Source organism: Pseudoxanthomonas sp. P4_B2, from assembly GCF_056402315.1.
Genome location: NZ_JBFUHQ010000002.1, coordinates 137,501 through 195,171 on the forward strand (window position 1 = coordinate 137,501; position 57,671 = coordinate 195,171).

The window sequence follows — 57,671 nt, forward strand, 5'->3', positions numbered from 1 at the left end:
TCTGGAAGCGTCAATATCTTATTTCAAGATTTTTTCGCTTCCCTCGTTTCGATCTTCGCCGCAAGGCGCCGATCCATCCGAGTGAGCCGCCCATTATAGGGGGGCTTCCGAGAACGTCAACACCTCGTTTCCAAGATTTTGTCGCTTCGCCCTTGTCGCTGCTTACCGGCCGAAACCGCGCCGCTGCAAGGGGGGCGAATTATGGGCGGCGAGAATCCTTTTGGGAAGGGGTTAATTGAAATAATTTTCTGGGCCGAACGGCTACCCAGACAGGGCAAGGGTTTCTGCCGATCCGGTGGGTCACAATCGGGAAATTCCCACTACAAGAACGAACCCTTATGGCTTTGCTAACCGGCAAGACAATCAGCGAGCGCCTGCAATCCATGGTTCCGGAAGGCATGGACCTGCAAATTCCTCCTCCCTGCCTGATCGACATGCAGGGCGAACCGCTGGAATACGAAGAAAACGCCTCGCTTACCGTTCGTTTCCCGGTACTGCCGCGCTATGCGAATCCTCTGGGGCATATGCAGGGCGGCTACATCGTGGCGGCGCTGGACAATACCTTGGGGCCGTTCTCCTACCTGATTGCGCCGCCCAGCGTGACCAGCTCGCTGAATACCCAGTATTTGCGCCCGGTAACGCGCGAAACCAGTTTCATCGTTTGCGTAGCGCGGTTGACCGAGCGCACACGCGGAACGTTGTACTTGACCGGCGAGGCGCGCAACCCGGAAGGCAAGGTCGTGGCGTTGTGCCAGGCGGTTTGCCAGATTCTGTCTGCGAGCTGAGACGGCTACTCGGTGGCACGCGCAGGCTGACTTTCCAACAGGCCGCCGTAGGACAACACCTCGCCCAGCAGCGGCATGGTGAAAGTCACCTGGAATCGATATCGTCCGTCTTCGATGCATTTATAAGCGCTGGATTGCGGGAACAGCGCCAGCGGCAGCCTGACTCCAAAGAGCCAGGCCTTGCGACAGCGCCAATACCAGCCGCCATCGATCACTTCGACCGCCAGGCCCAGCCGCACCGGACCGGTCTGCTCCAACCACATGCCATCCGGCCAGGCGCCAACAGGGCGGAAGGTGGAATCCATGCGCTGGCGATTGTCGAAGCGACGGCTCCACAGCAGGCGGTCGGGCCGGTGGCCGATTTCGACCCGCAGCGCGTGTTGGCCCGCTTGCAGCGGAATCCCAAGCTTGCGCGCGATGGCCTGGCCGAACGGACGTGCCAGCCCCCGCCCCAGCGCTATCTCTATCGGACCGGCCAAAGTGCCGCCGCGTAGATGTAGCGCCTGCAACAAAGGATGCAGCCGTTCGAATTCCGCGCCGAACCATCGGCTGACCACGCTATCCATAAACGCGAGGCGGTTTCCTCAACTCGCCAGCAGGCGTACGCGCGCGAAGTTGCGCTTGCCTACCTGCAGTACGCCCTCGAATCCCGGCGTGAAATGGGTCTGCGGATCTTCCACCACGGCGCCATCCACCCGCACCGCACGCTCCTTGAGCTTGCGCGTGGCTTCGCCGTTGCTGGGAGTGATGCCGGCGGCCGTCAGCAGCGCGGCGATGCGCAGGCCTTCGGCGGGGACATTCACTTCCTGCAGCGGCAATAGCGAAGTGTCGCCTTCGCCGCGGACCACGGCGTGCCAGCCGGCGATGGCTTGTTCGGCCTGTGCGGCATCGTGGAAGCGGGCGGTCAGTTCACGGGCGAGGCGCAACTTGATATCGCGCGGATTGAGCGCGCCGGACGCCACTTCGGCCTGCAAGGCTTTGGCTTCGGCGACGCCGATGTCGAAGCTGAGCAGCTCGATCCAACGCCACATCAGTTCGTCGCCGATCTTCATGGTCTTGGTGACGATGTCGATGGCCGGCTCGCTGATGCCGATGTAGTTGCCCAGCGACTTGGACATCTTGTTGACGCCGTCCAGGCCTTCCAGCAGCGGCATGGTCAGCACGATCTGCGGCGGCTGCCCGTAGTGTTCCTGCAGGCCGCGGCCCATCAGCAGATTGAACTTCTGGTCGGTGCCGCCCAGTTCCACGTCCGCTTTCAGGGCCACCGAGTCGTAGCCCTGGACCAGCGGATACAGGAATTCATGGATGGCGATGGATTGTTGGGCGGCGTAGCGCTTGGCGAAATCGTCGCGCTCCAGCATGCGCGCCACGGTGTGCTGGCCGGCCAGCTTGATCAGGTCGGCGGCCGACATCTGCCCGAACCATTCGGAATTGAAGCGCAGCTCGGTCTTTTCCCGATCCAGCACCTTGAACACCTGATCGGCGTAGGTGCGGGCGTTGGCTTCCACGTCCTCGCGGGTCAACGGCTTGCGGGTGACGTTCTTGCCGCTGGGGTCGCCAATCATGCCGGTGAAGTCGCCGATCAAGAAAATCACCTGGTGCCCCAGATCCTGGAATTGGCGCATCTTGTTCAGCAGCACGGTATGGCCGATGTGCAGATCCGGGGCGGTGGGGTCGAACCCGGCCTTGATGCGCAGAGGCCGGCCTAGCTTGAGCCTGGCTTCCAGTTCCTCGCGCTTGAGGATTTCGTCGGCGCCGCGGCCGATCAGTTCTAGTGCTGCTGCGTGTGGCAAGGTCGTATCCAATTAATGAATAGGCGCAGCGGAGCTGCTAACAAAGATGAATCTAAAGTTAAACCAAAGTTAAGCGTGACGCCAGTCAAAAAAGTCAATCCACTCAAGGGTTTGACGCCGACTATTCGCGTGATTATGGTACCCGGATTGGACTCGCCGTCTTGGGTCCGGGGAAGTCATATAGATGCACACTCACGGTGACGGCCCCGGCCGCAAGCAGCGTTTCAAGCAACGTCTGGAAGTTCTTCGCGATTCGGCCCTGCATGATCAAGTGAGGGAGCACCTTTCGGCAAGGCGATGGACGCGGCGGCAGTGGATCCACGCCAGCCTGTTCACTGCCATCGGCGTGATGGTAGCGACCATCGTGCCGGGTTTCTCCACCGTCGTGCAGACTCCGGCGGCCGCGCCGCACGCGGTGCTGGCGCTGGACCTGCCCGAGCTCTCCAAGGAGCGGCAAGCAGGGACCGTCGGCGACAGCTGGCAGATCGTCAAGGTCAGGCCGGGACAGACCTTGGGTTCGCTGTTCAAGGATCTGGGTATTCCCCGCGAGACCATGCAGCGCATCCTCAAAAACGCCGATGCGAAGGCCACGCTGACCAAACTCAAGCCCGGCACGGAACTGGCATTCGACCTGCCCGTCAGCGGCAGCCTGCGCACGTTGCGCTACGACCGCGACTCCGACCACCGCGTCGAGCTGTCGCTGGCCGGCGACACCCTCATCGAAAAAGTGGTCGCGCGCGAGAGCACCACCCGCACCGTCGTACTCAGCGGCAAGGTCGGACGTTCGCTCAACCGTTCGGCGCGCAAGGCCGGGCTGACCTCGGCCAACATCAATTCGCTGACCGACGAGATCTTCAAGTACGACATCGACTTCGATTCGGACCTGGACGCCGACGACCGCTTCAGCGTGGTGGTCGACCAGACCTGGCGCGAAGGCGAACTCATCAGCACCAGCCCGGTGCTGGCCGCCACGTTCACCGTCGATGGCAAGCTGCATTCGGGCTTCCGCTTTTCGCGCCCGAACAGCAAACCCGAATACTTCACCGCGCAGGGCCGGCCGCTGAAGAAGACCTTCATCCGCATGCCGATTCCGTACGCACGCCTCAGCTCCAAGTTCGGCGCGCGCAAGCACCCGGTGCTGGGCACCATGCGCATGCACAAGGGCGTGGATTACGCCGCCTCGACCGGCACACCGATCATGGCCGCCGGCGATTCACGGGTGGAATTCATCGGCTGGCAGCGCGGTTACGGCAACGTGGTGATCCTCAACCACGGCCGCGGCTACACCACGCTTTATGGACATATGTCGCGTACCGCCAAGCTGCGCAGGGGCCAATCGGTCGCGCAAGGCACGGTGATTGGTTACGTGGGATCCACCGGCCTGGCCACCGGCCCGCACCTGCATTACGAATTCCGCGTCAACGGCGCGCACCGCAATCCGCTGTCGATCACCATGCCGCCGCCGGAACCTTTGGCTGGCGCGCAGCTGGCTGCGTACCGTACCTACACCGCCAATGCTTTGGCGCGTATCCGCACGGTCGAGAACATCATTTACGCCGACGTGGATGCCGCACCAGCGCCGGCAACGACCGCACTGGCCACCGCGCTCGCTTCCAAGAAGCGCTGATCCTCGCCCGTACTTGCCGTCCGCTCTTGTAGGAGCGGACGCGTGCGGCGATGCTTGCGGCACGAAATCCATCGTGCCTTCCCGGTCACCGCATGCCTGACGACTCCGCCCAGCTCTACCTGGGCCTTATTTCCGGCACCAGCGCCGACGGCATCGATGCCGCGCTGGTGCGTTTCGAGCCGCATTGCGAACTCGTGTTCGGCCGCACCTATCCCTGGGACGAAACGCTGCGCACGCGCCTGATCGCGCTGGGCCAAGGTGGCGAAGCGACTTCGCTGGACGAACTGGGCGAACTGGATACCACCCTGGCCCGCGCTTTTGCCGATGCCGCGACGCAGGCGATCGTCGATTCAAGAACGGACCGAAGCCAGGTGCGCGCGATCGGTTCGCATGGGCAGACGGTGCGCCATCGGCCCGAATCGGCGGCGGCTTTCACTTGGCAGATGGGCGACGGCAACGTAATCGCCGAACGCAGTGGACTCACCACAGTGGCCGACTTCCGCCGCCGCGATGTGGCCGCCGGCGGCCACGGCGCGCCATTGATGCCCGCCTTCCATGCGGCGATGCTGCGTTCGAGCCAGGAAAACCGCGCGGTGTTGAATCTGGGCGGCATCGGCAACTTCACCCTACTGCCGAGCTCGGGCGAGGTGCGAGGTTTCGATACCGGTCCGGCCAACGCATTGATGGATGCCTGGTGCGAGCGCCATACCGGCCAGGCCTACGATGCGAGCGGCGCATTCGCCGCCAGCGGCACAGTGGACGCTGAATTGCTGGCGCGGTTGCTGGGCGATCCATGGTTCGCGCTGCTGCCGCCGAAGAGCACGGGACGGGAACAGTTCCATCTTCGTTGGCTGGAATCTCGGTTGGGTACTGTCAAGCTCTCGTCTGCGGATGTGCAGGCAACCTTGCTCGAGCTCAGCGCGATCACCGTAGCCAACGCATTACGCGCCACCCAACCGGGCACGGCGCGCGTGCTGGGTTGCGGTGGCGGCGTGCATAACGCGGCATTGATGGCACGGATCGCGGCGCATCTGCCTGGCGTAGAGGTGGAATCCACCGCAGCGTACGGGCTGGACCCGGACTACGTGGAGGCCATGGGCTTCGCCTGGCTGGCGCGGGAAACCCTGGCCGGACGGCCAGGCAATTTGCCTAGCGTGACGGGCGCAAAGGGGCCAAGAGTGCTGGGTACGATCTATCCAGCTTGAAATATTGAACAGATAACGCCGCGTGGGAGCGCCGCCCCGGCGCGAGCTCTTATACCGCTCGTCTACAAAGCTCGCGCCGGGACGGCGCTCCCACGCTCTGTTGGGTATCGGGTTTTGAGCGACAAATCATCAGAACCCGTGTCCGCGCGGCACGTCCTTCAACGCGGTGATGGCCGCAGACAATACGTCCACTTCGCGGTCGTTGAAACCGCTGCGGACTTCGGCCTCGGTGACGAACAGACCCTGCTCGAGCAGGTGGAACAGGGTGTCGTGCATGTTCCAGCCACGCGCCTCGGCCACGCGACGGATGCGGTCAGCAAGGACTGGATCGATGTCCTTCATCACGATGTCGGTCATGTCGCCCCCCGCGGCCCCGTTCCGCCGTCCGTAGGTCCATATTTACGCGTGGCCAGGCGAATGCACAACAGAAATGCGGGAATGCCGATCAACGCCGTGCCGATGAAGAACAGGGAATAGGCCTCCAGCAGGGTTCGCCCGGTTTCGAGGTGCTCCACCGCCACTCCCGAAAACCCCTTGAATACCTTGCCGAGCAAGGCATAGAACGAGCTCAGCAACGCGTACTGCGTCGCGGTGTAGCCAACGCTGGTCAGGCTGGACATATAGCCCACCAAAGCCACGCCAGCGAATCCGTTGCAGAAGTTGTCGATGACCATCGCAGCGGTGAACACGCCGGCATCGGCACCGTGCAAGGCAAGGTAAGCGAAAGCCAGATTGGAACCCGGGCCGAGCACCGCGCCAGCCAGCAGCGTGGGAACAAAGCCGAAGCGCACCGCGCATAGTCCCGCCGCCGCGATGCCGACGATGGTTGCGATCAATCCCACCGAGCCGCGCACCGCACCAACGGTTTCCTTGGCGATGCCCAGATCGGCGTAGAACGGATTGGCCATCGGCCCCATCACGAAGTCGGGCAAGCGGTACAAGCTGATCGTCAGCAGGATCAATAGCGCCCAACTGCCGTGCTGACGGAAGAACGCCAGGAACGGTCCGATTAACGCATCGAACAAGCCCTGTGGCGTGAGTAGCGCCGGATGCGGCGCTGCCGACGCCAACGCTGTCGCCACCGGCTCGCGCGCCAACAAAGTGGCCACGACGCCCACGCCCAGCAACAGCGCCATGACCTGGTACGAGAGCGCCCAGCCGATGCTCGCGGCGAAGATCAGGATCAGCGAATCAGTCACCAGCAACGCGCCGCGATAGCCGAGCGTCGAGGTCGAAGTGAGCAGGCCTTGCTGTTCGTTGCTGTCGGCGCTTTCGATGCGCCAAGCGTCGATCACGATGTCCTGCGTGGAGGAAGCGAACGCCACCACCAGCGCCAAGACACCGAACACCACTAGCTGATCGAGCGCAAAGCCGGCCAGTACGAGTTGTCCTTCGATCGGCTGCACTAGCGCCATGCCGATCAAGCCAGCGGCGGCGATCAACTGCGACAGCAGCATCCAGCCGCGGCGCCGTCCCAGCCAGCGGCCGAATAGCGGCGCGTCGAGCTTGTCGATGAGCGGCGCCCACAGGAACTTGAGCGAATAGGCCAGGCCGACCCACGACAGAAAGCCGATGGTGGACAGCTCTATGCCGTTTTCTCGCATCCAGAAACCCAGCGTGTTGCCCACCAGGTAGATCGGGATGCCCGAACTGAAGCCCAGCAGCAGCATCACCAGCACCTTGGGCTGGCGCAGGTTGGTCAGGACCTGTCGCCAGCCTGGGTGCTTGGGCTTGGCTGGGGCTTGGCTCACAACGCGTAGTCCACAGTGAACGGCGCATGGTCCGAGAATCGCGACGCGGTGTAGATCGAACAGGCCTTCAGCTTGTCCCGCAACGACGGCGTGACGATCTGGTAGTCGATCCGCCAACCCACGTTGTTGGCGCGCGCGGCGCCGCGGTTGCTCCACCAGGTGTAATCCTGACCTTCGGCATGCAGCGTGCGATAGGCATCGACCCAGCCGCGGCCGTTGCCGGCGTCGCTTTCCACGCACAGGCCGTTGAGCCAGTCGCGCTCGGCCGGCAGGCAGCCGGAATTCTTCTGGTTCGACGTCCAGTTCTTGATATCCAGGCGCGAACGCACGATGTTCCAATCGCCGCACAGCACGTAGTCGCGGCCGCTGCTGCGCCATTCCTCGAGAATCGGCGCCAGCCAGTCCATCACCTGGAACTTGAAGCCCTGGCGCAGCTCGCCCGAAGAACCGGACGGAATGTAAAAAGAAACGACGCTCAGATTGCCGAAACGCGCCTCCAAATAGCGGCCTTCCTCGTCGAACTCCGCCCAGCCCAGCGCGGTGCGGACTTCGTCCGGCTCGCGTTTGCTGTAGATCGCCACGCCGCTGTAGCCCTTCTTGGTGCTGGCGTCGCGGAACCAGGCCTTGTAGCCGGCGGGCAGGAATTCGGGACCGCCCAGCTGGTGCTCCTGCGCTTTGGTTTCCTGCACGCACAGCACATCGGCGTCCTGGGCCGCGAACCAATCGAAGAAACCCTTGGTGGCCGCCGAACGCAGGCCATTGGCGTTGAAGCTTATGATTCTCATGGAATGTTTCTCGACGGTTGCAGCTGATCAAAGCTCGATTGTGCCCGAACTGCGCCGCACGGTGGCCGGCCCTGGTGGCGATGGGCTAGGCTTGCAGGCATTCCACCGCAGAACACGCACCTCAGAGCACGCCCATGAGCGATCATCGAAGCCGCTTCCTGCAGCTGGCCCTGCATTCCCAAGCCCTGCGCTTCGGCGAATTCACCCTGAAGTCCGGGCGCCTGAGTCCCTATTTCTTCAATGCCGGCCGTTTCGACAGCGGCGCCAAGCTGGCCGATCTGGCCGCCTGTTACGCCGATGCGGTGGAAGCGGCTGGCGTGCACTTCGACTTGCTGTTCGGTCCCGCTTACAAGGGCATCCCGTTGGCGACGGCGCTGGCCTGCGAATTCGCGCGCCGCGGCCGCGATCTGCCGGTGGCCTATAACCGCAAGGAGGCCAAGGCGCATGGCGAAGGCGGCATGCTGATCGGCGCGCCGCTGGAAGACCGGAATGTACTGATCGTCGATGACGTAATCACCGCAGGCACCGCGATTCGCGAAGCCTTGGGCCTGATCCAGGCGGGCGGCGGCCGTGCCGCCGGCATCGTAGTGGCGCTGGATCGGCAAGAGGTGCTGGGCGAGGGTGCCGAAACGGCGGCGGCGCGGCGTTCGGCTGCGCAATCGGTGGCTGCGGAGACGGGGGTGCCCGTGATTGCGGTCGCAAACCTGCACGACTTGCTTGCTTTCGCCGGCGAAAGCGCTGAACTTGTCTCCCACCGCGACCGCCTGCTTGCCTACCGCGCCAGCTACGGCAGCAGTCCGTCCGACTAAGGCAAGGGGCCTGCGACGATGCCGAAGAAACACCAGTTATTGTTGATAGCCCTGTGCGCGGCGCTAACGCCTTTGGCCATGGCGCAGAAGGCGCCGGATACTGCCAAGAAACTCTATTGCTGGAATGAGAACGGCCAGCGCGTCTGCAGCGACGCGCTGCCGGCCGAGGCAGTCAACCGCGCGCGCGAAGAAATCAGCGCGCGCAGCGGGCTGCGTACCGGCGGAGTGGACCGCGCACTGACCGAGGAAGAGCGCGCGCTCGCAGCCTCGGACGAACAACAGCGCCAGGTCGACCAGGCCGCCGCCGACACCCGCCGCCGCACCGAGCAAGCCCTGCTGTCGTCCTATCAAACCGAAGAAGAACTGCGCCGCGTGTTCAACGAACGCACCGGCATCGTCGATAACAGCATCCGCACTGCACGCTACAACGTGGCCAGTCTGCGCGAGGGGCTGGTCAGCCTATTGCGGACCGCAGGCGATCAGGAACTTGCGGGAAAACCGGTGGTGCCGAAGATCGCCGACAGCATTGCCAGCCGTCATCGTGAACTGCAGCGCCAACGTCTGCTACAGGCCAGCTTCGAGCGGCAACGCGTGGAACTGGACGCGGAAATCGCCGACATCCTGCGTCGTTATCGGGAACTGAAAGGGATCGACGCCGTGGCTGCGGACCCAGCGGCAGCGGTTGCGACCGTTCCCGCAAAATAGGCGCGGGCTTGCGCTAAACCCGGGAACTGCCGCAAGTACGTGGGAGCGGCGTCCCGCCGCGAGCTTCTAGCTTTTGTCAGCGTAGTCGAGCAACGTCAAAAGCTCGCGGCGGGACGCCGCTCCCACCAATTCAATTAGAAGGTTGCGGTGATTTCCGGCGCCACTTTCAACAGGTGAGCGCGGAACTCGTCTTTGATGCGGGCTAATGCTTCTTTGTTGTCGGCTTCGAAGCGCAGCACCAGGATCGGAGTGGTGTTGGACGCACGCACCAGCCCCCAGCCGTCTTCCCAGTCGGCGCGCAGGCCATCGATGGTGGTCAGGCGAGCGCCTTCGAACTGCGCGCTGGCCACGAACTTCGCCACGATCTCGTGCGGACTGCCGGCCACCGGTACCTTGATCTCCGGCGTGGACAGCGCATTGGGCAAAGCATTGAGCACCTCGCTGGGCGTCTCGGCACGCGCGGCGAGGACTTCCAGCAGGCGCGCGGCCGAGTAAAGGCCGTCGTCGAACCCGTACCAGCGCTCCTGGAAAAAGAAGTGTCCGCTCATCTCGCCGGCTAGTTGGGCACCGGTTTCGCGCATCTTGGCCTTGATCAGCGAATGGCCGGTCTGCCACATCAGCGGCGTGCCGCCATGGCTCAGGACCCAGCCCTGCAGCTTGCCGGTGCACTTAACGTCATAAATGATCAACGCGCCCGGGTTGCGCTCCAGCACATCGGCGGCGAACAGCATCAGCAGGCGGTCGGGGAAGATGATCTCGCCTTCCTTGGTCACCACGCCCAGACGGTCGCCGTCGCCGTCGAAGGCCAGGCCGATGTCGGCGTCGAAACGCTTCACCGTCTGGATCAGGTCTTCCAGATTGTGCGGTTCGCTGGGGTCGGGATGGTGGTTGGGGAAGTTGCCGTCCACGTCGCAATACAGCGGGATGACCTCGGCGCCGATGGCCTCGAGCAGTTTGGGGGCGATATCGCCCGCCACGCCGTTGCCGGCATCGACCACCACCTTGAGAGGGCGATCCATCTGCACATCGTCGGCGATACGCTGGATGTAATCGGCCGCCACGTCGCGCTGTTGCAAGGTGCCGTGCGCCTCGGCCCGGTGCAGGCGCTTCTCATTAATGCGCGCGTATAGGTCGGTAATGGCATTGCCGGACAAGGTTTGTCCGCCGACCACGATCTTGAAGCCGTTGTAGTCCGGCGGATTGTGGCTACCGGTGACGGCGACGCTGCTGCCGGTGCGCAGGTGATAGGCGGCGAAATAAGCCACCGGCGTCGGCGCCATGCCGATATCGATCACGTTGCGCCCCGCCTTGCGCAGGCCTTCGATCAGACCATCGGAAAGCTCGGGCCCGGACAGGCGTCCGTCGCGGCCCACCACGATGTCGGTCAGGCCCTGCTCCTCCAGCACCGTGCCGATGGCCTGGCCGATGCGTTCGGCCACTTCCACGCTTAACGTCTCGCCGACCACACCACGAATGTCGTAGGCGCGGAAAATACTGGGGTCAACTTCAATATGCTTGTCGCTAGAGGTCACTGCGTCTGCATCCTTTTCGGTGGTCTCGCGGGCCTGCGCGCGCGGCAGCGGCTCGCGTTGCAGGGCCTGGACCAGAGTGGGTTCGTTGTCGTCTGCGGCGCTGGCGCGCTTGGCGCGCGGATCCAAATTCAATCGGCCACGTGCGACCAGCAAGATCAATACTGCCAGCACTCCGCTTAATGCGGCCGTCACTAAGCTGGCTGTCGCGCCCAGGCCCATCGGACCTTCGCTGCCGTCCGGGGCGGCAGCGACCACGCGCATGCCGGTCTTGCCTATCGGTCGGGCCAGGCTCTCGGCTCCGTCCGCTAGGCTGTTGTTGCCGCTTTCGCGAACTGTGTAGGCGCCCTGCCTGATCGCGAGGTAGGCCTGCGCAGGCACTGCGGCTTGATCGAAGCTGCCGGTCAGCAGAGCCAGGGGAACGTACAAATAGGCGACTCCGTCACCGGCAGGCGCGGCCAAGCCGAGCTGGCTTTGCTTGCCCTCCCGAACCACGCGTGCCACCGGTGCGTTTTCGCTGAGCGCAGCTTCCAGCAAGGCCAGCTTGCTGAAGCCGAAATCCGCCGGCGCCCCGTAAGCCGCATCCAGGCCGGCGGGCAGGACCTGTACTGAGTTGGCGTCCTTCCAGCCCTCTCCGATCGCCTGGGCTGCAGCCGCGCTATCGCCGGCCCGCAATGCGGTCTGCACTGGCGCGGCAGAGATCCTATCGGCCAACTGTTTGAGCTGTCCGGCAAGGGCTTGCTGAGTGGCCGACAGCACCGAGTCGCGTGCCTGCTGCAGACCTTCGTCGCGCCGTGCGTCGCGCCATTGCTGCACGCCGCCCCATCCCAACCAGAGCGCGAGCAACGCGAACAGCGCCGCCAGCATCGGCAGCGCACGCCGCAGGTCCGAAGTCGGCGACTGCGACTTGCGTGGTTTGTTTTCAGCCATGGTGTATTGCCTTTTTCAGCGGACGCCTGTGTGGCCGAAGCCCCCTTCGCCACGCGCGCTATCCGCAAAAGTATCCACTACCTGCAAGCTTACGCGCGTGATGGGCAACACAACTAGCTGAGCGATTCGGTCGCCCGGTTGGACGGTGAAGCTTTCCTGGCTGCGATTCCACACGCTGATCAGCAAGGGACCTTGGTAATCGGCGTCGATCAGTCCGGTCCCGTTGCCCAGAACGATGCCATGCCGGTGCCCCAGTCCCGAACGCGGCAGCACGACCGCACACAGGTGCGGATCGGCCAAGTGGATCGAGATGCCACTGGGAATCAAGGCGGTGTCGCCAGAGGCCAGGGTAAGCGGCGCCTCCAACGCTGCGCGCAGGTCCATGCCAGCGCTGGCTTCGGTAGCGTAGGCCGGCAATGGCCACTCATCGCCGAAACGTGGATCCAGCAGCTTTACTTCAATGGCCTGGAGAGAAGCGGACTTCGCGGAAGTTGAGGTCATGCGTTCAGGCGCTCCACGATCAGCTCGATCAAGTCGTCGGCCAACCTGGTTTTGGCGCCCGGGTCGAAGACGCGCTCGCCGTCCTGCCAATAGGCAGTCATCGCGTTCTGGTCGCTCTCAAAGCCGCCGTCGACCACACCGACGCGATTGGCCACGATCAGATCCAGGCGCTTGGCCACCAGCTTGCCGCGCGCGTAGCCGGCGACGTTCTCGGTCTCAGCAGCGAAACCGACCACCAGCTTCAGACCCTGGGTCTGCGCGGCGACCTCGGACAGGATGTCGGGCGTGCGCACCAGATCCAACGCCAGCGATTCGTTCGACTTTTTGATCTTGTTGGCGGCCGGTGCGCGCGGGGTGTAATCGGCCACGGCGGCCGCGCCTATATAAATATCGGCGGGAAACGCGGCGAACACCGCTTCATGCATCTGCGCGGCAGAACGCACGTCCACCCGCGTCACCCCTGCCGGGGTCGGCAGATGCACGGGGCCGGCGACCAGCACCACCTCAGCGCCGCGCCTCCTTGCGCTGTCGGCCACCGCGAAACCCATCTTGCCGCTGCTTCGGTTGCCCAGGTAACGCACCGGATCCAGGTCTTCATAAGTAGGGCCAGCGCTCACCACTACTTTCAGCCCTTTCAATGCCTGATCGACGGTCGCGGCGGACAGCAGCGCCGCCACGATGGCGTCGGGTTCGCTGAGGCGCCCGGGGCCGGACTCGCCTTCGGCCAGCGGACCGTCTTCCGGCCCGATGACCTGCACTCCTCGCCCGCGCAGGGTCGCGATATTGGCTTGCGTGGCCGGATGGCCCCACATGCGGTGGTTCATGGCCGGCGCCACGGTGATCGGCGCGGTCGTGGCCAAGCACAGGGTGGTGACCAGATCGTCGGCGAAGCCGTGCGCAAGCTTGGCCAACAGGTCGGCGGTGGCCGGAGCGATCAGGATCCGGTCGGCCCAGCGCGCCAGTTCGATATGGCCCATCGAGGCCTCTGCCGCGCTGTCCCATAGCGTGGTGCGGGTCGGGTTGCCGGACAGTGCCTGGAAGCTCAGCGGCGTCACGAAATGCTGGGCGCCGGCGGTCATCGCCACCTGCACCTGCGCCCCAGCCTCGCGTAGTCGGCGCACCAGTTCCAGCGCCTTGTAGGCGGCAATGCCTCCGCCGACACACAACAACACGTGCTGACCAATCAATTTGTCGTCCGCCACGTCGGGGAAGTCCTATCGCCGTACAGGCAGTTAGCTTACCCGATGCACCCCACCTGCCTTATGCCCCGCAGGCATGAAGCAAGGCAAGCTAGTCCTATGCACATACGCGACTGGCCCACTGAAGAGCGACCCCGTGAAAAGCTCCTGGCCCGTGGCGCCGGCGCGCTGTCGGATGCGGAACTGCTGGCGATCTTCCTGGGTTCCGGTTTGCGCGGGCGCGACGCGGTGCAGACCTCCCGCGAATTACTCGCCGCCCATGGCCCGCTGCGCGCGCTGCTGGAAAACAACCCAATCCAGATGGCGAAACTGCCTGGCCTGGGTCCGGCCCGTGCCTGCAAGCTGACGGCGGCGCTGGAACTGAGCCATCGCCACCTCGCCGCTGCGTTGGAACGGGGTGAAGTGCTGAGCGACCCCCACTCCGCCGGCCGCTATTTCGCCCAGCGCCTGCGCGGACGCGGAAATGAGGTTTTCGCCGCCCTGTTCCTGGACACGCGGCATCGCGCACTGGCATTCGAGGAACTGTTCCAGGGCACGGTCGACGGCACCGAGGTCCATCCGCGCGAAATCGTGCGCCGGGCCCTTGCCCACAACGCCGCCGCGGTGATCGTCGGCCACAACCATCCTTCGGGAGATGCCGAACCGTCCGCAGCCGATCGCGCGGTCACCGCACGCTTGAAGCAGGCGCTGTCCTTGATGGAGGTAAGGCTACTGGATCACTTCGTGGTGGGTGACGGGGTGCCTGTGTCGCTGGCCTCACGCGGCTGGGTGTGACGCCTGAACGAGCTGGCCAGACCTTGACCTGCGCGGTCGGTTAAAATCGCCGACCCGCATCGTCAGCAGAACCCCGTGAAATCCCAACTCCGCGCCCTGATCGCCCAAGGCATCGACGCCCTGCGCAGCGCCGGCACCTTGCCGGCCGACACCGCTACCCCGGATTTCGTGGTCGAACGCCCCAAAACGCGCGAACACGGCGATTTCGCCAGCAACGCGGCGATGCTGCTAGCCAAGCCTGCGCGCAGCAATCCACGCGCATTGGCGCAGGCCCTGGTCGCGGCACTGCCGGCCAGCGACGACATCGCCAAGGTTGAAATCGCCGGCCCGGGTTTCATCAATTTTCACATGAGTCCGGCCGCTTACCAGCGCGAAGTCGTCGCAGCCCTGCAGCAGGGCGATGCCTACGGCCTCAACACCTCCGGCGAAGGAAAGATGGTCGGCGTGGAATACGTTTCCGCCAATCCCACCGGCCCGCTGCACGTCGGCCACGGCCGTGCCGCAGCGATCGGTGACTGCATTGCACGCCTGTTGCAGGCCAACGGTTGGGAAACGCGTCGCGAGTTCTATTACAACGATGCCGGCGTGCAGATCGAGAACCTCGCGCGCTCGGTGCAGGCGCGCGCGAAAGGGCTGAAACCCGACGAAGCGGGTTGGCCGGAAGCCGGCTATCGCGGCGACTACATCCAGGACGTCGCCGATGCGTACTTGCGGGGCGAGACCGTGGAATCCGACGGCCACGTCATCACCGGCGCCGAGGACGCCGACGACCTCGACGCGATTCGCCGCTTCGCCGTAGCCGCCTTGCGCCGCGAACAGAACGGCGATCTGGCCGCCTTCGATGTGTCCTTCGATACCTACTTCCTGGAGAGTTCGCTGTACGACGACGGCAAGGTCGCCGAAACCGTGCAGCGCCTCGGCGCCACCGGCCACACCTACGAGGAAGGCGGTGCACTGTGGCTCAGGACCACGGATTTCGGCGACGACAAGGACCGCGTCATGCGCAAGTCCGACGGCACCTTCACCTACTTCCTACCAGACATCGCCTACCACCTGTCCAAGTGGCAGCGTGGCTACGGGCGCGCCATTACCGAGCTGGGCGCCGACCACCACGGTTCGCTGGCGCGCGTGCGCGCCGGGCTGCAGGCGCTGGACGTCGGTATTCCACAAGGCTGGCCCGAATACGTGCTGCACCAGATGGTCACGGTGATGCGCGGTGGCGAGGAAGTGAAGCTTTCCAAGCGCGCCGGCAGCTATTTCACTCTGCGCGATCTGATCGAGGAAGCCGGGCGCGATGCCACGCGCTGGTTCCTGATCGCGCGTAAACCGGATTCGCAGCTCACCTTCGATATCGACCTGGCCCGCCAGCAGAGCAACGATAATCCGGTGTTCTATGTGCAGTACGCGCACGCTCGCGTGTGCAGCCTGCTGCGCCAGGGGGTGGAAAAGGGCTACGCCTACGACCAAACCAACGGACTGGGCCACCTCGCGTTGCTGGACGACGAGAACTCACAATTGCTGATGGTCGAGCTGTCGCGTTTTCCGGAAGTGGTGGAGAACGCGGGACAGTTATTGGAACCCCACCTCATCGCGCAATACCTGCGCGAACTGGCCTATGCTTTCCACACTTGGTACCACGCCACCCCGGTGCTGGTAGAAGACCCCGCCACGCGCGACGCGAGGTTGGCGCTAGCGAGCGCGGCGCGGCAGGTGTTGGCGAACGGATTGGAATTGTTGGGCGTCAGCGCCCCCGAAAAGATGTAATTGGAGAGTAGTTTGATGGCGGCACGACGCAACAAGACCCAGGCGCGACGCAACTCGGGCAACGGCACGCCCGGCTGGGTGTGGCTGATCGCAGGCCTGGTGCTGGGCGCGGCCGCATTCTTCATCGTGCCCGGATTGATGAAGAAGGACGGCGATGGCTTTTTCCGTCCGCAGCCCAACCCCGACGCGTTGCCGGCCCAGGTGGCCGACGCCGACAGCAATGCCGAGGACATCGCGCCGGAACCCTCCACGGCGACGTCGCAGCCCGACCCCAAGGCGGATGAAGCGGCGAACAAGGAAACCCAATATGACTTCTACACCCTGCTTCCGGGCAAAGAAGTGCAGATGTCCGACGCCGAACTCGCCGCCAGCGCGAGCGCGGAGAAGGCACGCGAAGCGCGCGCGCAGCAGGCGGCCACGACAGCAGCCGCAGCGACCGCAACGTCCGGTACCGCGACGAGCGATCCGAAGCCGATTTCGGAAACGCCGGCGGCCGCAACGACAACCGCAGCCGCGACGCCGGCGGCCGCTAGCGCATCGGCCGGCAAAGACGCGCGCTACATTCTTCAGGCCGGCGCGTTCGGCGCCTCCGGCGATGCCGAATCCACCAAGGCGAAAATCGCCCTGCTGGGGCTGTCGGCACGCGTGGAGTCGGCGCAGATCGGCGGCAAGACCGTTTATCGCGTGCGCATGGGGCCTTACGGCACCGCCAGCGAACTGGCCGAAGCCAAGCAGAAACTCTCCAGCGGCGGGCTGCCGGCAATGGCGATCAAGGCGCAATAAGGCGCGAGTTGTAGCTCCCTGTATCGTGGCGGCGGATCTTTCACTCTCGGCAGGTTTCCCGTGATGCACGTGGGCACGCTCCCCGAAAAATTGTTCGCCGCCTTGGTCGTGGTCTGGGCGCTCAGCGAACTCTGGCTAGGCTGGAAACGCCGCTCCGAAGACCGCTCGCGCATGCGCGATCGCGGCACGCTGCGCTTGCTGTTGGTGACGGTTTATGTATGCATCGGTTTGGCCGTCTGGCTCTCGTATCGTCCGGAGGGGCATATCGGCAACACCGGTATCCGGCAGCCGTTGTTCTGGGCCGGACTGTCACTGATGGCCGGTGGCCTTGCGTTGCGCTTCTGGGCGATCCGCGTGCTGGCGCGTTTTTTCACTATCGACGTGAACATCCAGCCCGGCCATGAACTGATCCGCCACGGACCGTACCGCTTGCTTCGCCACCCCTCCTACACCGGTTCACTGATGACCTTCCTGGGTTTCGGGCTGGCGCTGGGCAACGTCTGGTCGCTATTGGTGGTCTTGGCGCCGGTGACGGTCGCCTTCCTCTGGCGGATGCGCATCGAGGAACGCGTGCTGGCCGACGCGTTTCCCAATCAGTATCCGGAGTACGTACGCCAGACAAAACGGCTTATTCCATTCGTTTGGTGACCGATACGGAAAATCCCGTTAGTAGCGAGCTTGTCGAACCCCGAACCGATTAAAGTTGGCGGCCCCTCCCCTCACTCTTGCCGCTGAGACCTCATGATCAGAACCGTCCTCATCACCGGCGCCACATCCGGCTTCGGCGCCGCCGCCGTCAAACGTTTCGCCGAAGCAGGCTGGCGCGTAATCGCCACCGGCCGCCGGGCCGAGCGCCTGCAACCCCTCGTCGACCAGTTCGGTGCGGACAAGGTGCATGCCGCCGTATTCGACATACGCGACGAAGCCGCGCTGGAAGCCTCACTGGCGGCGTTGCCGGAAGCCTTTCGCGGCGTCGATGTGCTGGTCAACAACGCCGGGTTGGCGCTGGGCACCGCACCTGCGCAGAAAGCCAGCCTGCAGGACTGGCGCACCATGATCGACACCAACATCACCGCGCTGGTAACGCTGACCCATCGTTTGCTGCCCGGCCTGATCGAGCGCAAAGGCGTGATCATCAACATGAGTTCGGTGGCCGCCAGTTATCCGTATCCGGGCGGCAACACTTATGGCGGCAGCAAGGCCTTCGTGAAGCAGTTTTCGCTGGGCCTGCGCTCGGATCTGCACGGCACGGGCGTGCGCGTGACTTCGATAGAGCCCGGCATGGCCGAAACCGAATTCACCCTGGTCCGCACCCATGGAGACCAGGCCGCCTCGGACAAGATGTATGGCGGCGCCACGCCGATGACCGCCGAGGACATCGCCGAGCAGCTCTATTACATCGCCACATTGCCGTCGCACCTCAACATCAACCGGCTCGAGATCATGCCGGTGACGCAGTCGTTTGCGGGGTTTCAGGTGGATAGGAAGTAAGTTCTACCCTTCTCCCACCGGGAGAAGGTGGCGCGCAGCGACGGACGCCCCGAAGGAAGCACCCTTGGGGTGTGAGGGCATGAGAATTAATCGCCAGGGATTGTTCCGTCGGCACTGACGGCCCATTCCCTCATCCGCCCTTCGGGCACCTTCTCCCGGCGGGAGAAGGAAAGCTAGCCCAAAGGCTCATCCGACAAATACGTGTATCCGGTGAGTCCCGCTTCCAGCGCATCGGCTAGCAACTTCGATTCTTCCGCCGGCAACTCCGCCTTCGCCACCCGCTCCGCATACGCCGCACGCAGATCGGCCAGCCCATAGCCCACGTAATCCAGCATCACATCCGTGGTGTCGCCGCTACGCTGTTGGCTGATGCTGAAACCGGCACCGTCGCGCTTCACTTCCACCGTATCGGTATCGCCGAACAGGTTGTGGATGTCGCCCAGGATCTCCTGGTAGGCGCCGACCAGGAAGAAACCCAGGCGATAGCTTTCGCCGTGGTTCAAAGCATGCAGCGGTAGCGAGGAATCCAGGCCTTCGTTCTCCACATAGGTCTTGACCATGCCGTCCGAATCGCAGGTCATGTCGGCGATCACGCCACGGCGCAGCGGCGCTTCGTTCAGGCGCTCGATCGGCAGGATCGGGAACACCTGGTCGATGGCCCACACATCGGGGATCGATTCGAACACGCTGAAGTTGACGAAGTATTTGTCGACCAGGCGTTCGTTGAGCTCGTCCAGCAGGTCGCGGTGGTTACGCTCGTCGCTGCTCAGGCGCGCGCGCACCGCGTGAGCGATGGCGTAGAACAAGTCGTCGATGCGCGCGCGATGGGTCAGATCGATCTGGCCCAGCGCGTACAGCGACAGGCCTTCGCTGTGGTGGTGTTGGGCGTCGTGGAAGAGTTCGACGGCCGGGCGCGAATCCAGTTCGTCGTGGATCTCGCGCAGGTGGCGGATCACCGCCGGCTCGTCGGCATGCGACGGCGGCACGCGGCCTTCCGGCGCCTGTTCCACTTCCGATACGTTGGCGATCAGCACCGCATGGTGAGCGGTCATCGCGCGGCCGCATTCGGTGACGATGCGCGGCGGCGCCAGCTTGTGTTCCTCGCAGGCTTCGGCCAGCGGCTGCACGATATTGGAAGCGTACTGGTTCAAGCCGTAATTGATCGAGCAATAGCTGCGCGAACGCGTGCCTTCGTAGTCGATGCCCAGGCCGCCGCCGACGTCGACATGGCTGATCTTGGCGCCCAGCTTCGACAGTTCGACGAAATAGCGCGTGGCCTCGCGCATGCCGTTGGCGATGTCGCGCACGTTGGAAATCTGCGAGCCCATGTGGAAATGCAGCAGGCCTAGCGACTCCTGCAGGCCGTTGTCGCGCAATTCCTTCCACAGGTCCAGCACCTGGCGCGGGCTGAGGCCGAACTTAGCCTTGTCGCCGCCGCTGTTCTGCCATTTGCCGGCGCCCAGCGAGGCCAGACGCATGCGCACGCCCAGACCGGGCTTCACCTTCAGCGCCTTCGCCTCCTCGATCACCAGTGCCAATTCCGACGGCTTCTCGATGACGATGAAGGTCTGCAGGCCCAGTTTGCGGCCGATCAGGGCTAGGCGGACGTATTCGCGATCCTTGTAGCCGTTGCAGACGATCAGCCCGCCCGGCCGCGACAGCGCCAGCACCGCCATCAGCTCCGGCTTGCTGCCCGCTTCCAGGCCGAAGCCTTCGCCGCTGTGCGAGGCCAGCGTGCCGGCGACGCCACGATGCTGGTTGACCTTAATCGGATACACGGCCGTATAGCCGCCCGCGTACTCCCACTCCTGCATGGCCTGACCGAACGCAGCCTGCAGCTTGCCTAGGCGGTCGCCCAGGATGTCGGGGAAGCGCACCAGCAGCGGCATGCGTGCGCCGTTGGCGCGTGCGGTGTCCACCACTTCGGGCAGCGAGATCGACGGACCTTCTGCGCCTTTGGGACTGACCACCACATGGCCCGCTGCATCCACGTCGAAATACCCTTCCGCCCAATGCGGGATGGAATAGGTCTTGCGGGCTTGGTCTAGGGACCAGGTGGACATGGGGCAGGCTCTGTCGGAGAAAACGGACGCGCATTCTAACGCCGTCGTTGTGCCGCTCCGGTTACGGCCGCTGGTAGGCGGGCTTGTCCGCGCTGCTGCGGATCGCACGCGCCTGTTCGGCATCGCTGGAAGCGCTGAGCACGGAGCAGCTGCCCGGCAACTGCAGCTGCGAAGCGATGTGCGGCAAGGCGCCACGTTCGCTGGCCACCGAGCCGGCCCAGTCCAGCAGCACCAGGTAATGCGGCAGCACCTCCAAGCCGGAGAGCGGCCGGCGCACCACCCAGGCCTGGCGGATCTTGTCGTGGCCGCGCAGGGTCCGCGCCAGTACGCGCAACTGTCCGGCGTCCAGCGCATGCGGCTGCAGCGCTTCGGTGTCGCGGTTTTGCGTTTGCCCGGCATTGGCCGCATAGCGCGTGTGCAGGCTTTCTAGGGTGGAGTGCAGGGGCGATTGCTGCGGTTGTCCACGCGCATGCACATCGAGCACGCGTAAGGCTGGATCGATCAGCGTCGGCTCCAGTTCCATCGCCCGTTGCAGATGCTGCAGGCCTTCTTCCTGTCGGTCGCGCTTGAGCAGCAACGCGCCCAGTCGGAAGTGACCACTGCCATGGGACGGCGCGCGCAGCAGCGCTGCCTGATACAGCGGCAAGGCGTCGACGCCGGGCTGGTAGTCTTCGGCCAGGCAGGCCAGTTCCACGGCCTCGCCCGGAGTATGCGTGGGATGAGCTTCGAGTTCGGCCAGGCGTGCGCGTTCGCGCTGCGCTTGCTGATAGCGCAGCTTCCAGTCGGGTTCTTCCTCTTTGCGCCATTCCAGGCTGAAACGCTGCTGCAGGCGCGCGTCGAGCTCGCCTAGTAAGGTTGAAGCAGGGATCGCATCGCCGCTGAATTGCCGCGGCTCGACTTGCATGGCCGCTGCGCGCTTGAGCAGAGTCGGATGGGTGTCCTCCGGCGCGTGCTGCCGCACCAGTACGCCTGCGGACAACCGCGCGTCCCGGCGCAGTTCCTGCGGGAGTTTTTTCGCCAGCTGCGTGTGGACGGCGATCGGCGGATAGGACTGCCCGCGCACCAACTTCCGGACTTCGGGCCAGAACTCGCCCTGCATCCAGTCCGACGCCAGCTCGATGCGCACCAACGCGCTTACCGCCGCTTCGGCGCCCGCGACCCGCATGGCGACCGCATCGGCGGCGTATTCCTGACGTCGGGCCAGCACTTGGCTGTAGGCCTCGAAGTACGGGGCGTACCAACGGAAAAATACCCACAGCAACTGTCCGCCCCATACACCGCCGCCCGCCATGCCTTCCAGCAACCGATGCCAGCTGAGCCGGAGCCGATAGATCCACCCGCTGAAATCCCCGTGGCCGCCATGGAAGTGGCCGAATTCATGGGCGACCACCGCCGCCAGTTCGCGCCGATCCAGCGTCTGCAGCAGCGGCAGACCCAGGATCAGATAGTGCCGTTGTCCCCACAGCCCCAGACCGCGCGGAACAAACGCGGCGGCGGCATTGAGTTCGCGATTGATGACGATACCGTGCAGCGGCGCGGCTCCCACCGCGTTGCGAATACGCTCCACTTCGGCACGAAGTTCCGGCGCTTCGTTTGCTTGCAGTTCGTGACCTTCTGGCAGCACGAAGCGGATCCACAGCGCGCGCAACACGACCGTGCTGGCCACGCCCAGGATGGCGATGGGGAAAATCATGTAAGGGTCGATCGCCGGCCGCACCATCAGCAGATACAAGAGCATGAAGACCAGCGCGCCGAGTGTGGACAACAGCGTCACCGCCAGCACCGCATAACCCAACGCGGCCAGCAGCGCCAGTTTCAGCAAATAGCGGCCTGGTGCCTGCTCGGCCTCGCTTTCCAGCCGCTCGACAAGTCGTCGCCGCGCTTGCGCTGATTGCATTCGATGGATCCCCCTCACAATTCCCGACGGATGCTAAGCCATCGCAGCCGGGCTGTAACGCGGCATCCGGTACAATTCGCGCCCCCTGACCGTTGAGCCCTGGCGATGACGAACGACAGCACCTGGTACATCGAACACTTCCAGCCCACCGGCTCGGCCATCGGCTTCCGCACCACCGGCAAGCTGGATGAAGTGCAGTCGCCGTTCCAGAAGATCGAGATCTACGGCACCACCGACTGGGGCAACCTGATGCTGATCGACGGCGCGGTGATGCTGACCACGCGCGACAATTTCTTCTACCACGAGATGATTTCGCATCCGGCGCTGTACACCCACGCCGACCCGAAGCGCGTGGTGATCATCGGCGGCGGCGATTGCGGCACGTTGCGCGAGGTGCTCAAGCACCCCGGCGTGCAGAGCGCCACGCAGTGCGACATCGACGAACAGGTCACGCGCATGTCGGAGAAGTATTTCCCCGAGCTGTGCGATAGCAATAGCGACCCGCGCGCCGAGCTGCTGTTCGACGATGGCGTGGCCTACATGGCCAATTGCCCGGCCGACAGCGTGGACGTGGTGATCGTGGATTCGACCGATCCGGTCGGCCCGGCCGAGGGCCTGTTCAACAAGGCGTTCTACGAATCCTGCTTCCGCGCGCTGAAGGACGACGGCATTCTGGTGCAGCAGTCGGAGTCCCCATTGGCGCTGCTGGACCTGATCAACGAGATGCGCGGCGAGATGCGCAAGGCCGGCTTCAGCACCTTCAAGACCTTGCCGTTCCCCCAGCCGTGCTACCCGACCGGCTGGTGGAGCGTCACCCTGGCCAGAAAGGGCGGCAATTTCGACTTTCGCGAAGGCGATGCCAGCAGCAAGACGTTCGAGACCCTGTACTACAGCGCGCACCTGCACACCGGCGCGCTGGTGGCGCCGCCGTTCGTGGCTAAGGCGCTGGGCGAGTAACTGCTGCGCGATCCGGACCACCAAAAAAGCCCCGCAATGCGGGGCTTTGTTCTTTAGCGCGATGTCCGGACGCCGCCCGCGTCGAGGGCATAGCCTCGACCTCCGACCTAGAGTGCGTCGGAATCCAGTTCGCCGGTGCGTATCCGCACCACCCGATCCAGGGCATAAACGAACACTTTGCCGTCCCCGATCTTGCCGGTGCCCGCGGCCTTGACGATGGCTTCCGTCACTTTGTCGACCTGATCGTCGGAGACCGCTACTTCCACCTTCACCTTGGGCAGGAAATCCACCACGTACTCGGCGCCCCGGTACAGCTCGGTATGGCCCTTCTGCCGGCCGAAGCCCTTCACTTCGGTCACCGTGATGCCGGTGATGCCCGCCTCGGCCAGAGCCTCGCGCACATCGTCCAGCTTGAACGGTTTGATGATGGCCATGATCATTTTCATGCGTGATTGCCTCCAGAAGTCTGGTCGAAGGATATCCCGGTTCAGCGGGCCGCGCTTGCGAGCCGTGGGGCGGTCGGGTTCAATGCAGGTCCCACATGGCGTCGGGATAAACTGACGCCGCGCAGCAGACAAAGCCGATGGCGCGGTAGCGGCGATACGTTCAGGCTGGTCCCACAGCCGGATGGCATACCAATTGAGAGCCCCACATGATCGACCTCAACACCATCGATGACCTCGCCCGCCGCCTCAGCGACCTGGTGCCGCCCGGCCTACGCGAATCGCAGGAAGAACTGCAGCAGACCTTCAAGAGCGCCCTGCAATCGGGCCTGTCCAAACTCGACCTGGTGACGCGCGAGGAGTTCGACGTGCAGCGCGCCGTGCTGCTGCGCACCCGCGAAAAGCTCGAAGCGTTGGAGCGCGCAGTCGCCGCGCTGGAAACACCCGCGTCTTCGCAAACCCCGCAACACTAAGCGCCCGCCGCCATGAGTCTTGCGCTGGTGCACAGCCGTGCACGCGCCGGCGTGTCCGCGCCGCCGGTACGGGTGGAAGTGCACCTGTCCGGCGGCCTGCCGCTGACCCACATCGTAGGCCTGCCCGAAGCCGCGGTGCGCGAATCCCGCGATCGCGTGCGCGCCGCCATCCTCTGCTCACAGTTCGAATTCCCCGCGCGCCGTATCACCGTAAATCTAGCGCCTGCGGATTTGCCCAAGGACGGCGGACGTTTCGATCTGCCTATCGCGCTCGGCATCCTTGCCGCCAGCGGCCAGATCGACCGCAATGCGTTGAGCGAGTACGAATTCCTGGGTGAGCTGGGACTGACCGGCGAGCTGCGCACCGTTGACGGCATTCTCCCGGCCGCACTGGCCGCCGCGCGCGCTGGACGCAAACTCATCGTACCGCTCGGCAGCGGTCCCGAAGCCGCGCTGGCGCGCGAAGTAGAGGCCTACACCGCGCGTACCCTGCTGGAAGTTTGTGCGGCATTGAATCGCACCAAGCAACTGCCGATCGCCGTCGCCCCGCCACCGCAGCTAACGCTGATTCCCGACATGGCCGATGTGCGCGGACAACTGCATGCGCGTCGCGCGCTGGAGGTGGCGGCCGCGGGAAATCACCATCTGCTACTTATCGGAACCCCGGGCTGCGGCAAGACCCTGCTCGCGTCGCGCTTGCCGGGATTATTGCCTGAAGCGAGCGAGGCCGAAGCGCTGGAGACCGCGGCAATCGCCTCGGTGAGCGGACGCGGACTGGATCCCGCCCGCTGGCGGCAACGCCCATACCGTTCACCGCACCACACTGCCAGCGCCGTCGCCCTGGTGGGCGGCGGAGCGGATCCGCGGCCCGGCGAGATTTCGCTCAGCCATAACGGAGTTCTGTTTCTCGATGAGTTGCCCGAATGGGACCGCAAGGCACTCGAAGTTCTGCGCGAGCCGTTGGAATCGGGCACCGTCACCGTCTCGCGCGCGGCGCGCAGTTCGGAATTCCCCGCGCGTTTCCAACTGGTCGCAGCGATGAATCCTTGCCCCTGCGGTTGGGCTGGCGATCCGTCGGGGCGCTGTCGCTGTAGTCCGGAGAATGTCCGCCGTTACCGCGCCAAAATTTCCGGCCCGCTGATGGATCGTATCGATCTGCATGTCGAAGTACCGCGGCTGCCGCCACAGGACCTGCGCCCGGACGCGCCCACGGGCGAACCCACCCTTGCGGTGCGGCTACGTGTGGAAGCCGCGCGCGCACTCCAGCACGCGCGCGCCGGCAAGGCCAATGCGCAACTCGGGCAATCCGAAACCATGGCTTTCTGCCGTCTGGAAGATCGCGACCAGGCTCTGCTGGAGCGCGCGATCGAGCGCCTCCAGCTCTCGGCGCGCTCCATGCACCGCATTCTGCGGGTCGCGCGCACCATCGCCGACCTGGCCGGCGAACAGAAGATCGGTACGGCGCACCTGACCGAGGCGCTGGGTTACCGGCGCGTGGACCGCGGCGCGACCCGTAGCGCAGCGTAACTCTGCCCTCCCCTGTACTACGCGCAAGGGAGGGGGCAAAAAGCACCCTGCCTTGCGTCACATGCGCCGACCGCGGCCGCATGCTCCACTGCACCGCGTATTGCTCATCGCCACCCCGCTTTAACCATGCCTGCCGGATGCTCGCCGTCCGCCTCTTTTCACTCGCTTTGGAGAGCCGACCGATGTCGAATAATTCTGCCCTGCGCTTCCTGTTGCCCGCCACCGTCCTGCTGCTGTCGCTTTCCATTTCCACCGCGCTGGCCCAGGACAAGGCGACCGCCGCGCAACGGATCGCCGGCACCGAGCTGATCCCGCGTGACGCCTTGTTCGGCAATCCCGAACGCTCGAGCGTGCTGATCAGTCCCGACGGCAAGACTCTCAGCTGGTTGGCGCCGGTAGACGGCGTGATGAACGTATGGGTCGCTTCCGCCGCCGAGCCTGCCAAGGCGCGTGCGGTCACCAACGACAAGGCGCGTGGTATTCGCAATTATTTCTGGTCGTACCAGCCCGACACTCTGCTGTACCTGCGCGACAGCGGCGGCGACGAGGATTTCCATCTTTTCAGCGTGGATGTCGCCACCGGCAAGGCTACCGACCTCACCCCGTTTCCGAAGACCACCGCGCAGGTGGCCGGCACCAGTCACGCGCACCCGGAGTCGATCCTGGTCGGCATGAACGACCGCGACCCCAAGTGGCACGACCTTTATCGCGTGGACCTGGCCACTGGTAAACGCACGCTGGTGGAAAAGAACGAGGACGAGATCGGCGGCTACCTGGTCGATGATGATTACAACCTTCGCTACGCGACCAAGTCGCGTCCCGACGGCGGCCAGGACGTGCTTCAGCCCGACGGCAAGGGCGGCTGGAAGAAGTACGACGACATCCCGTTCGAGGATTCGCTTTCCACTCAGCCCGCCGGACTGACCACCGATGGCAAGACCCTGTACATGGTCGACTCGCGCGGCCGCAACACCGCAGCGCTGTACGCCATCGATGTCGCCAGCGACAAGAAGACCCTGGTGTTCGAGGACAAACGCGCCGATGTGGGCAATTCGCTGTCCGACCCGCAGACCGGCGTGGTACAGGCGGTGGCGGTCGATTATTTGCGCGAGCAGTGGTCGCCGCTGGACGCCGGCATCGCCGCCGATCTGGAGAAATTGGAAGCGATCGGTCCGGGCGAAATTGGCGTCAACGCCCGCACCTACGACGACAAGACCTGGATCGTGACGTATTCGGCGGCGGAAGCGCCGGTCGTGTATTACCGCTACGACCGTGGCGGCGCCGGCAAGCTGACCAAGCTGTTCTCCGCGCGTCCGGCGCTGGACGGCAAGCCGCTGGTTCCGCAATGGCCTCAGGAAATCAAATCGCGCGACGGCCTGACCTTGATCAGTTACCTGACTCTGCCCAAGAGCGCCGACGCCAACAGCGATGGCAAGGCCGATGCCGCGGTGCCGATGGTGCTGATGGTGCACGGCGGTCCGTGGGCGCGTGACGGCTACGGTTACAGCGGCACCCCGCAATGGCTGGCTAATCGCGGCTACGCGGTGCTGCAGGTGAACTATCGCGGCTCCACCGGCTTCGGCAAGGCGTTCACCAACGCCGGCAACGGCGAATGGGCGGCGAAGATGCATGACGATCTGCTGGACGCGGTGCAGTGGGCGGTGAAGGAAGGCGTCACTACGCCGGACCAGGTCGCCATCATGGGCGGCAGCTATGGCGGCTACGCCACGTTGGTCGGTGTCACCTTCACGCCGGATGCGTTCAAGTGCGGTGTGGACATCGTGGGTCCGTCCAATCTCAACACGCTGCTGAGCACGGTGCCTGCGTACTGGGCCAGCTTCTACGAGCAACTGGCCAAACGCATGGGCGATCCGCGTACCGAGGACGGCAAGAAATGGCTGGTGGAACGTTCGCCATTGACCCGCGCCGATAAGATCACCAAACCGCTGCTGATCGGCCAAGGTGCCAACGACCCGCGCGTGAAGCAGGCCGAGGCCGACCAGATCGTCAATGCGATGAAGGCCAAGAATATCCCGGTCACCTACGTGTTGTTCCCCGACGAAGGCCATGGCTTCGCCCGGCCGGCCAATAGCAAAGCCTTCAATGCGGTCGCGGAAGGCTTTCTCGGCCAGTGCCTGGGTGGGCGTGCGGAACCGATCGGCAACGATTTCGAAGGTTCCAGCATCAGTGTGCCAACCGGCGCGGACGGCGTACCGGGACTGGTGGAGGCGTTGAAGACGCACAAGCAGGAAATCAAGAAGTAGTAATTCCCCCGCCGCACTACTTCTCCTCGTCATCCCCGCGTAGGCGGGAATGACGACTGAGGGTGATCGCATGGCCTGTGTCACGAAAATAGCGACCTCTCCACTTCCTATGGGGCCGGGCTTGCCCGGCTCTACAAAGAGGGTGCTTAGGCGGAACCTTCCATGCGCCACACCTCGCCCGCCGGATCCAGTTCCATCGTCACCATCTCCTCGCCACGCCAGCCGAAGCCGCAGATCGCCAGCGCTCCTTCGCTGATGGGATTCAAGCCGAATACCTGTTCCAACGGCACTTCGTTGATGGCGCAGGTGATATAGGCGCCCAGGCCGGCTTCGGTGGCCGACAGGTACAGGGTCTGCGATAGGTGGCCTGCTTCCAGAGTAATGGCGCGATAAGCCTTGGCGTGGTTGCGGTATTTCCAGAAAGAGCGGTCGTAGCGCGGCGCCATCAACACCATGACGTGGGCGTTGGCGAACCAGTCCTGCTGGGCGACGGCCTGCATGGCCAGCTCGTGCAAGGGTTGGTCGGGTAAGGGCAACGGTTCCAGGGCGTGGGTGGTGGAGTGGTAGTGATAGAGGCCAGGTGCAAGGCCTTCGACGTTCTGCACAAGCAGATACGCCTCGACCGGATGCAGGCCGCCGCCGGAAGGGCTGGTTTTCTTGAGGAAGACGGTGTCGTCGCTGACCCGTACGTGCGATTGCGCGGAAAATACGCGCTCGATGAGTTGTGCGAACAAGGCGTAGGGCAACGGCCGGTCGGCATCGAAATTGCGGCAGGTGGCGCGGCGCGCGAGCAAGTGGTCGAAGTCGGTGCGAGCGGTCCGCGGCAGCGGGATGCGCTGGTTTTCGTCGCCGCGGCCCATCGCTTCGACCGGGGGCGCGCCTAGAACTTGGCGCAGTTCACCCGCGGTCTCGGTGCCCGTGTCCTGCATCGCCTGCACGGCGTCGGCTTCCTGCCAGCGGGTGAAGGCATGCAAAGTTGCGGCTAGCGGATGCCAGTACACGCCGCGCAAGGCCTCGTCGCATTGGCGATGGACGGCGTGGCGTTTGCCGGCGCCGACTACCAGGCCCTTCTTCAGCAGGGTGTTCAATGCCCCCTGGCCGGCCAGCGTGCGGCTGTCGATCCATTCATCAGGACTCAAAGCACCCAGCAGCTCGCATTCGGCGGTATCCACCCTGATTTCTCCGCCCAGATGCGGTGCCAGCGCTATCCAACTCAGCTCGCGGCGCAGTCCGTTGCCGCCGGCCAGCAGCATTTCCAGGTCGAAGCCCACCTCTTCCCGCGGCTCCAGATACAGCACTTTGCAACGCCGCACCTTCATGGTGCCTTCCCCTGTTTCGACATGGACGCGCAACCCTACGGTTGTTTAGCAACACGGACAAGGCTAGATTGTCGCGCAAGAGGCCCGTTTCGAGGCCTTCCACTGGGGACAACATGGCAACTAAGAAGACGGGCGCGTCGGGGAAGGCCGCGCCTCTGGATCCTAAGGTCGCGGGCAAGCTGCTGGACAAGCTGAGCACGGACAACGAGTTTCGCCGGCTGTTCAAGAAGGACCCGAAGGCCGCTTTGATACAGGCAGGTTACAAGCTGCCAAAGGGCGATGCAGAGGCTGCCGCCCGTTTCGAACACCTATGTGGATGCGCCAAAGTGCAAAGCATCGCACCGAAGGCGGCCATCATCCAAGCGCGCGAGGCCATGCTGGAGCTACTAATGGCCGGAATGATGCAGAGCCCGATTCACTTGAACGTCGCCAGCACGGCAGCGCGGCGCACCCGCAAGTGATCCGGAAGGCGGTTGGGCTGCCATTGCCGGTCGAATTTCTGCAATTCGGCATGTGCGTCCACGCTGCGGCCTTCTGAAGTCAACAACTCTGCTGCCAGCAAGTGTCCGAGCGTGGTATCCGTCACGTTCAGCGCTTGCTGGCACCAGCCACATCCAAGCTCGCTGTAGGCACGCCCGCGATGATTGGTGAGCCAGTTCGCCTCGATTAACGCATTCTCGTTCTTGCCGAGGGCTTTGTAAGCCTCAAGCAGCGCCACGTGTACTTGGAAAGGCTCGTTGCCATTGGATGAGGCCTGGAGCCGGGCAATGGCATTCTCTGCTCGACCTGCCATGCGCAGGTCATTCGCTTCCAGGACGGCATACAAAGGGCGCGTCAACTCGGCCAGCAGTAGATCATCCCTACCTTTGAGCTTCTGCATGACCCGCCCAGGCAAGCGGCGGTCGCCCAGACGCTGAGCCAGAATGCCAGCCGATATCGCTATATACGTATCGTCCACTGCATCGGACCTGCCCTTTGATTCGAGAGCCGCGGCAATGGACCTGTCGACGATCTGGTTCAGGGTATTCAATGACGATTCTTTATCGCCCTGTATCCATTCCACGACGGCCAGTGGGTACATGGACGCGCGCGCGCGCAACGAATTCGTCGGGGCTGACAACTGCAATTCATTGGCCTGTTTTCGCGCTTCGTTCCAGTTGCCCTGATCCAACTGGATACTGATGGAGTCAAACGGAATGCTGGACGTGCTGACTGTAGGGCGCAAAGCCTTTTCAGCAGCCGCGAATTGCCGTTGAGCCGCATACGTATCGGCCAGCCGCAATGCCGCGGATGTTCCCTTCGCAGCGTCCGCTTTCAGGAACGCCTGCTGCGCTTCGTCGAAGCGTTCCATACCCAATGCCAGCCGTCCAACCAAATCCCAGGACAAGGTCGCGAATTCGTACTTGGGAGACGCCGCTCGTTTTGCGAAGACCATGCCTTCGTTGAAACGATTGCGCGTGTGGAGGCCGTATCCAACGTTCGCCGAAGCGCTGAAGGAATCAGGATACATGCTCGCCATCTGGCGCCACTTCTCCAACGCCTGTCCGGGAGCCTCGACTTCGGCCGCCCACGCTTCCAGGTACATCTGATCCCGAGGCGGCAGGCTTTCACGCAACTCAAGTGCTGCGTTCAAAAACTGCGCGCCCCCATTTAGATCGCTGAGCGCGTTACGCGCGCGTAGTTGGCCCACGTAGGCCAACGCGAACTTGGGATCGAGCTTCGTCGCTCGCGCATAAAAGCCCTGCGCCTCTTCATAGCGGCTGCGTGCGTAAGATTTCTGCCCTAACGCGTAGGCCCGCAACGCATCTAGATTCTTCGTGGTCACTTGCGGCAATGGCTCCGAATCCTTTTCGATCGAGGCCAGCGCCTCTCCCAGTTTGCCCCGCAGTTTGGCGGTGACCGTATCGATCGAATCCAGTGCTGTTCCGGCCCCCACGCCGTCCGCTGATTCGGCATACACGGTCGTCTGCGTGGTTGGATCGATCACCTCAGCGCTAACCCGCACACGCCCACCCACCTCCGACACCGTCGGCAGGATCACCGCACGCACACCGTCGCGCAGAGCGATCTCCGACGCCACCGCGCGATCCAGCAACGTCCCCGGTCGGCGCTGCATGCGCGCCAAGGTGTCGCGTGCCTTCATGTCGCTCAGTACGTTCACGTAACGCGACTGTTCCAAGCTGATACGGAACGCCTGCGACAGCGAATCGTCCAGCACCTTTTCGCCGGTCAGATTGCGCAGATCGCCCACCACCACCCAGTCGCGTTCGGCGAAGGCGATGGCCGGTTGCGGCTTGGTGACGAACCACACGCCCACGCCAACACCGATAATCAGCAGAATTTCCACCGCCAGCGCCGCGGGCCGCCGCCACAACGGCGTATCGCGCCAAGCCTTAGCGATGCTGGACGGCGAGCGCAACGGCGCGATGCCCACTTCGCCCACTTCGTAGATTTCCTGCGCTTCCGGCACCCCTTTGAACCGCCAGCGCCCGTAGGACTTCCACAGCAGGTTCTGCCCACGTTCGCCCAGCTCGCGCGCAGCGCGATGGGTCAGCGATTCGGCCACGGCCGAGAGCAGAATCTGGCCAGGGCGCGCCAAGGTCATCAGGCGCGCAGCCATCGGCTTGGCCAGGCCTTCCACTTCCAGCGGCTTGGCCCCGACAAGCACCGCCGCATCGCTGTTCTTCCAGGTCAGCACTTCGCCCACATGCAGGCCGGCGCGCGCCTGCAACTGCAGATCGCGCGCCTTACCAAGCTCACGCAGGCCGCGCGTGTAGTCCAGCGCGAAACCCAGGCCGTCGATGGGACGTTCGAACAGCAGCAGCAAGCCATCGGAACGATCGATCAGGCGCCCGCGCCATTCCTGCTGCAGCTTCAGTACCAGGCGATCGTGTTCGCGGAACAGTTCCGAAGCCGGCGTGTCGCCCAGACGTTCCACCAGCCCCGTGGAATCGACCAGATCGGTCAATAGCAATGTCCGCAGTTGCGGACCTTCGAGAGGGAGACGGCCGATATCGTTCATCCCGTCAGGACTCCACCTTCAGTCCTGCCACTCGACGCGGTCGCCGCCGACGCTCTTGGCGCGATACAGCGCCTGGTCGGCTTGCGCATACCAGTCGTTCCAATCGCGGCTGGGGTCGATCAGGCAGGCGCCGACGCTCAGCGTGGTGATCAGCGGCGGCGAGGGTTGCATCTGCTGCAGCGCGCGCGCGGTACTGACCACGAAATCGGCATAACGGAGCATCTCTTCGCGATTGTGGGCCTTGAGCAGCAGGCAAAATTCGTCGCCGCCCAGCCGGCACGCGAAATCCTGCGAAGCGGACAGCGAGCGCAGGATGTTGGCCACGCTTTGCAGGACACGATCGCCGAGCAAATGCCCGTGCATGTCGTTGACATCCTTGAAACGGTCGCAGTCGATCAACAACAACCCGTAGTCGTGATAGCCGCCATTGTTGCGACCTTGCTCGAGGAACATGGCCAGGCCGCGGCGGTTGTACAACGAAGTCAGTTCGTCGGTACGGTTGAGCTCTTCGCTCTTATCCAGGCGGTGGGAGGTAACCCGCAGGCTGTCGAGCGCAGCCTGCAGTTCCTGATTGCGGCGGCGCAAACGATGGATCAGGCCCTGCTCGTTGGACACCACGCGCATGATGGCGCGGCGCAGGAAGTGCGAAACCAGCCCGGCATTGCGATCGACCAGCACCTGGAATTCCCGGCTCTGCAATTCCAGCAGTACGCCCTCGGCAATGACCGTAGCCGAAGCGGTACGCGCGTGATCTCCGATCAGCAATCCCAACTCGCCGAAGAATTCGCGTGCGCCGAGATGTTTTTCATTGAGGTCTTCGCCGAAGTCCAGCGCCACCCCGCCCTGCAGGATCACGAACATGGTGGTGCCCAGCTCGCCGCGGGCGAACAGCCGCTCGCCCACGGTCACCGGACGCACGCGGCCGATCTGCGCAAAAAGCTCGCACTCTTCCGCCGACAGCACTGCAGTGGTCGGATCGTTGGGCAGTTCCTCTGCGGCCGGATGCACTGGCGGGTAGCCAGCGACCAACGCTGCGGTCTCCGGGTTCATCTCACGCCCCAATTCGCGAACCCGGAGGATATCACCAGAAAGCGCCCCTAAAGCACCGCCAGCAGACCGGTTATCCGGTCTGCCGCCCGGTAACGTAAAGGGCGGTGCTTTCCGGTCTCAGGCCGCCTTCTCACCGTGGAACTGTTCCTCCTCGGTCGAACCCTTCAATGCCGTGGTCGAGGACTGGCCCTGCTGGATGGCCTGGGTCACCGCATCGAAATAACCCGTGCCTACCTCGCGCTGGTGCTTGACCGCGGTGAAGCCGCGGTCGGCAGCGGCGAATTCGGCCTCCTGCAGCTCGACAAAGGCGCTCATCTGGCGGCGGGCATAGCCATGGGCCAGGTTGAACATGGAGTAGTTCAGGGCGTGGAAGCCAGCCAGGGTGATGAACTGGAACTTGTAGCCATAGCTGGCGATTTCCGTCTGGAACTTGGCGATGGTGGCGTCGTCCAGGTTCTTCTTCCAGTTGAAGCTGGGGGAACAGTTGTAGGCCAGCAGCTTGCCCGGGAACTTGGCGTGGATGGCCTCGGCGAATTTCCTGGCGAATTCCAGATCCGGCTTGCCAGTCTCGCACCACACCAGGTCGGCATAGGGCGCGTAGGCCAAGCCGCGGCTGATGGCCTGGTCCAGACCGTTGCGGGTCTTATAGAAGCCCTCGACCGTGCGTTCGCCAGTGACGAAGGCCTTGTCGTTGGCGTCGATATCGCTGGTCAGCAGGTCGGCGGCTTCGGCGTCGGTGCGCGCGACCAGCAGGGTCGGCACGCCCATCACATCGGCGGCCAGGCGCGCGGCATTCAATTTCTCGATGGCCTCGCGCGTCGGCACCAGCACCTTGCCGCCCATATGGCCGCACTTCTTCACGCTGGCCAGCTGGTCCTCGAAATGCACGCCGGCGGCGCCGGCTTCGATCATCGCCTTCATCAGCTCGAACGCATTGAGCACGCCACCGAAGCCGGCTTCGGCATCGGCCACGATGGGCTGCAGATAATCGACGCTGTCGTCCCCCTCGGCATGGTTCAGCTGGTCGGCGCGCAGCAAGGTGTTGTTGATGCGCTTGACCACCGCCGGTACCGAATCGGCCGGGTACAGCGACTGGTCCGGATACATCTGCCCGGCCAGGTTGGCGTCGGCGGCGACCTGCCAGCCCGATAGGTAGATGGCTTTCAGACCGGCCTTGACCTGCTGCATGGCCTGGTTGCCGGTGAGCGCGCCTAGTGCATTGACGAAGTCTTCCTTTTGCAGATAGCCCCACAGCTTTTCGGCGCCAAGGCGGGCGATGGAATGCTCCACATGCACGGTGCCGCGCAGGCGCACCACATCGGCGGCAGTGTAGTTGCGGGTAATGCCGGCCCAGCGTGGATTGGTGTCCCAGTCGGTCTGGATCTGTTCGGCGGTCTGCAGATTGCTCATGGTCGTTCTCTTCCGAGGGTAAGGAGGCATTGGTGGAATGCGGGATCGATCAAGCGAGACGTTCGTACGCGGGCAAGGTCAGGAATTCGGCCAGTTCGTCGTCATGGCTGAGCTTGTCCAGTAAAGCGATGGCTTCGGCGATGCGCTTGCCGCCCGGCAGCGCATCGGTGTCGCCCAGTCGCGCCGGCAGGTTCAGCAGCGCGCGCTCCAGCAAGGCGAAATCGATCAGGGTTCCGTCGGCAAGATGCAGATTTTCCGAATGCAGCCATTGCCACAGTTGCGTGCGGGAGATCTCCGCGGTGGCGGCGTCTTCCATCAGCCAGTGGATGGGTACGCAGCCGTTGCCGTCCAGCCACGCGGCCAGGTAGCGCACGCACACTTCCACGCTGCCCTCGAACCCGGCGGTGGTGATGGTGCCCAGCGAAGGCTTGATTAGGTCGTCGCGGCTTACCTTGACGTCTTCGCGCAGCACGCCATGCTGATTCGATGCCGGCATGTGTTCGTCGAAGATGCCGCGTGCGATGGGGATCAGCGCCGGGTGGGCGACCCAGGTGCCGTCGTGGCCGGCGGTGACTTCGCGCAGTTTGTCGGCACGCACGCGAGCCATCGCCTGCTCGTTGGCCGCTTCGTCGCCGCTGATCGGAATCTGCGCGGCCATGCCGCCCATTGCGTGCGCGCCGCGCTGGTGACAGGTCTGGATCAGCAGTTCCGAATAGGCTTTGAGGAAAGGCTGGGTCATGGTGACCTGGCCGCGCTCGGGCAGCACCTTGTCGCGGTGGCGGCGGAAGGTCTTCAGATACGAAAAGATGTAATCCCAACGTCCGCAGTTCAGGCCGACAATGCGGCCGCGCAGCGCATGCAGGATTTCATGCATTTCGAACACCGCCGGCAGCGTTTCGATCAGCACCGTCACCTTCATCTGGCCCTGCGGCAGACCCAGCGCGGCTTCGATATGCGATAGCGCGCTTTCCCACAGCGCCGCTTCTTCCATCGATTGCAGCTTGGGCAGGTAAAAATAGGGGCCGCGATCCTTCGCGGCCAGAAGCTTCGCGTTATGAAAGGCGAACAAAGCCAGGTCGAACAGACCGCCAGCGATCGGCGTGCCGTCGATCGACACGTGCTTCTCATCCAGATGCCAGCCGCGCGGACGCACGATCAGCACGGCCTGTTCCTCGAACGGCTTCAGGGCGTACTGCTTGCCGGGAACGCCATTGGAAGCGGGTGCCGTGAACTGCAGGGTGCCAGCCACGGCGCCGATCAGCGACTGCTGGCCGGCGATCAGGTTGGCCCAGGTCGGCGAGGTGGAGTCCTCGAAGTCGGCCATGAACACCTTGGCGCCCGAGTTCAGCGCATTGATGACCATCTTGGGATCGACCGGGCCGGTGATCTCCACGCGACGATCCTGCAGGGCGGCCGGCAAGGCGGCGACCTTCCACTCGCCTTCCCGGATACCGCGGGTGTCCTTGCGGAAATCCGGCAGGCCCCCAGCGTCGAAGAAAGCCTGGCGTTCGATGCGAGCGGCCAGGCGGGCCTGGCGCTGGGGTTCGATCAAGCGGTGCAGCGAGGCCAGCAGTTCCTGGGCGGCCGGCGTGAGCAAGGCGTCCTGCCCGGGGGCGCTGGCCGTCACTTCGACCCCATTGGGGCCGTGGGCGGAGTGGGCGAGTACTGCGGACATGACGGGCTCCTGGTGTTCTCAAGCTGGGCCCGTACCGTGCTCCCGCACTATCTATTTGACAACACAGTTTTATCAATGCAATTAATAAGCTCAGCTTATATGGTGCATCGCAATGCCTGACAAGCCTGTCGCAACCCCCCGATTTCCTTACAAATCGGACCGGCTTAAGCCCTTGCGGGCTTTCTGCCAGACTGTGCGTTTGGGCTCGGTTTCGCGCGCTTCGGAGGCTTTGTATGTGAGCCAACCGGCCATCACCCTGCAATTGCAGGCGCTGGAGCGCGAGCTGGGGGTGGGGTTGTTCGAACGCAGCGGTAGACGCCTGACCCCTACCCGCGAAGGCCAACTGCTGTACGAACTGGCCCAGCCGCTGGTCGAAAGCCTGGATGGGCTGGGCAGCACCTTCCGCGAAAAAGTCCGCGGCCTGGATGCGGGCGAACTCAACATCGCCGCCAACAGTTCGACGATCCTCTATCTGCTGCCCAAGATCGTGGAGCACTTCCGCAGCCAGCATCCCGACGTGCGCCTGACCCTGCACAACGCGGTCAGCGCGGACGGCACCGACCTACTGCGGTCCGACGCGGTGGATCTGGCCGTGGGCTCGATGCTGGATGTACCGCAAGATCTTAGCTATGAGCCGGTCTACCGTTTCGAGCCCCTGCTCATCGCCCCGCCCGATCATCCGCTGATCAAGCAGCGCACGCTGAAGCTGGAGGATCTGTCGCCCTACGGATTGATCCTGCCGCCGAAAAGACTGGTGACCTATCGCCTGGTCGACCTGGTGTTCCAGCAAAACCGCGTGCCCTATACGGTGGCGCTGGAAGTGGGCGGCTGGGAGGTGATCAAGCAGTACGTGGCTATGGGCATGGGCATTTCCATCATCACTTCGATCTGCCTGACCGACGCCGACCGCGACCGCCTGGCCGCGCGCTCGCTAAGCCAATGGTTCCCCGCCCGTAGTTATGGCGTGGTGGTGCGCAAAGGAAAGTATCTTTCGCCGCAGGCCCGCGCCTTCATCGAGCTGATCCAGCCGGATCTGTTCACGCGTCGCAGCTACGATGAGACTGGGCATTCGGAGCGCTAGTCCGCATTGATTTGCTTTTGCCCCCTTTGCAAAGGGGGAAGACAAGCCTCAATGCCACAGACCCAGAATGAGCCCGAACAGAACGAACTGGAGGGTGTGGTAGCCGCCGTCTATGAGCCAGAGCTTGAACGAGCGCTGGGCGAACTGGTAGTTGATACCGAAACTGGCTGCCACAAAACCAACGCCCGCCAGGGCGCCCGCCTTGAGCGCGACCTCAAGAGGCGGAGCGCTTCCCAGCCAGGTGGCGAAACAGGTGGCCGCAACCAGAGAAAAGAGGAAAGCCACCCCAAAGACCTTGGCCGGATGACCCGATTGTTTGACGCTGCCGTTCTCGGCACTCCAGAGGCGCCCGAACAGCACCGGGGAATACCACAAGCCGCCCAACAGGAAGCTGGAAACCGCAGCGACCAACACCGCCAGAATATTCATGGTTTTGCCCCAATGCGTGGTGGTACTTCGCACCCGACGATCGCTGGAGGATGCATCAGGTTCTGTTGGCGATCTCTCTCAGGAACACAGGAAGATCGGTGGTTGGTGGAAAGACGGACAGATGATAGAGCATGTCCGCCACGTGACCCCGATGATAGGTCGTGTGGTTGACCACATGCAGCAGAATATCGTTGCGCGACATCGAGCCGTTGCCGCCGCCAATGAACTCGAAGTCGACGATCTCCTCCCGCTGATCGATACCCAGAGAGTCGGCGTAACCGACATACCAGGCATCCATGGCGAGTTGATTCTTCCTTAGTTCCTCGAATGCCGGGTGCTCATCCGGATTGCGCGTCGTATACCCATGCGCTTCTCCGAGCAAATGAGCCTGCCATACCCGGTCCATCGCATAGGAGTGATGAAGCGTGCGAACGATGTTGCCGAATAGGATCGGCCGCGGCGCGATCAGCTCCTTCTCGGGCAGCTGGGCAACCGTCGAGAGGAACAATTCATCGGCCCAGGCCTTGTAGCGGGTCAAGGTCTGCAGGTGATTCATGTATTTCCTTTATGTGTCAGGTCAAGCGCCCAGCGTGCGAAGAGCCACGCAATAATAAGCCATACGCCAATGATGACCGCGGCTGCGGAATAGCTCACTGGTTTGATCGAGGCTTGTTCCGCCCGCGCCCGCGCCGCTTCAATCACCTCAGGCGGCGTGAGTCGCACCACCAAGGCCAGGCCCAGAGGAATTAGCAGAAGATCGTCGAGATAGCCGATGACCGGTATGAAATCCGGAATCAAGTCGATGGGGCTGAGCGCGTATGCCGCAACCAATACCGCCAAAATCCTGACCAGAAACGGCGTTCGCGGATCGCGGGCCGCGAAATATACGGTAAGCGTGAGCCGCTTCAGCTGCTTGGCTTGGGCTTTGAGCGTAGCGAGCACTTTCATGGCGGGTAACGCGGGAGGGAGGCGGACCTGTGGACGGTTCCGGCCTTATGAATTCGCGCCGGCTAAATACCTTTTAGGATCGCGGAGCGTTGCTGCTCGTACTCGGAATCCGTAATCAATCCCTTGGATCTCAGATCGGCCAGATGCCGCAACCGAGACTCGGTTGTTGAGGGAGTCGGCGCTGGGATGGTTTGGGACAATGCAGACGGCGTTCGAGCGGCCGATCGCCTGTGGAAATAACGTGTCGCGAACCAGATGACGCCAACAGTAATGGCCAGGATCGCGATCATCACAAGAAGAATTATCAAATGCCAAATACTTAAGCCGCCCATACTTCATTTTCTCCCCAAAAATATGAATTGAAGCGCCCTACTCGGTAATGAGTCGTCTGACGTCATTACCCGAATCCAACCACGATCAACTTCCATAATGCATTACGTGCTCGCCGAAGTGCTCTGCCCGATCCACAACCGATTTCCATCCGGATCATCGAAGCGGAATTCCTTCATGCCATAGAACGATACCTCCAACTCGGGAATATCCAACCCATTCTTGCGCAATTGCCCGTGGTACTCGCCAATATCGTCCGGATACAAATAGAGAACGGAGGTGCGGGGAATCTCCGGATGGACGTTGATCGACTGGTCCACCATCAGACGGCACTCGCCAAAGCACAACATCGCCCAACGCCAATCGTCGTTTCTCTGCTCAACGCTGAAACCGAGCTTCTGATAGAACTCGACGCTCGCAGGCATGCTTCTGACCGGCAACATCGGGATGAGACGGGTCATCTTCATAAGAACCTCGCAGGCCTAGATATTACTATAACGCCTGAATTGAGCCGGTCCGCGACGGATCGGCGGCGAGAAGAGAGTACAACTGAAACCCGGCGCTTCAGCAAAGCAAAAGAGGCCGGTTCGGTTCGAATGAATTATCAGGCGACTCAGACCCGCCATCCGCGTATTCACAAGCCACTTCTCCCGCCAATGCAATGATCAAAACCCCACTGGCTGGATGGTAACGGGTTCGGCATGCCCACTGTTTGGCGGATCCTCGGTCGTTGGTTGCGGTTGCGCAGGCGCATACGACGCTGGCAGCCCACCGTTTTGCAGAAACCGCTACCGGCCGAAGAACCGCTGCGGTCCCAGTTGCTCAGCGCTGAGCAGATGGAATGGCACGGCAAGGCGCTGGCGCGCGAGCACCGCGTGCACGAGCGCCCACAACCGGATCTGTTGCTGTCGCGGTTGAAGGAAAACGAAGGCCTGCTGGACGACGCCAACACCCTGCTTACCAAAATGGTGCAGGACGATGTGCGCATCACCCCCGCCGGCGAGTGGCTGCTGGACAACTACTACCTGATCGAAGAACAGATCCGCACCGCGCGACGGCATCTGCCCAAGGGCTATAGCCGGGAACTGCCGTCATTGAGCCAAGGTCCTTCGGCCGGACTGCCGCGCGTCTACGAACTGGCGATGGAGGCTATCGCTCACGGCGACGGCCGTATCGACGCCGAGACCCTGAGTCTGTTCGTGGCGGCCTATCAATCGGTCACGCCGCTGAAGATGGGCGAATTGTGGGCCATCCCCATCATGCTGCGGCTGGCGCTGATCGAGAACCTGCGGCGCATGGCGGTGCGGGTGATGCGCGACGGCGTAGATCATCGCCTGGCCGGCGAATGGGCCGACCTGCTCAATGAAACGGCCGACAACGTTCCCAAGAATGTGGTGCTGGTGGTAGCCGACATGGCGCGCTCCAGCCCGCCGCTGTCCGGCGCATTCGTGGCGGAACTGACCCGTGGCATACACGGGCGCAGCGCGGTACTGGCCATGCCGATGAGTTGGGTCGAACAATGGGTGACCGACAGCGGCCACAGCATCGAGGCGCTGGTACATGCCGAGAGCCAGCAACAGGCGTCGGACCAGGTGTCGATAAGCAACAGCATCGGCAGCCTGCGTTTCCTGGCCAACATGGACTGGCGCGAGTTCGTGGAAACCATGAGCCTGGTCGACAAGACCCTGCGCGAGGACCCGGCCGGCACCTACGCGTCCATGGACTTCAGCACCCGCGACCTCTACCGGCACGTGGTGGAAAAAGTGGCGCGGCTCAGCGGCGCCAGCGAGATGGAAGTGGCGCGCAGCGTGTTGGAATTGGCGCAGGCGCACGCCATCGCACGCGACATCCACTCGCACGTGGGCTACTACCTGGTGGACGACGGCATCGCGCAGATGAAGGCGGCGGTGGCCGCATTGGAGACCGCGCGCAAACCGGTGCGCTTGCGACCACGCAGGATTCCGTTAGCGGTCTACCTGGTGCCCATCATCGTGGTCGCCCTGGCCTTCACTTGGGCGTTGGTAGCCGAGGCCAGCGCCGGCCGCTTCGATTGGGTCTGGCTATGCCTGATCGGCGCGTTGGGCGTTATCGCCTTCAGCGAATTGGGCATCGCCCTCATCAACTGGACAGCGACGATACTGGTGGCGCCGCAGCCGTTGCCGCGCATGGACTATTCCGAAGGCCTGCCCTCCGGCGCGCGCACGCTGGTAGTGGTGCCGAGCATGATCGGCAGCATCCAGGGCATCGATGCGCTAGTCGAAGGACTGGAAGTGCGTTTCCTGGCCAATCGCGATGCTCACCTGCACTTCGGTCTGCTGACCGACTTCCTGGATGCCGATCAGCAGAAACTGCCGAGCGACCAGGCGCTGCTGGAGCATGTGGTGCAGCAGGTGGAACGCCTCAATACGCGCTACGCGCCGGAGAGCCACGACCTGTTCTTCTTGTTCCACCGTCCGCGCGAATGGAACCCGCGCGAGAACGCGTGGATGGGCCGCGAACGCAAGCGCGGCAAGCTGGCGGCGTTGAACCATTTGCTGCGCACCGGCGGCGGCGAGGCCTTCCTGAAGATCGCCGGCAATACCGGTGTGCTGACCAATGTGCGTTACGTGATCACCCTGGATACCGATACCCGCCTGCCGCGCGATGCCGCGCGCGAGTTCGTCGGCACTCTGGCCCACCCGCTCAACCGTGCACGCTTCGACGAGAAGAAGCGTCGGGTCACGCGCGGCTACGGCATCCTGCAGCCCAGCGTGGGCAGCAGCATGAGCGGACGCATCGCGTCGCGCTACGCGCGCATGTACGGCAGCGAGCCAGGCATCGATCCGTATACACGCACGGTGTCGGACGTGTATCAGGATTTGTTCGGCGAAGGCTCGTTCGTGGGCAAGGGCATCTACGACGTGTATGCGTTCGAACACGCGCTGGAAAACCGCTTTCCCGAGAACCGCATCCTCAGCCACGACTTGCTGGAAGGCTGCTATGCGCGGGCGGGACTGGTCAGCGACGTGCGTCTGTTCGAGGACTATCCAGCGCGCTATGCCGCCGACGTGAAGCGCCGCTACCGTTGGATCCGCGGGGACTGGCAGCTGTTGCCGTGGTTGTTGCCATGGGTGCCCCGCCACGGTGGCGGATTCGAGCGCAATCCGCTGTCGTGGTTGTCGCGCGGCAAGCTGCTGGACAACCTGCGCCGCAGCCTGGTGCCTGCTGCGGCAACCACTTTACTGGTGCTCGGCTGGGCGCTGCTGCCCCAGGCCTTGGTATGGACGTTGTGGGTACTTTGCCTGTTGCTGTTGCCGGTATTGGTGCCGGCGTTGCGCGACGTTTTCGCCAGGCCGGTGGACATGGCGCCGGAGACGCATCTGCTGCAGGTGCTGAAATCCTGCGTGCGCCAGCTGCTGCGCGCCGGGGTCAACCTGGCCTGCCTGCCCTACGAAGCATTCTTCAGCCTGGGCGCCATCGCACGCACGCTGTGGCGCATGGGCTTGAGCCATCGCCATCTGTTGCAATGGAATCCCTCCAGCGAAGTGGAGCGGAGCCTGGGCAGCGGCTTCGGCGCGGAATTGCGCAGCATGTGGTTCGCGCCGGTGTTCTCCCTCGCCACCGCCGCATTGCTGGTGAAGTTGAATCCGATGGCGCTGTGGATCGCTACGCCGATCCTGGCCCTGTGGTTCGTCTCGCCCGTGCTGATGGCGTGGATGGGCAGACCGCCGCGACAAAAGTTCGCCGAACTGTCGCGTTCGCAGCTCGCCTTCCTAGGTCGCCTATCGCGCCGCACCTGGGCCTTCTTCGAGACCTGGATCCGAGAGGAAGACCATTGGTTGCCGCCCGACAATATCCAGGAGCACCCCACCCTGGTGGTCGCGCGGCGTACTTCGCCTACCAACATCGGCCTATCGCTGCTGGCCAACCTGTCGGCCTTCGACTTCGGCTATCTGCAAATGGGCGGACTGATGGAACGCACCCAGCGCGTGCTGGCCACCATGGAAATGCTGCCGCGCCATCGCGGGCACTTCTACAACTGGTACGACACCGAAACCCTGCGGCCGCTACCGCCGCACTACATCTCCACCGTAGACAGCGGCAACCTGGCCGGACACTTGCTGACCCTGCGCCAGGGTTTGCTGGCGTTGCTGGACGCGCCGATCCTGGCCCGCTCCACCTTCGCCGGTTTGGCCGATACCTTGGGCGTGCTGGAAGAAGCGCGGCCGACTGCGGGTGTCAGCAGCGGCGGCGAGCTGGATGCAGCGCTCGACGCTTTTCGTGAACCATTGTATGCCGTGCGTGAACAACCGCCGGTATCGCTGCTGGACGCAGACCGTGTGCTGACATCGTTGGCGGCCCTGGCCACGACGATCCTGTCTGCATGGCCGGCGCCAGAAGGCACGGAGTTCGATGCCGAGCCGCACTGGCCAAGTCTGCTGGCCAACGCCTGCCGCGCCGCGCGTGAGGAATTGCTGTTGTTCGCGCCCTGGCTCGCCTCGCCGAACGCGACGACGGGCGAACCTCCGGAAGTGGCGACCGGCGGGCGCATCCCAACCCTGCGCGAACTACGCGCGCAATCGCACGACCCGTTGGTGCAGAACCGTGCGCGCACGCGCATCCACGATCTTGAGCGGCTGGCGCATGTGGCCGGCCAGTATTCATTGATGGAATACGAATTCCTGTACGACCGTGGCCGTCATTTGTTGTCGATCGGCTACAACGCGGACGAACGGCGTCTGGACCCTGGCCACTACGACCTTCTGGCTTCGGAGGCCAGGCTATGCAGTTTCGTCGCCATCGCCCAAGGCCAGCTCCCTCAGGAAACGTGGTTCGCGCTGGGACGGCTGCTGACCGAAGTGGACGGCGATGCCACACTGCTGTCGTGGAGCGGCTCGATGTTCGAATATCTGATGCCGCAGCTGGTGATGCCCAGTTATCCGGACACCTTGCTGGACCAGACCTCCAAGCATGCGGTCGATGCGCAGATCCATTTCGGCGCGCGCCGCAACGTCCCTTGGGGTATTTCGGAATCCGGCTACAACACCGTTGATGCGCGCATGAACTATCAGTATCGCGCGTTCGGCGTGCCCGGCCTGGGTCTGAAGCGAGGCTTGGGCCAGGACCTGGTGATCGCGCCTTACGCCAGCATGATGGCGCTGATGGTGGCGCCGGAAGCGTCGTGCCAGAACCTGCAACGTCTCACCGAACTCGGTTTCAGTGGACGCTACGGCATGTACGAGGCCATCGACTACACGCCGAGCCGGATTCCGCGGGGGCAGGATCACGCGTTGATCCGCTCGTTCATGGCCCACCACCAGGGCATGGGTTTCCTGGCGTTGGGCTACCTGCTGTGCGATCAGCCCATGCAAAAGCGTTTCATGGCCGATGCCGAATTCCAGGCGACCCTGCTGTTATTGCAAGAACGCATCCCGCGCACCGGTGTCTTCCATCCGCACGAGGCCGAAGCCACCGGCGTACGCAGCACGCCGATGACGACGGAAACGCAGTTGCGCGTGTTTCGCGATCCCAACACCGCCAGGCCCGCGGTGCAGATGCTCTCCAACGGCCGCTACCACGGCCTGTTGACCAGTGCCGGCGGCGGTTACAGCCGCTTGCGCGATATGGCCGTGACCCGCTGGCGCGAAGACGGCACGCGCGACCACTGGGGCAGTTTCTGCTATCTGCGCGATGTCTACAGCGGCGAGTTCTGGTCGGCGGCTTATCAGCCTACCTGTGTGCCTGTGGACCAATACGAGGCGATCTTTTCCGACGCCAAGGCCGAGTTTCGCGGACGCAAACGCGGTTACGACTCGCACCTGGAGATCGCGATCTCGGCCGAGGACGACATCGAACTGCGTCGCCTGACCATCCGCAACCGTTCGCGCCGCGCCCGCACCATCGAGATCACCACCTATGCCGAAGTGGTGCTGGCACCGTCGATCTCCGACGAAATGCATCCGGCCTTCAGTAACCTGTTCGTGCAAAGCGAGATCGTCCGCGACAAACAGGCGCTGCTGTGTACGCGCCGTCCGCGTTCGCACGACGAAGTTCCGCCGTGGATGCTGCATCTGGTGGCGGTGCACGACGCCGACATCGACAGCATTTCCTACGAAACCGATCGCGCGCGCTTCCTCGGCCGCGGCAATACCCCGCGCAACCCGCAGGCCCTGTCTTCGCTGGAGGCCTTGTCCGATTCCGAAGGGTCGGTGCTGGATCCCATCGTCGCCATCCGCTGCCGGATCACGTTGGCGCCGGACCAGATCGCCATGGTCGACATGGTCACCGGCGTCGGTGCCGATCGCACCGCATGTACGGCGTTGATCGACAAGTATCGCGACCGCCGTCTGGCCGACCGCGTATTCGACCTGGCCTGGACGCACAGCCAGGTCGTACGCCGACAGATCAATGCCTCGCAATCGGACGCGCAACTCTATGAACGCCTCGCCGGGTTGATGGTGTACGCACATCCGTTCCTGCGCGCGGACAGCGCGTTGCTGCTGCAGAACCGTCGCGGGCAGTCGGGACTGTGGGGGCATTCGATTTCCGGGGACTTGCCGATCGTGCTGGTGCAGATCGCCGATGCGGCCAACATCGAGCTTGTCAGGCAGATGGTGCAGGCGCACGCGTATTGGCGCTTGAAAGGCCTGAATGTGGATCTGGTGATCTGGAACGAGGATCAGGCCGGCTACCGGCAGCAATTGCAGGAGCAGATCCTGGGCCTGGTTTCGGCCGGACCGGAAGGCAACGTGCTGGACCGTCCGGGCGGCATCTTCGTGCGGCCCGCGCAGCAGATCTCGCAGGAAGACCGCATCCTGCTGCAGACCGTATCGCGCGTGGTCATCAGCGACCAGCGCGGCACACTGGCCGCACAGGTCGGCCGCCACATGGCGCCAGAGCGCAGTATTCCGCTGCTGTTCGCCGAGGGCACAGTCCCGCTGCCGGAGGTGCCGCCCAGCGAAGATCCCTTGTCGGGATTGCCCCCTGCGGGCGCATCGAGCGAAGACGATCCCTGGCCATTCGAAGCGATGGCCGAAGAGTTCCTATTCGACAACGGCACCGGCGCCTTCTCCGCCGATGGGCGCGAATACGTGATCACCCTGCGCGAGGGCGCGCCCACGCCCGCGCCCTGGTCCAACGTGATGGCCAATCCGAAGCTGGGCACGGTGGTCAGCGAAAGCGCGCCGGGCTACACCTGGTTCGAGAACGCGCACGAGTTCCGCCTGACGCCGTGGAATAACGATCCGGTCGCCGATGTCGGCGGCGAGGCCTTCTATCTGCGCGACGAGGAAACCGGAAGGGTATGGTCGCCGATGCCGTTGCCGCGCCGTGGTAGTGGCGCCTATCGGACGCGCCACGGTTTCGGCTATAGCGTGTACGAACACGTCGAAGACGGCATCGCCAGCGAACTGTGGGTATACGTGGCGTTGGAGGACGCGGTGAAGTTTTCGGTGCTGAAACTGCGCAACCTTTCCGGACGCACGCGCAAGCTGTCGGCGACCGGCTATGTGGAATGGGTGCTGGGCGATATCCGGGTGAAATCGCAGATGCACGTGGTCAGCGAACTGGACGGCGGCAGCAACGTGCTGACCGCGCGCAACCCGTACAACACCGAGTTCGGCGGACGCGTGGCGTTCTTCGACGTGGACGGAGCCAACCGCTCTTTCACCGCCGACCGCACCGAATTCCTGGGCCGCAACGGCAGTCTCGGCGAGCCGGCGGCGCTGCTGCGCGAGAAGCTTTCCGGCAAATTGGGGGTGGGACTGGATCCGTGCGCCGCGCTGCAGGTGTCGGTCCGCCTGGCCGTCGACGAGGCGCAGGAAATCGTGTTCCGCCTGGGCATCGGCGGCGACTACCGCAGCGCGATCCAGCTGGCGCAGAAGAACAAAGGCCCGGGCGCCGCGCACGATGCGCTGGACAGCGTGCGCATCCATTGGCTGGATACGTTGAATGCGGTACGGGTGAAAACCCCGGACCCCAGCGTCGATGCGCTGGCCAACGGATGGCTGCTGTATCAGACGCTCGCCTGCCGTTATGTCGCCCGCAGCGGCTATTACCAATCCGGCGGCGCGTTCGGTTTCCGCGACCAGTTGCAGGACACCATGGCCACGGTGCATGCCATTCCCGCGTTGACCCGCGAACACCTGCTGCTCAGCGCCGCGCACCAGTTCCCGCAGGGCGATGTGATGCATTGGTGGCATCCGCCGCAGGGCCGCGGCGTGCGCACGCGCTGCTCGGACGATTTCCTGTGGCTGCCGCTGGCGGCGTGCCGCTATCTGCAGGTGACCGGCGACCTCAGCGTGTTGAACGAGAAAGTGCGCTACATCGAAGGACGCCTAGTCAACGCGGACGAGGAGTCCTATTACGACCTGCCGGTGAGCTCCGGCATCCAGCAGCCGTTCTACGACCATTGCACGCTTGCCTTGAAGCGCGGCACCGAGTTGCTGGGCGAACGCGGCTTGCCACTGATCGGCACCGGCGACTGGAACGACGGCATGAACCGGGTCGGCGAAGCGGGGAAAGGCGAAAGCGTGTGGCTGGGTTTCTTCCTCTACGACATCTTGATGCGCTTCGGCGACATCGCGCTGGCGCGCGACGACGAGGCATTCGCCACTTACTGCGCAGAGTCGGCGGTGCGTCTGCGCGAGAATCTGGAAGCCCACGCCTGGGATGGCGACTGGTACCGGCGCGCCTGGTTCGACGATGGCACGCCGCTGGGCTCCACGCAGAGCGACGAATGCCGGATAGATTCGATTTCGCAGAGCTGGTCGGTACTCTCCGGCGCCGCCGATCCAGGGCGCGCGCGGCAGGCGATGGCGTCGCTGGACCGGTATCTGGTGAAGCGCGAGGCAGGCTTGATCCAGTTGCTGGATCCGCCCTTCGACAAGACCCCGCACGACCCCGGCTATATCCGCGGCTACGTGCCCGGTGTGCGCGAGAACGGTGGCCAGTACACGCATGCGGCGGTGTGGTCGGCGATGGCCTTCGCGCATCTGGGCGATCGCGAAAAAGCCTGGGAGCTGGCCGGCATGATCAATCCGATCAGCCACGCCAGCACCGCCGAAGCCGCCGCCGTGTACAAGGTGGAACCGTATGTGCTGGCCGCCGACGTCTATGGCGTCGCGCCGCACGTCGGCCGCGGAGGCTGGACCTGGTATACCGGTTCGGCGGGCTGGATGTACCGGTTGCTGACCGAATCGCTGTTGGGCCTGCATCGGGAAGGCGACCACTTGTCGCTGAAACCCTGCATCCCCGCCGACTGGACCGAGTACAAGCTGCAATACCGGTACGGCGAGAGTCTGTATTTGATCAACATCAAGCAACTCGACGACGGCGCGGCGACGCTGAGCGTGGACGGATTCGATCAGCATGGCCTGCGCTTCCAGTTGGTGGACGACCAATCCATCCATCATGTGGAAGCGACTTGGCCGCGACCGCCATCGCAATGAAAGCCGCAATGGACGCGCGCGTACAACTGGAAGCGGAGCTGGAGAACCTGGAGCGGATGCTTCCGCCCTGGCGCGAGAAACTGCGCCACGAGGCGCAGTTCTGGCCGCAGTTCGACGTGCTGGCGCAGGAAATCATGGCGCGCGCGGATCCGGCGGATCGCGAGTATGCGCAGCAGCGCATCGACGAGATGCTGGCGACGCATGTGCCGCAGGCCAGTAAACCTGGCCCACGCTGATTGCCGCCTTAAGGTGGGCATGGGCTCGTGATCCGCAGAGCGCCTATCGCAATCGCCACTCCATGCCGACATAGATCGAGCGGCCATCGCCCGGAAGGAAATTGGCGGCATCCAATCCACGCGCATCTGCGACCACGTTGGTAGTGGCGATCCACTTGCGGTCTTGCAGATTGCGCGCGTCGGCGAACCAGCTCCACTGGCGGCCGATTCGACCACCGATCTTCAACCCGATAAGCGTGTAACCCGGTGCGCGAAAGGTGTCGGCATGATCCACGTAGTAATCGTCTGGTGCCCATTCCAGGTTGGGAGTGGCATAGAAGCGCTCGCTGGGTTGCCAGCGCACCTGGGCGCGTAATTGTTGCGGCGGCACGCCCCCCAGTTGGTTGTCGCCGTAGACCGGATCGTTGTCGAACTTGAAGTCGTTCCACAGATAGTTGGCCGAGATCGTGAACGCGTCCGCAAACCGCCAGCCTAGTCCGAACTCCACGCCCTGATGGATCGTACGCTTGGCATTCACCGTGCCAAGCGGATTGCCGGCGCCGTCGGTCAAAGCCAGCAGTTCGTCGTCAACGCGCGCGCGATAGGCCACCAGGTCGACGGACAGATTTTCACGCTGCGTGCGCAAGCCGACCTCGGCGGTGGTCGCCCTCTGCTCGTCCACGGGGGTCACGCCCGGACCACCCGTGATTTCGCTGAAGCTCGGCGGCTCCAGGCTCCGGCTCAGGTTGCCGAAGACCTGCGTTTGCGAATCTACTTGGTAGAGCAGGCCCAGCTTCGGACTGAACCCGGAGTAGTCGACGTCGAAACTCTCGTCGCGTCCGCCGGTAATGAACATGTCGCGCGACCGCCGTTCGGATTTCAACGCTTGTGCGCCTAGCGACAATGCCCATCGTTCGCCCAGCCACGTCTGATTTTCCAGATAGGCTTTGGCGTTCCGAGCGCGCTGTTCCAGCTGATTAGTACGTGCGCCGGCGCCGCCTGCGACGTTGACGAATCGGTCGTCCTCCACGTCGCCCTGGGCCAAGGTAACGCCGGCGATCAGTATATTGCGGCGACCGGCCAGTGCGCTTTCGCCACGCCAGCGCAGGTCGACACCGTAGTCCTGGGTGTCCTGGTTCAATACCTGGAAGATCGGATGGTGCAGCGACTTATCCGAGTAAAACGCGGAGAACGCCAAGCTCTGTCCTTCGGCTGGCGTCCACGCCAGTTTGCCGGCGACACGGTCCAAGGTGAAATCGCGACGCTGGTCGAGGGCGATGTTGCCGGCTGAAGCGAGTTCCGGATTGCTTAGCGATTGCGCCAGGGTCAAGTTACCCGGCAGTTCCGAGCGCGTGCCGACATGCGCGAAATAGACGCGCCCGTCGAGTGCGTCGCTGAAATGAATACCGACATTGCCGAACAAGCGGTAAGTTTCCTGCTGCGCGTGGTCACGGAAGCCGTCCTGGGCGAAACCGGTCGCGCTGAGGTATCCATCGGCACGACCGCTGACGCCCGCCAGTGCGATCTGGCTGCGTGCGTAGCCGAAGCTGCCACCTTCCAGGCGCACGCCAATAGGCGCTGCGTCATAGCCGCTGGGCGACACGAAGTTGATCGCACCACCCAACGTGGCCGCACCGAATTCCAGCGCGTTGGCTCCCCGATAAACCTCGATGTAACGCGTCGACAATGGTTCCACCGCCTGAAAATCCACGCCGCCATCGGCGAGATTCAGCGGACTGCCGTCCTGCAACAATTCGACGCCCCGGCCATGGAAAGTGCGCTGGATACCGGAACCGCGGATCGACAGCCGCGCTTCTTCCGCCCCGAAGCGCGGCTGGATGAAGACGCCAGTGGCATACCCCAACGCATCGGCCAGAGTGCTGACGCGGCCACCGCGATAGGATTCGCCGTCCACCACGCCGGTGCCTCCCGCGCGCTGATCGAGGCGGGCCTTGGCTTGTTCAAGGTCTTCGACAATCGCAAGAAGGAAATGCTCGCCGATGACCTCCACTTTATCGAGCGTTTTGGCCTGGTCGGTCACCTCGGCGGAATCGTCGGCGAGCGCAACGGAAAACGGAAACAACGCGGCAACGACAGCCACGGACAGGCGCGACGAACGCATCGCCGCGCGAACGGAAATAGACATGGAAACTCCAAAAGCACAAGAAACACGGCGTCATCGCCGTGAGGGGAAGAGTCTGGCTTGTGTTTCAGAGAGCGAGCGGCGGACCGCGGGAACCGAGTCCCGGGAAAACAGAAGAGGAGCTGAAGGAAAGCGATGAAAAGGCGGGAACAAGGTTCGCCAAGACCTGTGGAAACAGCAACGCGAAGGTCAACAACAGCAGCGCTGCGCCTGCGAGTAGCGGGCAGTAAGCGCAATCGGCGCCCATGCCGAAGTGGTCCGGCGCCGGAATTTTCGCTTTGTCCTCAGCCCACCCGGAAACATCCAGGTTTTTCAGCCCGGAGGTGGTGCATATTTCAGTCAGGCCCGGCAGGACCTGCAACGAATCGCTTTTCACCCAACGGCTGACCGCCGGTGCCAACGCCATCAACACGACGGCAACCAACGCCAGCCGGGCCATGAAACGCTGGAAAGTGAGGGAGCGGAGCATGCGGGGATTCTAATGCATCGCGGCAAAGACGCGAAGTACGCCAGCCTCCTTGGACGCTCGACAATAGTTCGAACAACGCCTACGGCACCGGCCAGCACATGCGATCGAACTCATCGCTTCTTGTCTGCCATACCGTTGAGAGGTGCGCGCACGGAATGCACCCATCGATACAGAGCAGGCAACACCAGAAGCGTCAGTAACGTCGATGAAATAATGCCGCCGATGACCACGGTCGCCAGCGGTCGCTGCACTTCCGATCCCGCGCCGACGTTGAGTGCCATGGGCACGAAACCCAGCGAAGCCACCAGTGCCGTCATCAGCACTGGACGCAGCCGGCCGAGCGCGCCATCAACGATGGCATCGTCCAAAGCATCGCCTTCCTCCCTCAGCTTGCGGATGAAGGCGATCATCACCAACCCGTTAAGCACCGCCACGCCGGACAACGCGATGAACCCGACGCCGGCGGAGATGGACAAGGGGATACCGCGCAGAGCCAGTGCGATCACACCGCCGGTCAGCGCCAACGGCACGCCGCTGAATACGATCGCCGCGTCCTTGACCGAACCGAAAGCCATGAAGAGCAGTGCGAAGATGACGATCAAGGTGACCGGCACCACGACCGACAGCCGCTGACTGGCGGAGATCAATTGCTCGAACGTGCCGCCGTAGTCGATCCAGTAACCGGTCGGCACTTCCACCTCGGCCTCTACCCGCTGCCGTAGTTCGCTGACGAAACCGCCCAGGTCGCGGCCGCGCACGTTGGCCGTGACCACCACGCGCCGTTTGCCGTTCTCGCGATTGATCTGGTTAGGACCTTGCAGGGTTTCGATCTTCGCCACCTCGCGCAGCGGCACGGTACGTGGAGCGCCCACGCGAAAGCCGCCGCTGCGGCTGGATTCGTCGGCGTTGTCGCTGCCGCCCAACGAGATGGGAAGGTCGGCGAGCGCGGCAGGATCCTGGCGTAAGCGTTCCGGCAGCCGAACCACGATGTCGAAACGCCGGTCGCCTTCGAACAATTGTCCGGATACCTCGCCGCCAACGGCCGTGGCGACGGTTTCCTGCACCACCCCGGGGTTGAGGCCGTAGCGCACCAGCGCGTTGCGGTCGGGAGTGATGGTCAGTAGCGGCAAGCCGGTCGTCTGTTCGAGCTTGACGTCGGCGGCACCCGCGACCGATTTCGCCACTTCTTCAATGCGCTTACCAACCTCTATGAGGGCATCCAAGTCATCTCCATACAACTTGATCGCCACATCGGCGCGCACGCCTGAGATCAGTTCGTTCATGCGCATCTGGATGGGCTGGGTGAACTCGTAGTTGTTGCCCGGCAGCTGCTCCACCGCAGTTTCTATTTCCGCCACCAGTTGATCCCGCGGCTTGCGCGGATCGGGCCATTGCGAGCGCGGCTTCATCATCAGGAAGGTGTCGGCCACCGAGGGCGGCATGGGATCGGTGGCGACTTCGGCGGTTCCCAACTTGCCGAATACGCGATCGACTTCCGGAAACTGCTTGATGCGAGCTTCCAGTGTGGACTGCATCTTCACCGCCTGATCCAGACTGGTGCCGGGAATGCGCAGCGCGTGCAGGGCGATGTCGCCTTCATCCAGATTGGGGATGAACTCGGTGCCCAGTCGTGTCGCCAGCAATGCGCACAACGCCATCAGCACCACCGCGCCGCCCATGACCCAACGACCGCGCCGTAGCGACCTGGCCAGCAACGGTTCGTATCCACGTCTGGCCCACTGCATCACCCGGTTTTCCTTCTCGTCGACACGGCCACCGAGGAACACGGCGATGGCCGCCGGCACGAAGGTCAGCGACAGCAGCATGGCCCCGGTCAGTGCGAGCACAACGGTGATCGCCATGGGATGGAACATCTTTCCCTCGATGCCGGTCAGCGCGAAGATCGGCAGGTACACCGCCGTGATGATGCCCAGACCGAACAGGCTGGGCCGGATCACTTCCGCCGTCGCCGATGCCGTCACGTCATGCCGCTCTTTTTCGGTCATCACCCGACCCAGCTGATGCTGCATCTCGCCGAATCGGCGCAGACAGTTTTCGATGATGATCACCGCGCCATCCACGATCAGGCCGAAATCGAGTGCGCCCAGACTCATCAGGTTTCCGGAAACGCCGCCACGGACCATGCCGAACACGGTGAACAGCATCGCTAGCGGGATCACCGCTGCGGTAATCAGGGCTGCACGAAAATTTCCGAGCAGCAGGAACAGCACCACTATCACCAGCAAGGCGCCTTCCACCAGGTTCTTCGACACGGTGGCGATGGTGCGATCCACCAAGGCGGTACGGTCATACACCGGCGTGGCCCGCACCCCGGCAGGCAGGCTGGCATTGGCTTCCTTCAGCTTGGCCGCCGCCGCCTGCGCGACATCGCGGCTATTCGCGCCGACCAGCATGAACACCGTGCCCAGCACCACTTCCCTGCCATTCTGCGTGGCGGCGCCCGTACGCAGTTCCGGACCCTCGCCGACTTCAGCCACATCGCGCACGCGGATCGGCACGCCTTCGCGGCGATCCAGCACGATGTCGCGAATCGCATCCAGGTCGGCGACTTGCCCAGGCACGCGCACCAGGAACTGCTGACCGTTTCGTTCGATGTAGCCGGCGCCGATGTTCTGGTTGTTGGTGGAGACCGCGGCGACCACGTCGTGCAGAGTGAAACCCAAGGCCACCAGTTTCGAAGGCTCCGGCGTGATGTGGATCTGCCGTGCGAAGCCGCCGATCGTGTTGACCTCGGTCACGCCCGGCGTGTTGCGCAGCTGCGGCCGCACGACCCAGTCTTGCAGGGTGCGCAGGTCGGTCGCGGTCCACGGCGCGCCGTCTTTCTTCACCGCATCAGCCTTGGCCTCGACGGTGTACATGAAGATTTCTCCCAGACCGGTGGCGATGGGTCCCATCTCCGGCTCCAGTCCCTCGGGCAATTGCGATTTCGTCTGCTGCAGCCGTTCGCTCACCTGTTGCCGCGCGAAGTACAGGTCGGTGCCGTCCTTGAAGGCGACCGTCACCTGCGACAGGCCATAGCGCGAAATCGAACGCGAATAATCCAGCCCGGGTAGACCCGCCATCGCGGTCTCGATGGGGAAGGTGACGCGCTGTTCGGATTCCAACGGCGAGTAGCCCGTGGCCTCGGTGTTGATCTGCACCTGCACATTCGTGATGTCGGGCGTGGCGTCGATGGGCAGCTTGGTGAAGCTCCAAGCGCCCAGCGCAACCAACGCCGAAGTCAACGCCAGCATCAGCCAGCGATGGGCGATAGCGAAGCGGATGATGGCTTCGAGCGCTCCGCGTCGCGTTTCCTGCGGGCGGTCAGTGGTCATGGGAGGCTCCCGATTTCTCGATGTCTGCCTTGATCAGGTAGCTCTGTTCGACAACCACCGCATCGCCTCCCTTCAAGCCCGACAACACTTCCACCTGATCGGCATCGCGCTTGCCGAGCTCCACGGGACGCACTTCGTACGTGTCGCCGACGCGTATGAAAACGACTTCCCAGTCGCGGAAGTTCTGCAGCGCCGAGAGAGGCACCACCAGCGCGGCGGGCTGTTGCTCGACCGTAATGCGCGCCTTCACCGCGGAACCGGGACGCCATAGACCGTCGGCGTTGGCGATGGTCGCGCGCGCCACCGTACTCTGGCTTGCGGTCGCGGTGCCGGGCAGCACTCTTTCGAGCACGGTCTCCAGAGTGGCACCATCGCTCATGCGCGTGACTTCCACCGGCACACCAGGACGGATGTGCTGCGCGTCCGAGCCGAAGATATGCAGGTCCACCCACAATGAAGACAGATCGCCGATTTCGAACAGCGGTGAGCCTTCGCCGGCGACCGAACCCACCGACGCATTGCGTGCCAACACCACCCCTGAGATCGGCGCGCTGACCGTGTAGGTGGTCAGACTGAGGTTGCTTTCGACCGACGCCAGCGGCTGTCCCACGCGCACGGAGTCTCCGACGTTCGCGCGCAGGCTGCGGATGGGCCCTGGGAAGCGCGCCATGGCGTGGGCGACGCGACCTTCCATCGGTGTAAGCAGGCCCTGCACTTCGTGTTCGTCCGCAATCACGCCGGGGCCAACGGGTGCGACGCGGATACCGGAGTCGGCGGCGGTCTTCGCTGCGATCTCGGTCCGCCCTTCGTAGCTGGGGTATTCCCAGCGCAGGGTCTTGCCTTCGATTTTCGCCAGCACTTCAACGTCGAACGAATGCGGCTCTGCTACGACGCTGGCCGCCATCAGGCGGCCATCGACCTGCGGTTTGAGGACGTGGTTCTCAGCGATATTGCCGAGGCGTTTCAACCTGACTTCGACGTTGCCCGCGGTCGCGGGCATGGGCTTGCCGCCTGCGTACAGCCAGGCCTGGTATTTCGGTGGCGTGCCATCTTCGGCGATGGTCAGCTCTACCGCATAACCGCCCTGCTCCAGCAGTCTTCCGCCGTGCTCCCCTTTTTTGGCTTCCTCAGCTTCCGCGTGCTCGCCTCCTTTCTCGTGGCCGCGTTCTTCGGTCGCGTGCTCTTCGGTCGTGTTCTTTCCACAAGCGCTTAGCAGTAACGTCAGCGCCAATGCGCCGATCAGCTTCTTCGCTTTCATGGTGTCGTTTCCTGGTTGGTTTGCGGTGCGGCACCGGCGACGAACGCCTGGCCGGTGAGCCGCTGGATTTCGATCAGTGCGCGCTGGGCTTCCAACGCCGCTTCGAGTTGTTGCTTACGCGTACTGGTGCACTCGGACTGCAACTGCGCCCATTCGAGATAGCTGATCGCGCCACCGCGGTAGGCGCGTTCGGCAGCGCTCTCGGCCTTGGCGAGCTTGGGCAATACGTCCGCTTGCAATCGCGACACTTCGAGCTGGGCGGCGCGGTAGCGGCCATGCGCTTCCGACAACGTGGAATACAACGACAGCCCTTGCGCTTCGCGTTCGATCTCGACCAGCGCCAGTTCCGCTTCCGCGATACGGATATCGGGCTGGGCCCGACGCGAATTTCCCAGTGGCATCGAAACGCTGCCGACCAGCGCGAAATCGTCCGTCGCTTGCAGGCGACGCACGCCGACTTGCCAATCCAGATCGGGCGTGGCCTGGCTGCGCGCCAGTTGCAGACGCGCCTCGCCTATGCGCTGTTCGTCGGCAAATCGCGCCAGCTCCGGCGTACTGATCAGCAACGCATCCAACGAGGCGAAATCGGCGATGTTCGGCAGGACCAAAGCATCGCCCGCGACTATGTCGAACGCCGGATCGCGTTGGCCCCACAAGGCGGCAAGATGCTGCCGCGCGGCCGCGATGCGCTGTTGGGCGCGATCGCGTTCCAGCTCGGCGCGGGCCAACGCGGCCTGGGCGGTCAGCACCACGGATTCGGGCGATGCGCCTGCGGCCAAGCGTTGGTTGGCGCCAGCGACGGTGCGTCTGCGTTGCGCGACATCCAGATCGGCGATGCGACGCTGCTCCTGGGCCGCGTTGATGGCCAGATAGCGGCGCGCGACTTCGGCCAGCAAATCGAGTCGTTTGGTTTCCCGCTGCAGCGCCAGGGAATCGATACGCGTCTGGGCGAGCGTGCGCCGCGCATCCAGCTTGCCGCCGCGCTCAAGCACCGAAGCCAGGGTCAGGCTGATTTCGGCTTGCCCGAAACCGCTGGCGTCGCCGGTGCCGAGCGCATTCTCGATCTGCACGCCAGCGACCCGGGCCGGCGGCAACGAAGCGCGTTCGGCCTCGGCCGATAGCACGCCAAACTGGCCGTCCACCAGGCGCAAATCGGGATGGAATTGGGCGACGCGCGCGAACGCTTCGTCCAGAGTCAATGTTTCAGGCGGCTGCGCCCACGCCGGCAGGCATGACGCAGCCGCGAAGACGGCGAGCGCCGTCGAGCGAAACCACATGGGAGTTTCTCCAAAGGATCGATGACGAGGGACCGGCGCTTTGCCGGCGTGTCACGTCAGATCGCTATCGGAGGACGGAAATGATCCGTGCGTGGAGGTGAGTGGGGCGCGGCGAACACCGGCGCCGGCACCGCATCGGAAAACAGTGGCGGGTGCGCTACGAACGGGGTGGAAAGGATCGCAGTGAGATGGCCGCAGCAGTGCGCCGCATGCATAAGGGCATGCAG

45 protein-coding genes (1 of these 45 cut by a window edge) are annotated in these 57,671 nt (G+C 63.7%); 18 read left to right on the top strand and 27 right to left on the bottom strand.

All coding sequences use genetic code 11. The annotated features are described in order from the left end of the window. Nucleotides 1-338 precede the first annotated feature (338 nt). A complete protein-coding gene (locus AC1DTQ_RS05175; protein ID WP_477848465.1) occupies nucleotides 339-785 on the top strand; it encodes a PaaI family thioesterase in 447 nt (148 codons plus the stop codon). A 5-nt stretch (nucleotides 786-790) separates the two neighbouring features. Here the strand turns inward: AC1DTQ_RS05175 and AC1DTQ_RS05180 are convergent, their stop codons facing one another. Together AC1DTQ_RS05180 and tyrS are read right to left on the bottom strand one after the other, a co-directional pair. Beyond that, nucleotides 791-1,351, bottom strand: a complete 561-nt coding sequence (locus AC1DTQ_RS05180; RefSeq protein WP_477848466.1) for a DUF4166 domain-containing protein — start codon at nucleotides 1,349-1,351, stop codon at nucleotides 791-793. An 18-nt stretch (nucleotides 1,352-1,369) separates the two neighbouring features. Beyond that, on the bottom strand, nucleotides 1,370-2,578 hold the full coding sequence (gene tyrS / locus AC1DTQ_RS05185) for a tyrosine--tRNA ligase (RefSeq protein WP_477848467.1): 1,209 nt from the start codon (nucleotides 2,576-2,578) through the stop codon (nucleotides 1,370-1,372). 184 nt (nucleotides 2,579-2,762) lie between these two features. On the opposite strand from tyrS, the gene AC1DTQ_RS05190 reads away from it, so the two are divergent. After that, nucleotides 2,763-4,205 carry a peptidoglycan DD-metalloendopeptidase family protein gene (locus AC1DTQ_RS05190; protein WP_477848468.1) on the top strand — a complete coding sequence of 481 codons (1,443 nt, stop codon included), beginning with the start codon at nucleotides 2,763-2,765 and terminating at the stop codon, nucleotides 4,203-4,205. 92 nt (nucleotides 4,206-4,297) lie between these two features. Then, nucleotides 4,298-5,410, top strand: a complete 1,113-nt coding sequence (locus AC1DTQ_RS05195; protein ID WP_477848469.1) for an anhydro-N-acetylmuramic acid kinase — start codon at nucleotides 4,298-4,300, stop codon at nucleotides 5,408-5,410. 129 nt (nucleotides 5,411-5,539) lie between these two features. On the opposite strand, the gene AC1DTQ_RS05200 is transcribed toward AC1DTQ_RS05195, so the two are convergent. Genes AC1DTQ_RS05200 through AC1DTQ_RS05210 form a run of 3 tightly spaced genes read right to left on the bottom strand, consistent with a single transcriptional unit; the run spans nucleotide 5,540 to nucleotide 7,946 of the window. Then, the gene (locus tag AC1DTQ_RS05200; RefSeq protein WP_477848470.1) at nucleotides 5,540-5,767 is read right to left on the bottom strand and encodes a hypothetical protein; all 228 of its coding nucleotides are present in this window, start codon (nucleotides 5,765-5,767) and stop codon (nucleotides 5,540-5,542) included. After that, the gene (locus AC1DTQ_RS05205) at nucleotides 5,764-7,161 is read right to left on the bottom strand and encodes an AmpG family muropeptide MFS transporter (RefSeq protein ID WP_477848471.1); all 1,398 of its coding nucleotides are present in this window, start codon (nucleotides 7,159-7,161) and stop codon (nucleotides 5,764-5,766) included. The genes AC1DTQ_RS05200 and AC1DTQ_RS05205 overlap by 4 nt, the downstream gene beginning before the upstream one ends. Continuing rightward, entirely contained in the window at nucleotides 7,158-7,946 is a 789-nt protein-coding gene (locus AC1DTQ_RS05210) for an exodeoxyribonuclease III (RefSeq protein ID WP_477848472.1), read from the bottom strand. The genes AC1DTQ_RS05205 and AC1DTQ_RS05210 overlap by 4 nt, the downstream gene beginning before the upstream one ends. A 134-nt stretch (nucleotides 7,947-8,080) precedes the next feature. On the opposite strand from AC1DTQ_RS05210, the gene pyrE reads away from it, so the two are divergent. Beyond that, nucleotides 8,081-8,755, top strand: coding sequence for an orotate phosphoribosyltransferase (gene pyrE, locus AC1DTQ_RS05215; protein ID WP_477848473.1), 675 nt, complete (start codon nucleotides 8,081-8,083; stop codon nucleotides 8,753-8,755). Nucleotides 8,756-8,773: 18 nt separating this feature from the next. Continuing rightward, on the top strand, nucleotides 8,774-9,460 hold the full coding sequence (locus AC1DTQ_RS05220; protein ID WP_477848474.1) for a hypothetical protein: 687 nt from the start codon (nucleotides 8,774-8,776) through the stop codon (nucleotides 9,458-9,460). Nucleotides 9,461-9,594: 134 nt separating this feature from the next. Here AC1DTQ_RS05220 and AC1DTQ_RS05225 read toward each other — a convergent pair whose 3' ends face one another. Genes AC1DTQ_RS05225 through coaBC form a run of 3 tightly spaced genes read right to left on the bottom strand, consistent with a single transcriptional unit; the run spans nucleotide 9,595 to nucleotide 13,622 of the window. Beyond that, nucleotides 9,595-11,919: a phosphomannomutase/phosphoglucomutase gene (locus tag AC1DTQ_RS05225; protein ID WP_477848475.1), complete on the bottom strand. Its 2,325-nt coding sequence runs from the start codon at nucleotides 11,917-11,919 to the stop codon at nucleotides 9,595-9,597. Nucleotides 11,920-11,934: 15 nt separating this feature from the next. Continuing rightward, nucleotides 11,935-12,420: a dUTP diphosphatase gene (gene dut, locus AC1DTQ_RS05230; RefSeq protein ID WP_477848476.1), complete on the bottom strand. Its 486-nt coding sequence runs from the start codon at nucleotides 12,418-12,420 to the stop codon at nucleotides 11,935-11,937. Next, the gene (gene coaBC, locus AC1DTQ_RS05235; protein WP_477848477.1) at nucleotides 12,417-13,622 is read right to left on the bottom strand and encodes a bifunctional phosphopantothenoylcysteine decarboxylase/phosphopantothenate--cysteine ligase CoaBC; all 1,206 of its coding nucleotides are present in this window, start codon (nucleotides 13,620-13,622) and stop codon (nucleotides 12,417-12,419) included. Before coaBC ends, dut begins: the two co-directional genes overlap by 4 nt. A 96-nt stretch (nucleotides 13,623-13,718) precedes the next feature. On the opposite strand from coaBC, the gene radC reads away from it, so the two are divergent. The 5 genes from radC (at nucleotide 13,719) to AC1DTQ_RS05260 (ending at nucleotide 18,431) form a co-directional block, all read left to right on the top strand. Further along, nucleotides 13,719-14,393, top strand: coding sequence for a RadC family protein (gene radC / locus AC1DTQ_RS05240; protein WP_477848478.1), 675 nt, complete (start codon nucleotides 13,719-13,721; stop codon nucleotides 14,391-14,393). A 75-nt stretch (nucleotides 14,394-14,468) separates the two neighbouring features. Then, complete coding sequence (argS, locus tag AC1DTQ_RS05245) at nucleotides 14,469-16,157, top strand: arginine--tRNA ligase (RefSeq protein ID WP_477848479.1); 1,689 nt, start codon at nucleotides 14,469-14,471, stop codon at nucleotides 16,155-16,157. A gap of 15 nt (nucleotides 16,158-16,172) precedes the next feature. Further along, nucleotides 16,173-16,940 (top strand): SPOR domain-containing protein, encoded by a 768-nt coding sequence (locus tag AC1DTQ_RS05250; RefSeq protein ID WP_477848480.1) that lies wholly within the window; start codon nucleotides 16,173-16,175, stop codon nucleotides 16,938-16,940. Between the two features lie 63 nt (nucleotides 16,941-17,003). After that, nucleotides 17,004-17,588, top strand: a complete 585-nt coding sequence (locus AC1DTQ_RS05255) for a methyltransferase family protein (RefSeq protein ID WP_477848481.1) — start codon at nucleotides 17,004-17,006, stop codon at nucleotides 17,586-17,588. A 93-nt stretch (nucleotides 17,589-17,681) separates the two neighbouring features. Beyond that, on the top strand, nucleotides 17,682-18,431 hold the full coding sequence (locus tag AC1DTQ_RS05260; protein ID WP_477848482.1) for an SDR family NAD(P)-dependent oxidoreductase: 750 nt from the start codon (nucleotides 17,682-17,684) through the stop codon (nucleotides 18,429-18,431). 173 nt (nucleotides 18,432-18,604) lie between these two features. On the opposite strand, the gene speA is transcribed toward AC1DTQ_RS05260, so the two are convergent. Both speA and AC1DTQ_RS05270 read right to left on the bottom strand, forming a co-directional pair. Further along, the gene (speA, locus tag AC1DTQ_RS05265; protein WP_477848483.1) at nucleotides 18,605-20,494 is read right to left on the bottom strand and encodes an arginine decarboxylase; all 1,890 of its coding nucleotides are present in this window, start codon (nucleotides 20,492-20,494) and stop codon (nucleotides 18,605-18,607) included. A 61-nt stretch (nucleotides 20,495-20,555) separates the two neighbouring features. Further along, nucleotides 20,556-22,391 carry a M48 family metallopeptidase gene (locus tag AC1DTQ_RS05270; RefSeq protein ID WP_477848484.1) on the bottom strand — a complete coding sequence of 612 codons (1,836 nt, stop codon included), beginning with the start codon at nucleotides 22,389-22,391 and terminating at the stop codon, nucleotides 20,556-20,558. Nucleotides 22,392-22,496: 105 nt separating this feature from the next. Here AC1DTQ_RS05270 and speE point away from each other — a divergent pair, with 105 nt between their 5' ends. Continuing rightward, nucleotides 22,497-23,348, top strand: coding sequence for a polyamine aminopropyltransferase (gene speE, locus AC1DTQ_RS05275; protein ID WP_477848485.1), 852 nt, complete (start codon nucleotides 22,497-22,499; stop codon nucleotides 23,346-23,348). Nucleotides 23,349-23,455: 107 nt separating this feature from the next. On the opposite strand, the gene AC1DTQ_RS05280 is transcribed toward speE, so the two are convergent. Next, a complete protein-coding gene (locus AC1DTQ_RS05280; protein ID WP_477848486.1) occupies nucleotides 23,456-23,794 on the bottom strand; it encodes a P-II family nitrogen regulator in 339 nt (112 codons plus the stop codon). A 206-nt stretch (nucleotides 23,795-24,000) separates the two neighbouring features. On the opposite strand from AC1DTQ_RS05280, the gene ubiK reads away from it, so the two are divergent. From ubiK to AC1DTQ_RS05295, 3 genes are all read left to right on the top strand, one after another. Further along, nucleotides 24,001-24,264 carry a ubiquinone biosynthesis accessory factor UbiK gene (gene ubiK / locus AC1DTQ_RS05285; protein ID WP_477848487.1) on the top strand — a complete coding sequence of 88 codons (264 nt, stop codon included), beginning with the start codon at nucleotides 24,001-24,003 and terminating at the stop codon, nucleotides 24,262-24,264. Nucleotides 24,265-24,276: 12 nt separating this feature from the next. Continuing rightward, on the top strand, nucleotides 24,277-25,791 hold the full coding sequence (locus AC1DTQ_RS05290) for a YifB family Mg chelatase-like AAA ATPase (RefSeq protein ID WP_477848488.1): 1,515 nt from the start codon (nucleotides 24,277-24,279) through the stop codon (nucleotides 25,789-25,791). Nucleotides 25,792-25,991: 200 nt separating this feature from the next. Continuing rightward, nucleotides 25,992-28,055 (top strand): S9 family peptidase, encoded by a 2,064-nt coding sequence (locus tag AC1DTQ_RS05295; RefSeq protein WP_477849128.1) that lies wholly within the window; start codon nucleotides 25,992-25,994, stop codon nucleotides 28,053-28,055. Between the two features lie 146 nt (nucleotides 28,056-28,201). Here the strand turns inward: AC1DTQ_RS05295 and AC1DTQ_RS05300 are convergent, their stop codons facing one another. Further along, nucleotides 28,202-29,374: a putative peptide maturation dehydrogenase gene (locus AC1DTQ_RS05300; RefSeq protein WP_477848489.1), complete on the bottom strand. Its 1,173-nt coding sequence runs from the start codon at nucleotides 29,372-29,374 to the stop codon at nucleotides 28,202-28,204. 113 nt (nucleotides 29,375-29,487) lie between these two features. On the opposite strand from AC1DTQ_RS05300, the gene AC1DTQ_RS05305 reads away from it, so the two are divergent. Further along, nucleotides 29,488-29,835, top strand: a complete 348-nt coding sequence (locus tag AC1DTQ_RS05305) for an NHLP-related RiPP peptide (RefSeq protein WP_477848490.1) — start codon at nucleotides 29,488-29,490, stop codon at nucleotides 29,833-29,835. Here AC1DTQ_RS05305 and AC1DTQ_RS05310 read toward each other — a convergent pair. From AC1DTQ_RS05310 to aceB, 4 genes are all read right to left on the bottom strand, one after another. Then, nucleotides 29,790-32,396: a putative peptide modification system cyclase gene (locus tag AC1DTQ_RS05310; RefSeq protein WP_477848491.1), complete on the bottom strand. Its 2,607-nt coding sequence runs from the start codon at nucleotides 32,394-32,396 to the stop codon at nucleotides 29,790-29,792. The genes AC1DTQ_RS05305 and AC1DTQ_RS05310 overlap by 46 nt on opposite strands. An 18-nt stretch (nucleotides 32,397-32,414) precedes the next feature. Then, nucleotides 32,415-33,446 carry a GGDEF domain-containing protein gene (locus tag AC1DTQ_RS05315; RefSeq protein WP_477848492.1) on the bottom strand — a complete coding sequence of 344 codons (1,032 nt, stop codon included), beginning with the start codon at nucleotides 33,444-33,446 and terminating at the stop codon, nucleotides 32,415-32,417. A gap of 117 nt (nucleotides 33,447-33,563) precedes the next feature. Further along, on the bottom strand, nucleotides 33,564-34,856 hold the full coding sequence (gene aceA / locus AC1DTQ_RS05320) for an isocitrate lyase (protein ID WP_477848493.1): 1,293 nt from the start codon (nucleotides 34,854-34,856) through the stop codon (nucleotides 33,564-33,566). 49 nt (nucleotides 34,857-34,905) lie between these two features. Continuing rightward, nucleotides 34,906-36,531 (bottom strand): malate synthase A, encoded by a 1,626-nt coding sequence (gene aceB / locus AC1DTQ_RS05325; RefSeq protein ID WP_477848494.1) that lies wholly within the window; start codon nucleotides 36,529-36,531, stop codon nucleotides 34,906-34,908. A 112-nt stretch (nucleotides 36,532-36,643) separates the two neighbouring features. On the opposite strand from aceB, the gene AC1DTQ_RS05330 reads away from it, so the two are divergent. Then, nucleotides 36,644-37,612 (top strand): LysR family transcriptional regulator, encoded by a 969-nt coding sequence (locus tag AC1DTQ_RS05330; protein WP_477848495.1) that lies wholly within the window; start codon nucleotides 36,644-36,646, stop codon nucleotides 37,610-37,612. A 48-nt stretch (nucleotides 37,613-37,660) separates the two neighbouring features. Here the strand turns inward: AC1DTQ_RS05330 and AC1DTQ_RS05335 are convergent, their stop codons facing one another. The 5 genes from AC1DTQ_RS05335 to AC1DTQ_RS05355 form a co-directional block, all read right to left on the bottom strand. Beyond that, on the bottom strand, nucleotides 37,661-38,041 hold the full coding sequence (locus AC1DTQ_RS05335) for a DUF1761 domain-containing protein (protein WP_477848496.1): 381 nt from the start codon (nucleotides 38,039-38,041) through the stop codon (nucleotides 37,661-37,663). A gap of 55 nt (nucleotides 38,042-38,096) precedes the next feature. Beyond that, nucleotides 38,097-38,597, bottom strand: a complete 501-nt coding sequence (locus AC1DTQ_RS05340; RefSeq protein ID WP_477848497.1) for a DinB family protein — start codon at nucleotides 38,595-38,597, stop codon at nucleotides 38,097-38,099. After that, nucleotides 38,594-38,989, bottom strand: a complete 396-nt coding sequence (locus AC1DTQ_RS05345; protein WP_477848498.1) for a YkvA family protein — start codon at nucleotides 38,987-38,989, stop codon at nucleotides 38,594-38,596. The genes AC1DTQ_RS05340 and AC1DTQ_RS05345 overlap by 4 nt, the downstream gene beginning before the upstream one ends. A 62-nt stretch (nucleotides 38,990-39,051) precedes the next feature. After that, nucleotides 39,052-39,321, bottom strand: coding sequence for an SHOCT domain-containing protein (locus AC1DTQ_RS05350; RefSeq protein ID WP_477848499.1), 270 nt, complete (start codon nucleotides 39,319-39,321; stop codon nucleotides 39,052-39,054). A 102-nt stretch (nucleotides 39,322-39,423) separates the two neighbouring features. After that, a complete protein-coding gene (locus tag AC1DTQ_RS05355; protein WP_477848500.1) occupies nucleotides 39,424-39,780 on the bottom strand; it encodes a VOC family protein in 357 nt (118 codons plus the stop codon). A 240-nt stretch (nucleotides 39,781-40,020) separates the two neighbouring features. Between AC1DTQ_RS05355 and AC1DTQ_RS05360 the strand changes: the two genes are divergently transcribed. Further along, on the top strand, nucleotides 40,021-48,747 hold the full coding sequence (locus tag AC1DTQ_RS05360; RefSeq protein ID WP_477848501.1) for a glycoside hydrolase family 94 protein: 8,727 nt from the start codon (nucleotides 40,021-40,023) through the stop codon (nucleotides 48,745-48,747). After that, nucleotides 48,744-48,983 (top strand): hypothetical protein, encoded by a 240-nt coding sequence (locus AC1DTQ_RS05365; RefSeq protein WP_477848502.1) that lies wholly within the window; start codon nucleotides 48,744-48,746, stop codon nucleotides 48,981-48,983. Before AC1DTQ_RS05360 ends, AC1DTQ_RS05365 begins: the two co-directional genes overlap by 4 nt. Nucleotides 48,984-49,026: 43 nt before the next feature. Here the strand turns inward: AC1DTQ_RS05365 and AC1DTQ_RS05370 are convergent, their stop codons facing one another. The 6 genes from AC1DTQ_RS05370 to AC1DTQ_RS05395 form a co-directional block, all read right to left on the bottom strand. Further along, entirely contained in the window at nucleotides 49,027-51,108 is a 2,082-nt protein-coding gene (locus AC1DTQ_RS05370; protein ID WP_477848503.1) for a TonB-dependent receptor family protein, read from the bottom strand. A gap of 64 nt (nucleotides 51,109-51,172) precedes the next feature. Then, nucleotides 51,173-51,544, bottom strand: a complete 372-nt coding sequence (locus AC1DTQ_RS05375; RefSeq protein ID WP_477848504.1) for a DUF2946 family protein — start codon at nucleotides 51,542-51,544, stop codon at nucleotides 51,173-51,175. A 140-nt stretch (nucleotides 51,545-51,684) separates the two neighbouring features. Then, on the bottom strand, nucleotides 51,685-54,909 hold the full coding sequence (locus AC1DTQ_RS05380; RefSeq protein WP_477848505.1) for an efflux RND transporter permease subunit: 3,225 nt from the start codon (nucleotides 54,907-54,909) through the stop codon (nucleotides 51,685-51,687). Continuing rightward, entirely contained in the window at nucleotides 54,899-56,167 is a 1,269-nt protein-coding gene (locus AC1DTQ_RS05385; RefSeq protein WP_477848506.1) for an efflux RND transporter periplasmic adaptor subunit, read from the bottom strand. The genes AC1DTQ_RS05380 and AC1DTQ_RS05385 overlap by 11 nt, the downstream gene beginning before the upstream one ends. After that, nucleotides 56,164-57,444, bottom strand: a complete 1,281-nt coding sequence (locus AC1DTQ_RS05390; RefSeq protein ID WP_477848507.1) for a TolC family protein — start codon at nucleotides 57,442-57,444, stop codon at nucleotides 56,164-56,166. The genes AC1DTQ_RS05385 and AC1DTQ_RS05390 overlap by 4 nt, the downstream gene beginning before the upstream one ends. Nucleotides 57,445-57,500: 56 nt before the next feature. Beyond that, nucleotides 57,501-57,671, bottom strand: the 3' portion of a protein-coding gene (locus AC1DTQ_RS05395; RefSeq protein ID WP_477848508.1) for a hypothetical protein. Its footprint extends 207 nt past the window's final position; the window shows 171 of its 378 coding nt (coding positions 208-378); its start codon lies off the right edge, out of view; it ends in the stop codon at nucleotides 57,501-57,503.

Coding starts and splice junctions, on each gene's coding strand:
- AC1DTQ_RS05175 (WP_477848465.1), top strand. CDS start 339: ATGGCTTTGCTAACCGGCAAGACAATCAGCGAGCGCCTGCAATCCATG.
- AC1DTQ_RS05180 (WP_477848466.1), bottom strand. CDS start 1,351: ATGGATAGCGTGGTCAGCCGATGGTTCGGCGCGGAATTCGAACGGCTG.
- AC1DTQ_RS05190 (WP_477848468.1), top strand. CDS start 2,763: ATGCACACTCACGGTGACGGCCCCGGCCGCAAGCAGCGTTTCAAGCAA.
- AC1DTQ_RS05195 (WP_477848469.1), top strand. CDS start 4,298: ATGCCTGACGACTCCGCCCAGCTCTACCTGGGCCTTATTTCCGGCACC.
- AC1DTQ_RS05200 (WP_477848470.1), bottom strand. CDS start 5,767: ATGACCGACATCGTGATGAAGGACATCGATCCAGTCCTTGCTGACCGC.
- AC1DTQ_RS05210 (WP_477848472.1), bottom strand. CDS start 7,946: ATGAGAATCATAAGCTTCAACGCCAATGGCCTGCGTTCGGCGGCCACC.
- pyrE (WP_477848473.1), top strand. CDS start 8,081: ATGAGCGATCATCGAAGCCGCTTCCTGCAGCTGGCCCTGCATTCCCAA.
- AC1DTQ_RS05220 (WP_477848474.1), top strand. CDS start 8,774: ATGCCGAAGAAACACCAGTTATTGTTGATAGCCCTGTGCGCGGCGCTA.
- AC1DTQ_RS05225 (WP_477848475.1), bottom strand. CDS start 11,919: ATGGCTGAAAACAAACCACGCAAGTCGCAGTCGCCGACTTCGGACCTG.
- dut (WP_477848476.1), bottom strand. CDS start 12,420: ATGACCTCAACTTCCGCGAAGTCCGCTTCTCTCCAGGCCATTGAAGTA.
- radC (WP_477848478.1), top strand. CDS start 13,719: ATGCACATACGCGACTGGCCCACTGAAGAGCGACCCCGTGAAAAGCTC.
- AC1DTQ_RS05250 (WP_477848480.1), top strand. CDS start 16,173: ATGGCGGCACGACGCAACAAGACCCAGGCGCGACGCAACTCGGGCAAC.
- AC1DTQ_RS05255 (WP_477848481.1), top strand. CDS start 17,004: ATGCACGTGGGCACGCTCCCCGAAAAATTGTTCGCCGCCTTGGTCGTG.
- AC1DTQ_RS05260 (WP_477848482.1), top strand. CDS start 17,682: ATGATCAGAACCGTCCTCATCACCGGCGCCACATCCGGCTTCGGCGCC.
- speA (WP_477848483.1), bottom strand. CDS start 20,494: ATGTCCACCTGGTCCCTAGACCAAGCCCGCAAGACCTATTCCATCCCG.
- AC1DTQ_RS05270 (WP_477848484.1), bottom strand. CDS start 22,391: ATGCAATCAGCGCAAGCGCGGCGACGACTTGTCGAGCGGCTGGAAAGC.
- speE (WP_477848485.1), top strand. CDS start 22,497: ATGACGAACGACAGCACCTGGTACATCGAACACTTCCAGCCCACCGGC.
- AC1DTQ_RS05280 (WP_477848486.1), bottom strand. CDS start 23,794: ATGAAAATGATCATGGCCATCATCAAACCGTTCAAGCTGGACGATGTG.
- ubiK (WP_477848487.1), top strand. CDS start 24,001: ATGATCGACCTCAACACCATCGATGACCTCGCCCGCCGCCTCAGCGAC.
- AC1DTQ_RS05290 (WP_477848488.1), top strand. CDS start 24,277: ATGAGTCTTGCGCTGGTGCACAGCCGTGCACGCGCCGGCGTGTCCGCG.
- AC1DTQ_RS05300 (WP_477848489.1), bottom strand. CDS start 29,374: ATGAAGGTGCGGCGTTGCAAAGTGCTGTATCTGGAGCCGCGGGAAGAG.
- AC1DTQ_RS05305 (WP_477848490.1), top strand. CDS start 29,488: ATGGCAACTAAGAAGACGGGCGCGTCGGGGAAGGCCGCGCCTCTGGAT.
- AC1DTQ_RS05310 (WP_477848491.1), bottom strand. CDS start 32,396: ATGAACGATATCGGCCGTCTCCCTCTCGAAGGTCCGCAACTGCGGACA.
- AC1DTQ_RS05315 (WP_477848492.1), bottom strand. CDS start 33,446: ATGAACCCGGAGACCGCAGCGTTGGTCGCTGGCTACCCGCCAGTGCAT.
- aceA (WP_477848493.1), bottom strand. CDS start 34,856: ATGAGCAATCTGCAGACCGCCGAACAGATCCAGACCGACTGGGACACC.
- aceB (WP_477848494.1), bottom strand. CDS start 36,531: ATGTCCGCAGTACTCGCCCACTCCGCCCACGGCCCCAATGGGGTCGAA.
- AC1DTQ_RS05330 (WP_477848495.1), top strand. CDS start 36,644: ATGCCTGACAAGCCTGTCGCAACCCCCCGATTTCCTTACAAATCGGAC.
- AC1DTQ_RS05335 (WP_477848496.1), bottom strand. CDS start 38,041: ATGAATATTCTGGCGGTGTTGGTCGCTGCGGTTTCCAGCTTCCTGTTG.
- AC1DTQ_RS05340 (WP_477848497.1), bottom strand. CDS start 38,597: ATGAATCACCTGCAGACCTTGACCCGCTACAAGGCCTGGGCCGATGAA.
- AC1DTQ_RS05345 (WP_477848498.1), bottom strand. CDS start 38,989: ATGAAAGTGCTCGCTACGCTCAAAGCCCAAGCCAAGCAGCTGAAGCGG.
- AC1DTQ_RS05350 (WP_477848499.1), bottom strand. CDS start 39,321: ATGGGCGGCTTAAGTATTTGGCATTTGATAATTCTTCTTGTGATGATC.
- AC1DTQ_RS05355 (WP_477848500.1), bottom strand. CDS start 39,780: ATGACCCGTCTCATCCCGATGTTGCCGGTCAGAAGCATGCCTGCGAGC.
- AC1DTQ_RS05360 (WP_477848501.1), top strand. CDS start 40,021: ATGCCCACTGTTTGGCGGATCCTCGGTCGTTGGTTGCGGTTGCGCAGG.
- AC1DTQ_RS05365 (WP_477848502.1), top strand. CDS start 48,744: ATGAAAGCCGCAATGGACGCGCGCGTACAACTGGAAGCGGAGCTGGAG.
- AC1DTQ_RS05370 (WP_477848503.1), bottom strand. CDS start 51,108: ATGTCTATTTCCGTTCGCGCGGCGATGCGTTCGTCGCGCCTGTCCGTG.
- AC1DTQ_RS05375 (WP_477848504.1), bottom strand. CDS start 51,544: ATGGCCCGGCTGGCGTTGGTTGCCGTCGTGTTGATGGCGTTGGCACCG.
- AC1DTQ_RS05380 (WP_477848505.1), bottom strand. CDS start 54,909: ATGACCACTGACCGCCCGCAGGAAACGCGACGCGGAGCGCTCGAAGCC.
- AC1DTQ_RS05385 (WP_477848506.1), bottom strand. CDS start 56,167: ATGAAAGCGAAGAAGCTGATCGGCGCATTGGCGCTGACGTTACTGCTA.
- AC1DTQ_RS05390 (WP_477848507.1), bottom strand. CDS start 57,444: ATGTGGTTTCGCTCGACGGCGCTCGCCGTCTTCGCGGCTGCGTCATGC.